Origin of the sequence: Actibacterium sp. 188UL27-1, from assembly GCF_016901225.1 — a bacterium.
Lineage (GTDB): Bacteria > Pseudomonadota > Alphaproteobacteria > Rhodobacterales > Rhodobacteraceae > 188UL27-1.
On the sequence record NZ_JAFEUL010000005.1, the window covers coordinates 1 to 55,649 of the forward strand.

At 60.7% G+C, this 55,649-nt stretch carries 56 protein-coding genes, 2 tRNA genes and 1 pseudogene; 24 read left to right on the forward strand and 35 right to left on the reverse strand.

What is annotated here, in order from left to right:
* Positions 1–391: 391 nt before the first annotated feature.
* The 6 genes from IU397_RS08285 to IU397_RS08310 form a co-directional block, all read right to left on the reverse strand.
* Positions 392–466 (reverse strand) — tRNA-Gln (locus IU397_RS08285).
* Positions 467–592: 126 nt separating this feature from the next.
* On the reverse strand, positions 593–1,270 hold the full coding sequence (locus IU397_RS08290; RefSeq protein ID WP_204412254.1) for a sulfotransferase family 2 domain-containing protein: 678 nt from the start codon (positions 1,268–1,270) through the stop codon (positions 593–595).
* A gap of 114 nt (positions 1,271–1,384) precedes the next feature.
* Positions 1,385–1,879: a 30S ribosomal protein S9 gene (gene rpsI / locus IU397_RS08295; RefSeq protein ID WP_204412255.1), complete on the reverse strand. Its 495-nt coding sequence runs from the start codon at positions 1,877–1,879 to the stop codon at positions 1,385–1,387.
* A gap of 3 nt (positions 1,880–1,882) precedes the next feature.
* Positions 1,883–2,344: a 50S ribosomal protein L13 gene (rplM, locus tag IU397_RS08300; protein ID WP_204412256.1), complete on the reverse strand. Its 462-nt coding sequence runs from the start codon at positions 2,342–2,344 to the stop codon at positions 1,883–1,885.
* Between the two features lie 223 nt (positions 2,345–2,567).
* Positions 2,568–3,578, reverse strand: a complete 1,011-nt coding sequence (locus IU397_RS08305) for a choice-of-anchor A family protein (RefSeq protein WP_204412257.1) — start codon at positions 3,576–3,578, stop codon at positions 2,568–2,570.
* Positions 3,579–3,726: 148 nt separating this feature from the next.
* Positions 3,727–4,164 (reverse strand): PaaI family thioesterase, encoded by a 438-nt coding sequence (locus tag IU397_RS08310; RefSeq protein WP_204412258.1) that lies wholly within the window; start codon positions 4,162–4,164, stop codon positions 3,727–3,729.
* Positions 4,165–4,221: 57 nt separating this feature from the next.
* On the opposite strand from IU397_RS08310, the gene IU397_RS08315 reads away from it, so the two are divergent.
* The gene (locus IU397_RS08315) at positions 4,222–5,019 is read left to right on the forward strand and encodes an enoyl-CoA hydratase (RefSeq protein WP_204412259.1); all 798 of its coding nucleotides are present in this window, start codon (positions 4,222–4,224) and stop codon (positions 5,017–5,019) included.
* The gene (locus IU397_RS08320; protein ID WP_204412260.1) at positions 5,020–5,616 is read left to right on the forward strand and encodes an NTP transferase domain-containing protein; all 597 of its coding nucleotides are present in this window, start codon (positions 5,020–5,022) and stop codon (positions 5,614–5,616) included.
* A gap of 237 nt (positions 5,617–5,853) precedes the next feature.
* On the opposite strand, the gene IU397_RS08325 is transcribed toward IU397_RS08320, so the two are convergent.
* The 4 genes from IU397_RS08325 to IU397_RS08340 form a co-directional block, all read right to left on the reverse strand.
* Entirely contained in the window at positions 5,854–7,074 is a 1,221-nt protein-coding gene (locus tag IU397_RS08325) for a DUF6596 domain-containing protein (protein ID WP_204412261.1), read from the reverse strand.
* Positions 7,071–7,424 carry a YciI family protein gene (locus IU397_RS08330; protein ID WP_204412262.1) on the reverse strand — a complete coding sequence of 118 codons (354 nt, stop codon included), beginning with the start codon at positions 7,422–7,424 and terminating at the stop codon, positions 7,071–7,073. Before IU397_RS08330 ends, IU397_RS08325 begins: the two co-directional genes overlap by 4 nt.
* 24 nt (positions 7,425–7,448) lie before the next feature.
* Entirely contained in the window at positions 7,449–7,955 is a 507-nt protein-coding gene (locus tag IU397_RS08335) for an SRPBCC family protein (RefSeq protein ID WP_204412263.1), read from the reverse strand.
* Positions 7,956–8,072: 117 nt separating this feature from the next.
* Complete coding sequence (locus tag IU397_RS08340) at positions 8,073–9,182, reverse strand: PQQ-dependent sugar dehydrogenase (protein ID WP_204412264.1); 1,110 nt, start codon at positions 9,180–9,182, stop codon at positions 8,073–8,075.
* A gap of 167 nt (positions 9,183–9,349) precedes the next feature.
* Here IU397_RS08340 and IU397_RS08345 point away from each other — a divergent pair, with 167 nt between their 5' ends.
* The 7 genes from IU397_RS08345 to IU397_RS08375 all read left to right on the forward strand — a co-directional run bounded on the left by IU397_RS08345 (position 9,350) and on the right by IU397_RS08375 (position 15,619).
* A complete protein-coding gene (locus IU397_RS08345) occupies positions 9,350–10,546 on the forward strand; it encodes an ABC transporter substrate-binding protein (RefSeq protein WP_204412265.1) in 1,197 nt (398 codons plus the stop codon).
* Between the two features lie 55 nt (positions 10,547–10,601).
* Complete coding sequence (locus tag IU397_RS08350) at positions 10,602–11,387, forward strand: ABC transporter ATP-binding protein (RefSeq protein ID WP_204412266.1); 786 nt, start codon at positions 10,602–10,604, stop codon at positions 11,385–11,387.
* Between the two features lie 195 nt (positions 11,388–11,582).
* Positions 11,583–12,266: an ABC transporter ATP-binding protein gene (locus IU397_RS08355; RefSeq protein WP_204412759.1), complete on the forward strand. Its 684-nt coding sequence runs from the start codon at positions 11,583–11,585 to the stop codon at positions 12,264–12,266.
* Positions 12,267–12,499: 233 nt separating this feature from the next.
* Positions 12,500–12,856 carry a hypothetical protein gene (locus IU397_RS08360; RefSeq protein WP_204412267.1) on the forward strand — a complete coding sequence of 119 codons (357 nt, stop codon included), beginning with the start codon at positions 12,500–12,502 and terminating at the stop codon, positions 12,854–12,856.
* Between the two features lie 5 nt (positions 12,857–12,861).
* Positions 12,862–13,320, forward strand: a complete 459-nt coding sequence (locus tag IU397_RS08365; protein WP_204412268.1) for a hypothetical protein — start codon at positions 12,862–12,864, stop codon at positions 13,318–13,320.
* Positions 13,317–14,330, forward strand: coding sequence for a branched-chain amino acid ABC transporter permease (locus IU397_RS08370; protein WP_204412269.1), 1,014 nt, complete (start codon positions 13,317–13,319; stop codon positions 14,328–14,330). Before IU397_RS08365 ends, IU397_RS08370 begins: the two co-directional genes overlap by 4 nt.
* Positions 14,327–15,619 carry a branched-chain amino acid ABC transporter permease gene (locus tag IU397_RS08375; protein ID WP_204412270.1) on the forward strand — a complete coding sequence of 431 codons (1,293 nt, stop codon included), beginning with the start codon at positions 14,327–14,329 and terminating at the stop codon, positions 15,617–15,619. Before IU397_RS08370 ends, IU397_RS08375 begins: the two co-directional genes overlap by 4 nt.
* Positions 15,620–15,677: 58 nt before the next feature.
* Here IU397_RS08375 and IU397_RS08380 read toward each other — a convergent pair whose 3' ends face one another.
* From IU397_RS08380 to IU397_RS08390, 3 genes are read right to left on the reverse strand one after another with little or no spacing between them, the layout of a single operon-like run.
* On the reverse strand, positions 15,678–17,150 hold the full coding sequence (locus IU397_RS08380) for a carboxypeptidase M32 (RefSeq protein WP_204412271.1): 1,473 nt from the start codon (positions 17,148–17,150) through the stop codon (positions 15,678–15,680).
* On the reverse strand, positions 17,147–18,295 hold the full coding sequence (ctaA, locus tag IU397_RS08385) for a heme A synthase (RefSeq protein WP_204412272.1): 1,149 nt from the start codon (positions 18,293–18,295) through the stop codon (positions 17,147–17,149). The genes IU397_RS08380 and ctaA overlap by 4 nt, the downstream gene beginning before the upstream one ends.
* Positions 18,296–18,343: 48 nt before the next feature.
* Positions 18,344–19,075 (reverse strand): RNA methyltransferase, encoded by a 732-nt coding sequence (locus IU397_RS08390; RefSeq protein ID WP_204412273.1) that lies wholly within the window; start codon positions 19,073–19,075, stop codon positions 18,344–18,346.
* A 133-nt stretch (positions 19,076–19,208) separates the two neighbouring features.
* Here IU397_RS08390 and IU397_RS08395 point away from each other — a divergent pair, with 133 nt between their 5' ends.
* Positions 19,209–19,829, forward strand: coding sequence for a thiamine phosphate synthase (locus tag IU397_RS08395; RefSeq protein ID WP_204412274.1), 621 nt, complete (start codon positions 19,209–19,211; stop codon positions 19,827–19,829).
* Here IU397_RS08395 and IU397_RS08400 read toward each other — a convergent pair.
* The 3 genes from IU397_RS08400 to IU397_RS08410 all read right to left on the reverse strand — a co-directional run bounded on the left by IU397_RS08400 (position 19,826) and on the right by IU397_RS08410 (position 21,791).
* Complete coding sequence (locus IU397_RS08400; RefSeq protein ID WP_204412275.1) at positions 19,826–20,680, reverse strand: 1-acyl-sn-glycerol-3-phosphate acyltransferase; 855 nt, start codon at positions 20,678–20,680, stop codon at positions 19,826–19,828. The genes IU397_RS08395 and IU397_RS08400 overlap by 4 nt on opposite strands.
* Positions 20,677–21,471, reverse strand: coding sequence for a GNAT family N-acetyltransferase (locus IU397_RS08405; protein WP_204412276.1), 795 nt, complete (start codon positions 21,469–21,471; stop codon positions 20,677–20,679). Before IU397_RS08405 ends, IU397_RS08400 begins: the two co-directional genes overlap by 4 nt.
* A 140-nt stretch (positions 21,472–21,611) precedes the next feature.
* On the reverse strand, positions 21,612–21,791 hold the full coding sequence (locus IU397_RS08410; protein ID WP_204412277.1) for a DUF3553 domain-containing protein: 180 nt from the start codon (positions 21,789–21,791) through the stop codon (positions 21,612–21,614).
* 41 nt (positions 21,792–21,832) lie between these two features.
* Here IU397_RS08410 and IU397_RS08415 point away from each other — a divergent pair, with 41 nt between their 5' ends.
* Positions 21,833–22,432 carry a histidine phosphotransferase family protein gene (locus IU397_RS08415; protein ID WP_204412278.1) on the forward strand — a complete coding sequence of 200 codons (600 nt, stop codon included), beginning with the start codon at positions 21,833–21,835 and terminating at the stop codon, positions 22,430–22,432.
* 15 nt (positions 22,433–22,447) lie between these two features.
* Here the strand turns inward: IU397_RS08415 and IU397_RS08420 are convergent, their stop codons facing one another.
* From IU397_RS08420 to IU397_RS08475, 12 genes are all read right to left on the reverse strand, one after another.
* Positions 22,448–23,713 carry a glutamate-5-semialdehyde dehydrogenase gene (locus tag IU397_RS08420; RefSeq protein ID WP_204412279.1) on the reverse strand — a complete coding sequence of 422 codons (1,266 nt, stop codon included), beginning with the start codon at positions 23,711–23,713 and terminating at the stop codon, positions 22,448–22,450.
* A 69-nt stretch (positions 23,714–23,782) separates the two neighbouring features.
* Entirely contained in the window at positions 23,783–24,190 is a 408-nt protein-coding gene (locus IU397_RS08425) for a Rid family hydrolase (protein WP_204412280.1), read from the reverse strand.
* Positions 24,191–24,247: 57 nt separating this feature from the next.
* The gene (proB, locus tag IU397_RS08430; RefSeq protein ID WP_204412281.1) at positions 24,248–25,354 is read right to left on the reverse strand and encodes a glutamate 5-kinase; all 1,107 of its coding nucleotides are present in this window, start codon (positions 25,352–25,354) and stop codon (positions 24,248–24,250) included.
* Positions 25,342–26,379 (reverse strand): GTPase ObgE, encoded by a 1,038-nt coding sequence (gene obgE / locus IU397_RS08435; RefSeq protein ID WP_204412282.1) that lies wholly within the window; start codon positions 26,377–26,379, stop codon positions 25,342–25,344. Before obgE ends, proB begins: the two co-directional genes overlap by 13 nt.
* A 25-nt stretch (positions 26,380–26,404) precedes the next feature.
* Complete coding sequence (locus tag IU397_RS08440) at positions 26,405–27,430, reverse strand: GNAT family N-acetyltransferase (RefSeq protein WP_204412283.1); 1,026 nt, start codon at positions 27,428–27,430, stop codon at positions 26,405–26,407.
* Entirely contained in the window at positions 27,431–27,979 is a 549-nt protein-coding gene (locus IU397_RS08445) for a GNAT family N-acetyltransferase (RefSeq protein WP_204412284.1), read from the reverse strand.
* Complete coding sequence (locus IU397_RS08450) at positions 27,969–28,583, reverse strand: LysE family translocator (protein ID WP_204412285.1); 615 nt, start codon at positions 28,581–28,583, stop codon at positions 27,969–27,971. Before IU397_RS08450 ends, IU397_RS08445 begins: the two co-directional genes overlap by 11 nt.
* The gene (locus IU397_RS08455; protein WP_204412286.1) at positions 28,580–29,089 is read right to left on the reverse strand and encodes a GNAT family N-acetyltransferase; all 510 of its coding nucleotides are present in this window, start codon (positions 29,087–29,089) and stop codon (positions 28,580–28,582) included. The genes IU397_RS08450 and IU397_RS08455 overlap by 4 nt, the downstream gene beginning before the upstream one ends.
* Positions 29,086–30,486 carry an RtcB family protein gene (locus tag IU397_RS08460; protein WP_204412287.1) on the reverse strand — a complete coding sequence of 467 codons (1,401 nt, stop codon included), beginning with the start codon at positions 30,484–30,486 and terminating at the stop codon, positions 29,086–29,088. The genes IU397_RS08455 and IU397_RS08460 overlap by 4 nt, the downstream gene beginning before the upstream one ends.
* A gap of 130 nt (positions 30,487–30,616) precedes the next feature.
* Positions 30,617–30,886: a 50S ribosomal protein L27 gene (gene rpmA, locus IU397_RS08465; RefSeq protein ID WP_204412288.1), complete on the reverse strand. Its 270-nt coding sequence runs from the start codon at positions 30,884–30,886 to the stop codon at positions 30,617–30,619.
* A gap of 6 nt (positions 30,887–30,892) precedes the next feature.
* Positions 30,893–31,576, reverse strand: coding sequence for a 50S ribosomal protein L21 (locus tag IU397_RS08470; protein ID WP_204412289.1), 684 nt, complete (start codon positions 31,574–31,576; stop codon positions 30,893–30,895).
* 177 nt (positions 31,577–31,753) lie between these two features.
* Positions 31,754–32,593: a DUF2059 domain-containing protein gene (locus tag IU397_RS08475; protein WP_204412290.1), complete on the reverse strand. Its 840-nt coding sequence runs from the start codon at positions 32,591–32,593 to the stop codon at positions 31,754–31,756.
* A gap of 150 nt (positions 32,594–32,743) precedes the next feature.
* Between IU397_RS08475 and IU397_RS08480 the strand changes: the two genes are divergently transcribed.
* The 3 genes from IU397_RS08480 to IU397_RS08490 all read left to right on the forward strand — a co-directional run bounded on the left by IU397_RS08480 (position 32,744) and on the right by IU397_RS08490 (position 36,652).
* Positions 32,744–32,833: transfer RNA gene (locus tag IU397_RS08480), tRNA-Ser, on the forward strand.
* A 308-nt stretch (positions 32,834–33,141) separates the two neighbouring features.
* Positions 33,142–34,452: an HlyD family secretion protein gene (locus IU397_RS08485; RefSeq protein ID WP_204412291.1), complete on the forward strand. Its 1,311-nt coding sequence runs from the start codon at positions 33,142–33,144 to the stop codon at positions 34,450–34,452.
* A 4-nt stretch (positions 34,453–34,456) separates the two neighbouring features.
* A complete protein-coding gene (locus IU397_RS08490) occupies positions 34,457–36,652 on the forward strand; it encodes a glycosyltransferase (protein ID WP_204412292.1) in 2,196 nt (731 codons plus the stop codon).
* 511 nt (positions 36,653–37,163) lie between these two features.
* On the opposite strand, the pseudogene IU397_RS23840 reads toward IU397_RS08490, so the two are convergent.
* From IU397_RS23840 to IU397_RS08510, 4 genes and pseudogenes are all read right to left on the reverse strand, one after another.
* Positions 37,164–37,817 (reverse strand): annotated as a pseudogene (locus IU397_RS23840) (transposase); the annotation flags it as partial.
* Between the two features lie 141 nt (positions 37,818–37,958).
* Positions 37,959–38,534, reverse strand: a complete 576-nt coding sequence (locus IU397_RS08500) for a Hint domain-containing protein (RefSeq protein ID WP_204412294.1) — start codon at positions 38,532–38,534, stop codon at positions 37,959–37,961.
* Positions 38,535–38,676: 142 nt separating this feature from the next.
* Entirely contained in the window at positions 38,677–39,393 is a 717-nt protein-coding gene (locus tag IU397_RS08505) for an RlmE family RNA methyltransferase (RefSeq protein ID WP_204412295.1), read from the reverse strand.
* A 69-nt stretch (positions 39,394–39,462) separates the two neighbouring features.
* The gene (locus tag IU397_RS08510; protein WP_204412296.1) at positions 39,463–40,575 is read right to left on the reverse strand and encodes a Ppx/GppA phosphatase family protein; all 1,113 of its coding nucleotides are present in this window, start codon (positions 40,573–40,575) and stop codon (positions 39,463–39,465) included.
* 219 nt (positions 40,576–40,794) lie between these two features.
* On the opposite strand from IU397_RS08510, the gene IU397_RS08515 reads away from it, so the two are divergent.
* The 5 genes from IU397_RS08515 (at position 40,795) to IU397_RS08535 (ending at position 44,198) form a co-directional block, all read left to right on the forward strand.
* Positions 40,795–41,091 carry a virulence factor gene (locus IU397_RS08515; RefSeq protein ID WP_204412297.1) on the forward strand — a complete coding sequence of 99 codons (297 nt, stop codon included), beginning with the start codon at positions 40,795–40,797 and terminating at the stop codon, positions 41,089–41,091.
* Positions 41,092–41,119: 28 nt separating this feature from the next.
* A complete protein-coding gene (locus IU397_RS08520) occupies positions 41,120–42,043 on the forward strand; it encodes a methylenetetrahydrofolate reductase (protein ID WP_204412298.1) in 924 nt (307 codons plus the stop codon).
* Between the two features lie 85 nt (positions 42,044–42,128).
* Positions 42,129–43,109 carry a methyltetrahydrofolate cobalamin methyltransferase gene (locus IU397_RS08525; RefSeq protein ID WP_204412299.1) on the forward strand — a complete coding sequence of 327 codons (981 nt, stop codon included), beginning with the start codon at positions 42,129–42,131 and terminating at the stop codon, positions 43,107–43,109.
* Positions 43,110–43,114: 5 nt separating this feature from the next.
* The gene (locus tag IU397_RS08530) at positions 43,115–43,609 is read left to right on the forward strand and encodes a GNAT family N-acetyltransferase (protein ID WP_204412301.1); all 495 of its coding nucleotides are present in this window, start codon (positions 43,115–43,117) and stop codon (positions 43,607–43,609) included.
* Complete coding sequence (locus tag IU397_RS08535) at positions 43,602–44,198, forward strand: hypothetical protein (RefSeq protein WP_204412303.1); 597 nt, start codon at positions 43,602–43,604, stop codon at positions 44,196–44,198. Before IU397_RS08530 ends, IU397_RS08535 begins: the two co-directional genes overlap by 8 nt.
* Before the next feature lie 21 nt (positions 44,199–44,219).
* Here IU397_RS08535 and IU397_RS08540 read toward each other — a convergent pair whose 3' ends face one another.
* A complete protein-coding gene (locus IU397_RS08540; protein ID WP_204412305.1) occupies positions 44,220–44,885 on the reverse strand; it encodes a hypothetical protein in 666 nt (221 codons plus the stop codon).
* 109 nt (positions 44,886–44,994) lie between these two features.
* The gene (locus IU397_RS08545) at positions 44,995–45,441 is read right to left on the reverse strand and encodes a hypothetical protein (RefSeq protein ID WP_204412307.1); all 447 of its coding nucleotides are present in this window, start codon (positions 45,439–45,441) and stop codon (positions 44,995–44,997) included.
* 109 nt (positions 45,442–45,550) lie between these two features.
* Between IU397_RS08545 and IU397_RS08550 the strand changes: the two genes are divergently transcribed.
* From IU397_RS08550 to IU397_RS08570, 5 genes are all read left to right on the forward strand, one after another.
* Positions 45,551–46,312: a helix-turn-helix domain-containing protein gene (locus tag IU397_RS08550; protein WP_204412309.1), complete on the forward strand. Its 762-nt coding sequence runs from the start codon at positions 45,551–45,553 to the stop codon at positions 46,310–46,312.
* Between the two features lie 90 nt (positions 46,313–46,402).
* The gene (locus IU397_RS08555; protein ID WP_204412318.1) at positions 46,403–48,436 is read left to right on the forward strand and encodes an ASKHA domain-containing protein; all 2,034 of its coding nucleotides are present in this window, start codon (positions 46,403–46,405) and stop codon (positions 48,434–48,436) included.
* A 162-nt stretch (positions 48,437–48,598) separates the two neighbouring features.
* On the forward strand, positions 48,599–49,264 hold the full coding sequence (locus IU397_RS08560; protein WP_204412340.1) for a DVUA0089 family protein: 666 nt from the start codon (positions 48,599–48,601) through the stop codon (positions 49,262–49,264).
* Between the two features lie 106 nt (positions 49,265–49,370).
* Complete coding sequence (locus IU397_RS08565) at positions 49,371–49,949, forward strand: HD family hydrolase (protein WP_204412342.1); 579 nt, start codon at positions 49,371–49,373, stop codon at positions 49,947–49,949.
* Between the two features lie 205 nt (positions 49,950–50,154).
* Positions 50,155–51,369: an NADP-dependent isocitrate dehydrogenase gene (locus tag IU397_RS08570; RefSeq protein ID WP_204412344.1), complete on the forward strand. Its 1,215-nt coding sequence runs from the start codon at positions 50,155–50,157 to the stop codon at positions 51,367–51,369.
* 404 nt (positions 51,370–51,773) lie between these two features.
* Here the strand turns inward: IU397_RS08570 and IU397_RS08575 are convergent, their stop codons facing one another.
* Positions 51,774–55,436 (reverse strand): vitamin B12-dependent ribonucleotide reductase, encoded by a 3,663-nt coding sequence (locus tag IU397_RS08575; protein WP_204412346.1) that lies wholly within the window; start codon positions 55,434–55,436, stop codon positions 51,774–51,776.
* Between the last annotated feature and the right edge of the window lie 213 nt (positions 55,437–55,649).

Here is a 55,649-nt window from a genome sequence, read left to right on the forward strand (position 1 = left end):
CAACCACCGTCCGCACACAAGCCTCGCTGGTATGACGCCAGCCGAATATGCTAACCGGTCAAAGGAAGACCAAAACCTGAACAGAGCTAACCTAAATTAGCGGACTCTAAGGGGAGCAGGTCAAAATTAGTTGCTGGGATTTAGTGGAGGCGAATATCGTAATCGAACCAGTGCCCACGGAAATGGCCTGTCCCGTCCCCGGTGCCGAATCCAAGACCGACTGGCTGCACTGTTCTGGGGCAGCTTCTCAAAACGAACAAAGGGGCCACTTCTGTAAACAGAAGGCTCCCAAACTCACCCAAGATGATGAAAGTTCCATTCTTGCCCGGCAAAAGTGCCAAGTCTCGCTGGATAATTGCCAACTCTCGCCGGATGTCACAAACAGTAGCGTTGGCTGGGGTGGTAGGATTCGAACCTACGATACACGGTACCAAAAACCGATGCCTTACCACTTGGCTACACCCCAACGGTGATGGGTCTTCTACTTATACGCATCGGGACGTGCAAGCGTTTGTGCCGCGGTTTTTCCCAAAATATTGAACGACGCGCCGAGCCGTCTTGTGGTCGTCTTAGATGGCTGCTGCAAGACCGGTCAGGCCGTGCGATCGACGCGGTTGACGGTTTCGGCGACGGACATCAATGCGGCGTAATATTCCAGATCGTCCGATAGATAGTGTCGCAGGTTTTTTACACCCTGTTCGGACAGCGGCGGCGCCGCACCATATTGGTTGCGGTGAGCCGAGATGTCATCTTGGGGGAAGTCAGGCACCGGTCCCAAGTCGAATTTTTTGGCAAATGCGCGAAAATCGGCCTCGACGCTGGCCTGGCGCAGGATGAAAGCGGGTTTGCGGTAGATCAACGCGCCATGCATGTCATCGAGCACATCCACAAGACGGCGGCGGATATGGCCGATGCTGCGCATGGCGATGATAGCAGGGAGTGGATCATCGGCGGACAGGGCCTCTGCCAGGTCGTTCGCCTCCGGGAAGCGGTCGAAACACCACGCTTCCTTAGAGCTCCAATCCTGGTAATGCCGCGGTTGGCCCTTGCGTTTGCGGCTGTAGAACCCACTGTAAAACCGATCAAGCGGTTCCCGAATGGCAAAGAGATATTGCGCGTCTTTCGGCAGGTCGGACAAGGAAACCTTGTGCTTGTGCAGTACGAATTTGGCCTTCCCGTCCAACCGGCTATTCATGGCCTTCATGACAGACTTGGTTGCCGTGCCCGCCGTCTTTCCGATGTGCAAATAGTGGAACCGCGTGCGAAACATGGGTCCTCTATCGCGCCCTGCCCCACGACAAACAACCAAAAAGCTGGCAAGCACCGAAATAAAAACGGGCCACTCCCGAAGAAATGGCCCGTTCCGATGACGTTGATGGTGGGTTTAGCGCTTGGAGAACTGGAAGCTCTTCCGCGCCTTGGCCTTACCGTATTTCTTCCGCTCGACGACCCGGCTGTCGCGGGTCAGAAAACCTGCGGCCTTGAGCGCGCCGCGCAAGGACGGATCGTAAAGCTGGAGTGCTTTGGAGATGCCGTGCTTGACCGCGCCAGCTTGACCCGACAGACCACCGCCTTTGACGGTCGCAGTGACGTCAAATTCGTCCTCTCGACCGGCAACTTCGAACGGCTGGCGCAGGATCATCTGCAGCACAGGCCGGGCGAAATAGGTCTTGATCTCTTTGCCATTCACCGTGACCTTGCCTGAGCCCGGGCGGATCCAGACGCGGGCCACCGCATCCTTGCGCTTGCCGGTGGCGTAGGAGCGGCCCAGCTCGTCCCGGACGGGATCCCGCGGGGTCATGGTCTCGACCACAACGGCGGCTTCCGTACCTTCGACGGCCGCGTTGAGCTCTTCGAGCGATTTGATCTCTTCAGCCATGTCTTATGCGCTCCGGGTGTTTTTCTTGTTCATGGACCGAACGTCCAATGTTTGGGGGTCCTGCGCCTCATGCGGATGCTCACCACCTGCATAAACACGCAGGTTGGTCATCTGGTGGCGGGACAGCTTGTTGCCGGGCAGCATCCGCTTGACGGCCTGGGTTACGACACGCTCGGGGTGCTTGCCCTCAAGGATCTGCCCCGTGGTACGGCTCTTAATGCCGCCCGGATAGCCCGTGTGCCAATAGTTCGGCTTCATGCGTTTGTTGCCGGTCAACTGCACCTTGTCGGCGTTGATGACGATGACGTTGTCGCCCATATCCATATGCGGCGTAAACGTGGCCTTATGCTTGCCACGCAGACGGTTGGCGACGATCGAGGCCAGACGACCCAGAACGATGCCTTCGGCGTCGATCAGGATCCACTTCTTCTCAATATCCGCCGGTGTTGCGGTGAACGTTTTCATGTTTCTTGCCCTGGAATTCATGCGGTTGGCCAAACGACCGGTATCAGATGGCGTGTTTTAAGGATACCACCGCCCAAGTCAACACATGATGCGCTCGATTAAATAAGCCAAAACAATGCTTTACAAATACGGTATAAATATACCCCATGTTTATTTGATATTTACCCCACGGCACAAATGTGACCCAAGGGCTGCCTTTGCGTTTTGAAATATAAGAATTTGGTCAGCTGTACCGACGGCGCAGCACAGCCAGGCCGCCAAATGCCGCCAGCAGCAAGGGCAAGCTAGCCGGCAGCGGCACGGCTGTGACCTGCCCCGGTTGATCCGGCAGATCACCGCGGAACGGCTGAAGATGCAGTTCACCATTTGTCAGGCTGATCTCACGCGCCAGAACCGATCCTTCGGTGCTGCCACCAAAGCCCGAGATAAACGCGTTGGGTGCCAAAACAGACCCGATGATGGCCGAATTCACCTGTAGCGTCTCCGCTTCGTAGAAGTTCCACAGGATCTGGGTCGCGGCACTTTTGCCACCGCTAGCATTCATCCCATAGGTCCCCGCTGTCCCGGACACATTGACGATGACCGTCTCGTCCTGATCCACGTCCGCCAGAAACGTGCCGCTCGACAGCTGATCCAATGAGACATTCAGGATCGTGACGCGGGAGGCATCCCAATTGTCACCCTCGGACTGGATGGCGTTGTTCAGCGCGTCAAAGCGTTTCTGGTTCGGGTCGGCAAACACAAGATCCTCGCCCGTCAGACCGGACAGATAGGCAGAATAGCTGACGATACCGGCGAAATCGATTTGGGGAAACTTGGCCTCAAATGCCAGATCACCGGATTGGCCGCTGGTCACGGTGTTAAAGTTGTTCAGGCCGGAATAGCTTCCGCCGACAAACGTTTCCAGGTTACCGCCGCTTTGCTCGATCTGGGTGTTGGCATCGCCACCGATGACAATCTCACCACGACCCGAAATCTTGCCGATGGTCGCGTTGCCCAAGACCACGACATTCTGATTGGGGCCATTCGGAAGGTCGGCCACAAACCCGGTCTGGATCTGGCTGCCGGTGAGGTCACCGCCCACGTAAAGGCGACCCTCGACCTCCTGCTGGCTGTTGAAATCGCCGGACGACACCGCGTTATAGATGGTCAGTATCTGTTCGACATCAACCGACGCGGCCTGGCCCAGGCCAGCGCAAATGATCAGCGGCAATGCAGTCAAACAACGGAGCATGGCGTGATACCTCGAAAGCGTTGAGACGCGTGTCCTTGCCACGCGCGGTTATCCGGTAATTAACCGTGCCATCGGGGCATTTCAAAGGCGGGAACGCGTCAGAACGCAGGGGCGCATGGTGAGGTAACTGCCCTAATTCCCCTTGTTTTCAGGATTGTTTGGGGGCCGGGGGGATGGCATAGGTTAATCCAGCCCGCGCCACCACCTGTGGCTGACCGTCCGAAAATAACATCGCATCGCCAACGGCCAATTGACGGCCCAGTTTCAGCAGCCGGGCCTCACAGACAAGATCCGCGTCCCGTGCCGGTTTGCGCATGAAATCGATGCTGCAATTCGTCGTCACCGCCAAGGCGACAGGGCCCAGCCGGGACAGGATCGCCAGGTAAATGGCGACATCGGCCAAGGCAAACATCGACGGGCCAGAGACCGTTCCGCCAGGGCGCAGATGCCGATCCCCGACCCGCAATCGTACGCGCAGGCTGTCTGGATCCAGGTGATCGATGGCAAAGTCATCACCGACCTGCGGGAAATCCCGCTCCAGGAACGTCTCAAGCTCGGCAATCGTCATCTTCAGTGCCTCGGCCATCGCTTCCCCTTCCGCGCCATCTGGCTTACGCTGCCGCCAAAGAAGGGAAATAACAAGATGAGCGAGCCGGTACTGTTGCGTGAAGATACGGGGCCGATCCGACGGTTGACCCTGAATCGACCCGCGGCCCTGAATGCCCTGTCCGATGAGCTGCTGGCAGCCCTGCAAACCGAAATCGATGCGCTCCATGACGCGCCGACCATCCGCGCCGTCATCATCCGCGGTGCGGGCAAGGTGTTTTGCGCGGGCCATGACCTGCGCGAAATGCAGGCGGGGCGGCAATCAAAGGACGGCGGGCAGGCGTATTTCGCCGATCTGTTCAGCCGCTGCACCGCGGTCATGACCGGCTTGCAACAGATCCCGCAGCCCGTAATCGCCCAGATCCATGGCATCGCCACCGCTGCGGGATGCCAGTTGGTGGCCAGTTGCGATATGGCCGTCGCCACGCGGGAAACCCGGTTTGGGGTGAATGGCGTGAATATCGGCCTGTTTTGTTCCACACCCATGGTCGCGCTCAGCCGCAATATCCCGCGCAAGCAGGCGTTCGAGATGCTGACGACCGGCCAGTTCATCTCTGCCGACCGGGCCGAGGCGTTGGGCCTGATCAACCGGGCCACCGATCCCGGTGCCGAAGAGGCCGCAGCCCTCGATCTGGCACAGGTGGTGGCCGACAAACTGACTGCCGCGGTCAAGGTCGGCAAGCGGGCGTTTTATGAACAGCTTCAGATGCCGTTGGACGAAGCCTATGCCCATACCGGCGCCGTGATGGTCGACAACATGTTGTGGCGCGACACGGATGAAGGCATCACCGCCTTCCTTGAAAAGCGCCCGCCCGATTGGGCCGGTCACAACTGAATGATCCCAATCCTGATCCTGGCCGCAGGGCAATCCAGCCGAATGCGCGGCACGGACAAGCTGCTGGAAACCGTGGATGGGGTACCCTTGCTCCGCCATCAGGCGATCACCGCGCTGAACGTATCGGACCCGGTATTGATCACCCTGCCCCAACCGCCCCACCCCCGCCACGACCTGCTGGCGGATCTGGCGGTGACACCCGTCCCGTTGCCAGACGGTCCGATGGACATGTCAGCCAGCCTCAGGGCCGGGATCGACGCATTGCCGCGCGAAGCCACAGGCGTGCTGGTGCATCTCGCCGACATGCCGGACGTCACCGAAACCGATCTGCGCACCATCATAGGAGCCACCCGGGATCACCCCGGACCACTCATCTGGCGCGCAACGACAGCACATGGCGTGCCGGGCCACCCGATCCTGTTCGACGCGGCACTCTTTCCCCGGTTTGCGGATCTGCACGGGGATCGCGGGGCAAGATCTGTTATCGAGGCGGAACGGGCCCAGGTGCACCACGTCCTGCTTCCGCACAACCACGCCATCACCGACCTTGATACGCCCGAAGACTGGCAAAATTGGCGGGATCGCGCCGGTCGCTAGGACCCCAAAGCGGGTTGGCCACAACTTCGACAAAGTCAGATCGAAGTTTCACCTTTTTACCTCTCTACCGTCCACCTCAAGCGGCCAGACCGATCCGGGGCACGACCCTTGATGCGGGAATACCGGCCTGGAGCTTGACCCCGCCCCGGCGGATCCATGGTCAAGCAGCGCAAGGGTTGTGACCATGGCCTCCCCCTTGGTCACAACACCCCCGATTTGCACGATCTGCGAAGGTGCTCATATCACGCGCGCTGCCAGGATGGCCATGCGGCGCTCCTCCAACCAACGGCGCGACGGCACATCCGTGGCCAGCACAATCGCGCGATCATAGGCGGTGGCAGCCTGACTCACGTCACCGGACCTGGCCAACAGATGCGCCCGCACGGCCCAGGCCGGTTGGAAACCTGCAACTGCCTCGGGCGCGATCTGGTCCAGCAGTGCCAAGCCCTGAACTGGGCCCGCATCTTCCCCCACGGCGGCCGCATGGCTGACAGCTGCACCGACGGTTGGATAAAGCTGGCGCAACCCGGCATAAAGCTGGGACAGCGCGCGCCAATCCGTCTGACCGGAGACCGCGCGTGCCGCGTGAACCGACTGGATCGCCGCCTCCAGCTGGAACCGGCCCATCCGCTTGGCCTGCGCGGCCCGGGTCAGCAAATGGGCGGCCTGATCAATCAATGAGGTATCCCACAGCGCCGTATCCTGTTCCGGCACCGGCACCAGCATCCCGTCGCGCAACCGGGCCGGCTCCCGCGCGATGACAAAACAGATCAACGCCTGCAGCCCAAGCGCTTCGGGATCAGGCGCGCTCAGATGGGCGGCCAGGGTGGCAAGATAGGCGGCCTCCTGGCGCAGATCATCCGGACCGCCCACAGACAGCCAATCCAACGAGAACGCGCCATAGATCGCCTCCAGAACAGCGGTCAGTCGGTTGGGTTCGGTCGCCTCATCGGGAAGGCGGAACGGAATGCGCGCCGCCTTGATCTTGCGTTTGACCCGGACCAGACGCTGCGCCATGGCATTGGGAGAGATCAGGAAGGCCGCGCCGATCCGGTCCGCCTCCAACCCCAACACGGTTTGCAGCATCAGCGGGGTATGGAGCGCGGGGTCAATGGCCGGATGCGCACAGACGAACATCAGCTTCAGGCGCTCATCGGGGATGGCTTCATGGGGATCAGCGGCCGTGGCAGGCTCCTCGGGCAGGGCATCACAAGGGTCGACACGGGCGGCTTTGCGCCTCATATCGATCAATCGGCGGCGCGCCGTGGTCAGCAGCCAGGCCTCTGGCTGGTCGGGAATGCCGGTGCGCGGCCAGTGATCCAGCGCGCGGGCCAATGCGTCGGCCAAGGCATCCTCCGCCCCGGCAATATCGCTCGCGCGCGCCGACAGGATCGCCAAAAGCCGTCCATAGGAGGCGCACATAACCTCGGTAATGCGCGCCTCGACACCTGTATTCACGCGCTGCCCATGGCAGAGGCGCGGACCTCAACCTTGCCGGTCCGGGCTGCCGGGCATTTCGCCGCCCAATCCAGCGCCGCATCCAGATCCGCCACATCAATCGTGAAAAATCCGCCCAAGGTCTCCTTCGTCTCGGCAAAGGGGCCGTCTTGAATACGCGTCCCGCCATGCTTCAGCGTGACCGTCGTCGCAGTGTCGGCGGGGTGCAGCCAATCGGTATCGATAAACACACCAGCCTCCTGCAAGGCAGCGATATAAGCGCCGTAAATCTCTTTCTCGCGCTCCCAATCCTCGGGGGTCATATCGGCGATATCGGCGGGGTCGGTATAAAGTAAAAGTGTGTAACGCATGGTCATGTCCCTCTTCATGCTCGTTTAGGCATTAGCCAGATTTTTCAGGCCTTGATCGAAAGTCTTGCCCATCATGCCATCCATGAACAGGCCCAAGACGCGGGCAACCGGGTTCATTCCCATATGGATATCCATATCCCAGGTGACTTTGCTGCCACCGTCGACCGGGGTGACCTGGATGGATTGGGTGGGTTTCCCCCTCGCGCCCAGATCAATCGAGTAGGTGACAGAGGTTTCAGTAAGCGCCGTAACCGTCTGGGCCCCCTTGCCTTCCTTGCCCGCAAAGCGGAAGCCCGAGCCGATACCGGCATCGGGACCAAACAGGTCGATCTTCAGGTTGGGATCGCTGTTCTTGTAAGGGTTGAATGTCTGATACCCTGCGTTTGACGCGACCAGCGCCATCACGGCCTCAGGCGGTTTGGGCACGAATGCCGTCCGCTCCACATGGACGTGCGCAGGGATCAGGTAGGTCGCCAGGACAGCGGCGGTCAATATGCCGCCGCCGACCATCAGGGTTTGTGTCAGTGTCATCTGTCTCTCCTGTCATGGGGAAAGCAACAGCGCTTTCACTGACATGACGGGCGAGCGACCGGTCAATCGACACTTCACCAAAAAAAATCGAAACTTTTTTCTTTGCCCTTGACGTTGCTAAGATTTTTCTGCGGGAATCATCCGGTAAATGGTGCCATTGCCCACCGACATGAACCAGATTGAACCGTCGGGCGCTTCCCGGATATCCCGGATCCGATCCGTTTCGGGCGTCTCGATGCGTTCGACCTCCGTCTTGGCGGCATCGCCTTCCAGCCGGGAGATCAGGCCAAATTTCAATGAGCCGACAAACAGGTCACCCTCCCATTCGGGCCAAAGCGTGCCGGAATAGAACATCATGCCAGAGGGTGCGATGGACGGATCCCAGTAATGGCTGGGTTGCTGCATCCCCGCCTTTTCGGTCCCTTCCCCGATTTTCTGGCCGGAATAGTGGCGACCATAGGAAATCACGGGCCAGCCGTAATTCGTGCCCTTTTGCACCAGATTGACCTCATCGCCACCCTGTGCGCCATGTTCGTTGACCCAAAGCTGCCCACTGGCATCCAAGGCAGCCCCTTGCGGATTGCGATGGCCATAGGACCAGATCTCCGGCTGGGCGCCATCGGTGCCGGCGAACGGATTGTCCGATGGAACCGCCCCATCACGGCTGACCCGGATGACAGAGCCGTTCTCGCGCCCTAGATCCTGTGCCGCGGGCCGATCCCCCCGATCCCCAATCGTCAGATAGACAAATCCATCCGTCCCCTCGACGATCCGTGATCCGAAATGCCGCCCACCGTCGGACCCCGGATCCATCTCATACACCGTCTGGACGCCGTCCAGCTGACCGCCATCCGCGCTGAGCGTGCCTACATCCAGGGCCGTGCCCGCGCCGCGCCCCTGCTGTTTGGCGTAGCTCAGGTAGATCTGACGGGTTTCGGCAAAATCGCGCGGCACCATCACATCCAGCAACCCGCCCTGCCCCTGGGCGACGACATCCGGCACGCCAGCGACCTCCTGGCGGGTTCCATCACCTGCAATATGCCAAAGTCGCCCGTTGCGTTCCGTGACAAGAACACAGCCATCGGGCAAAAATCCCATGGCCCAGGGTTCGTTCAAATCCGTAATCACGGGAGTGATCGAAACCGGGCCCGACTGGATCTGCCGGGTCTCGGCGGTCAACGGCAAGGCGGCTAGCAGGCCAGCGGCAAGGGCAAAGGTCAGTCGCATGAAGGATCCCTGTGTTACTTGTTGATTTATAAATAGTGGCGCTGGCGCTGGCTTCGACCCCGCTCAAGCCGTCGTGAGCCCCAATTCCCGCCAACCAACGCTTTTCATTTCGCAAGGAGCCTTCTAACCTTCGCGCCGGGACGAAAAGATCCGATAGGGAGACGGAAATGAAAAAGTTTTTGCTTGCCGCTTCAGCGACGGCACTGATGTCGGGTGCGGCTTACGCGGATGGTCACGCCAACGAGGTCAAGCTGGGCATCATCCTGGGCTATACCGGACCAATTGAATCGCTCGTGCCCTCGATGGCCGGTGCTGCCAAACTGGCCATGACAGAAGTGACTGAAAGCGGCGCGCTGCTGGATGGCGCAACGGTGACCCCGGTCGAAGGTGACAGCACCTGTGTGGACAATGCCGCGGCCTTGGCCGTGGCCGAGCGCCAGGTGACAGCCGAAGGGGTGAACGGGATCGTCGGTGGGGACTGCTCCGGTGTGACCGGGGCGATCCTGGCCAATGTGGCTTTGCCAAACGGCATGGTCATGATCTCCCCCTCCGCCACGTCGCCTGCCCTGTCCACGGTCGAGGATAACGACCTGTTCTTTCGCACGGCCCCATCCGATGCCCGCGAAGGCGAGGTCATGACAGAGATCCTGATGGATCGCGGGTTCAAATCCGTGGCACTGACCTACACCAACAACGATTACGGCAAGGGTCTGGCGGATGCGTTCCAGTCGTCCTTTGAGGCTGCGGGGGGCGAGGTCACGCTCTCTGCTGCCCACGAAGACGGCAAGGCTGACTACTCCGCCGAAGTGGGCGCGCTGGCCTCTGCGGGAGGGGATATCCTGGTCGTGGCCGGATATCTGGATCAAGGCGGCCTGGGTGTGATCCGCGCGGCGCTGGATAGCGGGGCGTTCGAACAGTTCGTACTGCCAGGCGGCATGGTGGGCGACAGCATCACCGCCGCGTTGGGCACCGATCTGGATGGCTCCTTTGGGCAAATTGCCGGATCCGACAGCGAAGGCGCGCAGATCCTGGCCAAGATGGCCGAAGAGGCCGGCTTTGACGGCACCTCCGCCTATGCGCCCGAAAGCTATGACGCGGCCGCACTTTTCATGCTGGCCATGCAGGCGGCCGGATCAAAGGAACCGGGCGATTACGGCCCCAAGATCCTTGAAGTGGCCAATGCGCCTGGCGAAAAGATCAATCCCGGCGAATTGGCGAAAGCCCTGGAAATCCTCAAGGAAGGTGGCGAGATCGATTATGTCGGTGCCACCGATGTGGAACTGATCGGCCCGGGCGAGAATGCCGGCTCCTACCGTGAGGTGGATGTCAAGGGCGGCGCGTTCGAGACGACGGGCTACCGCTAAACAAGGTTGGTCCGCGGGCCGCTCAGGCCTGCGGACCCCGACAGGATATCAGCTCATGATCGCGGTCCATGACCTGCACAAGCACTTCGGCGGCTTCCATGCCGTTGACGGGGCATCGCTTGAGATTGCCGAAGGGTCGATCACCGGCCTGATCGGCCCCAACGGTGCAGGAAAAACCACCCTTTTCAATGTGATCGCGGGCGTTCTTGAACCGACATCCGGCCGGGTCACGATGGCCGGTGAGGATATCACCGGCTTGCCGCCCCATAAACTATTCCACCGGGGGCTGTTGCGAACCTTCCAGATTGCCCACGAGTTTAGCTCGATGACGGTGCGGGAAAACCTGATGATGGTGCCTGCGGGCCAGGCCGGTGAAGGCCTGCTGAATGCCTGGTTCCGGCGCGGACAGATCGCCCAGGAAGAGGCCACCTTGTTGAAGAAGGCCGATGAAGTCCTTGATTTTCTGACGATAAGTCACCTTAAGGATGAAAAGGCTGGCAATCTGTCTGGCGGACAGAAAAAGCTGCTTGAGTTGGGCCGCACCATGATGGTCGATGCCCGCATCGTCTTTCTGGATGAGGTTGGTGCGGGCGTGAACCGCACGCTTTTGAACACGATCGGCGACGCGATCCTGCGGCTGAACAAAGAACGTGGCTACACCTTTTGCATGATCGAGCATGACATGGATTTCATCGGGCGGCTCTGTGATCCGGTCATCGTCATGGCGGAAGGACATGTCCTGGCAACGGGCACAATTGCCGAGATCAAGGCCAATGAGCAGGTGATCGAGGCGTATCTGGGCACCGGCCTGAAGAACAAGGTGACGGCCGCCTATGGCTGATTTCGAGCAACGCATATCCCATGCACAAACCATGCATAAGGCAGATGTACCGGATGTGCTTTGTGGTCGGTTGTGCACCCTGACGCCCCCGACGCGCCTGTGGCTGTTTCGGGAGCCTCCGGCGGGAGTATTTCTGACAAAAAGAAAATGGGAGGGTGAGCTGTGAGTGGCGACCCGGTGCTGATTGGGGATGCCATGACCGGCGGCTATGGGAGTGGCGCCGATATCCTGCATGGGTGCACCGTGGCGGTCGAGCGGGGGCAGATTGCCGTCATCGTGGGGCCCAATGGAGCGGGTAAGTCCACGGCGATGAAAGCCGTGTTTGGCATGCTCGTTGTCCGCGACGGGGCGGTGCGGCTGGACGGGGAGGATATCACCACATTGACGCCCCAGGCCCGCGTGGCAAAAGGCATGGCCTTTGTGCCCCAGACATCGAACATCTTTACCTCGATGACCGTGGAAGAGAACCTTGAAATGGGGGCATTCCTGCGCCGCGACGATATCGGCCAAACCATGGGGCAGGTCTATGATCTGTTCCCGATCCTGCGCGACAAGCGGCGGCAGGCGGCGGGTGAGTTGTCCGGCGGGCAGCGCCAGCAGGTGGCCGTGGGGCGGGCGCTGATGACCCAACCCTCTGTGCTGATGCTGGATGAGCCGACGGCCGGGGTCAGCCCCATCGTGATGGATGAATTGTTCGACCGGATCATCGAAGTGGCCCGGACCGGGATCAGCATCCTGATGGTCGAGCAGAATGCCCGCCAGGCCCTGGAGATTGCCGACCGGGGATATGTCCTGGTGCAAGGGCGCAATGCCTTTACCGGAACCGGCGCGGAATTGCTGGCCGATGACGAGGTCAGGCGGAGTTTTTTAGGCGGATGATGCGGGCGACAGATCTGGCATCGGCAGCTTTGACCTGCCCGTCAATCGCACCACGGGCGGCCACCCGGATACCTGCGCAAGTTTGGCGACGGGCGGGCGCTGTAACCGGGTTGGACCTCAACTCGGCCCGCCTGCAGTCACACTCTGACGGTTGTGCCGTTTGTGACCCCCTTCCACATACCTCGACAGGATTTACACAACATGACCGATATCGGCCGTTGCGAGTTGACGCCATGAGAGTGCTGAGCCTGATCGTGCTTCTGGCCCCGTTTCCTGCTGCTGCCGAAAGCTTGTTCTGCGTGTTCAAGACCGAATGCCTGAACCAGGAGGCCTGCGCCACCACCGAATACGGGTTCGAGATCATTCGCGAAGACGGCGTGGCCCGGATCGAGACACCGGCCGAGACCCTGATCGCCGCCGAGGTCGAAGGGGAAAGCGCCGATGTGCACGCCTATGCAACGCCGCTGGGACCGTCGGGGGTGCATCTGGTCACCGTCTTTGCCGGCGGTGCTGCGGTCTATACCAACCACACCTGGTTCGATGAGCCGTTTGCCATCACCTATCATGGCAGTTGCGAGGGCGACCTGTGAGGGGGATGCTCCTCCTTTTGCTGGTCACGGTGGCGCTGCCTGCCGCCGCGGCCACCCGCCATTGCCAGATCAGCGCGGTGTGCCAGGGAACCTGTGTGGAACTGACCGCGCTGCTGGTGGCGGAGACGGATCCGGCGACAGCGCCCGCGATTATCGCGCCCATTATGGACAGCGTTCTGTTGATCGCCGATGCGCGCTTGCTGCCGGGGGATGCTGTGCCGCCCCGGATCCGCACGATCCTGGAGCGGGAATATGGCCCCCTGCCCGACAACGCGGTCATTCTGACGGATGGCGCGATCCGCGTCCCGCCGAACGGTCGGGGACTGTCCGGTGCGGTGCGGCTGGGTCCGCCGCTGTTTGGCATGGTTCGGTATTATGAAGCGCCCGATGGCACGCTGGACCTGATCAGCGGGGCCGGTTTGCTGCAACGAACGGCCACAGGCACCTGTGGAGACCGATCGTGACCGATATCCTGAACGCCTTTGTCGCGCTGTCGAATTTCGTGCTGATCCCTGCCATCGCCTATGGCTCCCAACTGGCCCTGGGCGCGCTGGGGGTAACGCTGATCTATGGAATCCTGCGCTTTTCGAACTTCGCCCATGGCGACACCATGGCCTTTGGCACCATGGTCACGATCCTGGTGACATGGGGGTTGCAGGCCGCTGGTGTGTCGTTCGGGGTGCTGCCCACGGCCGTGCTGGCCCTGCCCATCGGGATCGCGGTGACCGCGGGGATGCTGCTGGGCACCGACCGTGTCGTCTATCGTTTTTACCGGGCGCAGCGGGCCAAGCCGGTCATTCTGGTCATCGTCTCCATGGGGGTGATGTTCATCATGAACGGGCTGGTCCGCTTTGTGATCGGGCCCAATGACCAACGCTTTGCCGATGGGGAACGCTTCATCATCTCGGCCCGTGATTTCAGGGCCTGGTCGGGGTTGAACGAGGGGCTGGCATTTCGCACCTCCCAAGGGATCACGATTGTTACGGCCATCGTGGTCGTGGCCCTGTTATTCTGGTTTCTCAACAAGACACGCACGGGCAAATCGATGCGCGCCTTTTCGGATAACGAGGATCTGGCGCTGCTGTCGGGCATCAACCCCGAACGGGTCGTGATGTATACTTGGGTGATCGTGGCCGCATTGGCGACCGTGGCGGGCGTGCTTTACGGGTTGGACAAGTCGTTCAAGCCCTTCACCTATTTCCAGTTGCTGCTGCCGATCTTTGCCTCGGCCGTGGTGGGTGGGTTGGGCAACCCCCTGGGTGCGATCGGAGGCGGCTTTGTCATCGCCTTTTCCGAAGTTGCAGTGACCTATGCATTCAAGAAAGTGCTGGGATATCTGATGCCCGAAGGATTTGAGCCAAATACGCTGGTTCAGTTGTTGAGCACGGATTACAAACTGGCCGTCTCCTTTGCCCTGCTGGTCATCGTGCTGCTGTTCAAACCGACGGGTCTGTTCAAGGGGAAGGCGATATGAAGAACGCGCTTTTGTTCGTCGCGGTCTTTGCCCTCTTTGTGGGCACGGGTTTTGTCCAAAGCTGGAACACGGCGCTGGCCATTTTCAACATGGGGCTGATATCGGCCATCTTGGCTTTGGGGGTGAACCTGCAATGGGGCTATGCAGGTTTGTTCAATATTGGGATCATGGGATTTGTGGCCCTGGGCGGGCTGGCCTCGGTCATCGTGACGATGCCCCCCACGACCGAGGCCTGGGAGGCTGGCGGCGGTCGGATGATCGCAGCCCTGGCCGTCGGTGCTGCGACCGTCCTGGGCGCCATCCTGTCCCGCCAGCGTCTGCCACGGGGATGGGCGCGGACCTTGGCCATGTTGGGGATCATCGTTGCGGGTTTTCTGATCTACCGGTCCCTCTTTGATCCCGCCCGCGACGCGATCGAGGCGGTCAATCCCGCAGGCACAGGCTATCTGGGCGGGTTGGGATTGCCAGCGTTGGTCGCCTGGCCCGTAGGTGCGGCCCTTGCCGCCGGGGCGGCATGGATCGTCGGAAAGACAGCCCTGGGTCTGCGGTCCGATTATCTGGCTATTGCGACATTGGGCATTGCAGAGATCATCGTCGCCGTCCTGAAAAACGAAGACTGGCTGAGCCGCGGTGTCAAGAACGTGGTTGGCCTGCCGCGCCCCGTTCCCTACGAGATCGAATTGCAAAATACGCCAGCCTTCGTGGCCCAGGCACAAAGCTGGGGTGCCGATCCCGTTGCCCTGTCCGCGATTGCCGTGAAGCTGGCCTATATGGGGATCTTCGCTGGCATCCTGATCACCCTGATCGGGCTGGCGCAGATGGCGCTGAACTCCCCATGGGGCCGAATGATGCGGGCGATCCGCGACAATGAGGTCGCCGCTGGCGCCATGGGCAAGAATGTTAAGGGACGCCACCTTCAGATCTTTATCCTCGGCTCCGCCATCTGCGGGTTGGCGGGTGCCATGATGACCACACTGGACAGTCAGTTCACCCCGGCCTCATACCAACCGCTGCGGTTCACATTCCTTGTGTGGGTGATGGTGATCGTCGGCGGGTCCGGCAACAATCTGGGGTCGGTCCTGGGGGGCTTTCTCATCTGGTGGCTATGGGTCCAGGTGGAGCCGCTGGGGGCCGGGCTGATGCAGGTCCTGACTTTTCCGCTGCCCGATGGATCAGCGTTGAAAGATCACCTGCTGGGCAGTGTCCAACATATGCGGCTACTGACGATGGGCCTTGTCCTGCTTCTGGTGCTCAGGTTCAGCCCACGGGGATTGATCCCGGAAAAGTGACCAGGCCGTTCCGACCCATAATGAGGATCAGGATGGCGCGCTTTGAAACGTCGAGGCATCAAAGGTCATAGAGCTGACTGAACTTGGTTTCCAGATACCGCAGCAACGGTTGCACACTTGGCGCCCCGCCCGTGGCGCGGGTGATCAGATCCACAGGCCGGTACAGGCCGCCATGGCGCTGGACATGGTCGCGCAACCAGCCGGTGGCAGAGCTTGTGTTGCCCGCAGCCAGTTCCGCATCCAGATCTGGGACAGCTTTGCCGAGGCTTTCATAAAGGCATCCGGCATAGACGTTGCCCAGGGTATAGGTCGGGAAATAGCCAATCAGACCGACGCTCCAATGGACATCCTGCAAGACCCCGTTTGAAGGTGTGTCGACCGCGACACCAAAATCTGCGGCAAAGCGATCGTTCCAGGCACCGGGCAGATCGTCCACGCTCAGATCACCGGTCAAAAGAGCCTGCTCCAGGTCAAACCGCATCATGACATGCAGGTTGTAATGCACCTCATCGGCTTCTGTCCGGATGAAACCCGGACGAACGCCGTTGACGGCGGCGTAAAAGGCATCTGCATCGGCGACGCCAAACGCCCCGTAAACCTCGACCATGCGAGCATAAAGCCAACCGGTAAAGGCGCGGCTTCGGCCCAACTGGTTTTCGTAGATCCGGCTTTGGCTTTCATGGACGCCCATGGAAACGCCGCAGCCCAGGGGGGTGAGGGCATATTGATCTTCGATCCCCTGTTCATAGCTGGCATGGCCGACTTCGTGGATCGTCGAATAAAAACAGTTGAACGGATCGGCGGGATCGGTCCGCGTGGTGATGCGGACATCCGAGCCGGAGCCGGACGAAAAAGGGTGAACAGCCCGGTCGATACGCCCCCGGTTCAGGTCATAGCCAAAGGCGCGTGCCAGGGTTTGCGATAGCTTGAACTGTTCATCCGTATCGAAGGAGCCCTGCAAGCGCGGCATGTCACGGGTCGATCCCAGGATCTTTTCGCGCAACGCCACAAGACCGGGGCGCAAGTCATCGAACATCACACCGATGGAGGCCGCCGTGGCCCCCGGTTCATAATCGTCCAGCAGCGCATCATAAAGGGAGCCGCCATCGGCCAAGGCAGCCGCCTCTTCCTGCTTCAGGGCGATGACCCGGCTCAGACTGGGGGCGAACTGGCTGAAATCTTCGGCCGCGCGCGCCTGGGCCCAGATCCCCTGGGCCAGGCTGGTTTCGCGTGCCAGCTCCGCACTCAACCGCGCAGGCAACTTGGTGGCGCGGTCATAGCTGCGGCGAATCTCCCGCAATTGCGCCTGGGCCACGGGATCATCTGTTGTTGCCTGATCCAACCAATCGCCCACGCGCGGATCCGCACGGCGCCCATGCAGGATGCTCTCCAGCGCGGCCATCTCCTCGCTGCGCTGACCGGCCGCCCCGCGCGGCATCACGGTTTCCTGGTCCCAGCCCAATCGGCCGGCCACCTGCCCCAACGCCGTCGTGTCGCGCTGAAAGGCCATCAGGTCATCATAGGCGGTCATGCCAACCCCTCCCGGACAGAGCCGACCCTGGGATAGGCCGACAGGAACCGCGCCCGCAGGATCAGGACCCATAGGATCACGGCAAGTAATTGATGCAGGATCGCAAAATACCAGACCGCCCCGTTCATGACCGTGACAATCCCCAGCACGATCTGGCCAAAAAGGATCACGGCGGCCCAGTCAAAGGCACGCCGCGTGCGCGCATGGGTGCTGCCACGCCCCTTCCACCAGACCAGCAGCCCCAATACCAGCAACAGGTAGCCGGCGATCCGGTGCATGAATTGCACAAGGCCCGCATCTTCGAAAAAGTTGCGCCAGATGGGCCGCAATTCCAGCGGATCAGGCGGCAGGAACCCACCGGCCATCAGCGGCCAGTCGATATAGGTGCGCCCGGCATCGATGCCCGCCACGAGGGCCCCCATCAGGATCTGCACAAAGGCCACGGCCAGGAAAACGCCACTGAGCGTCATCAAGCCCCGTTCGCGGATACGGCGCGCCTGCATCAAATCACGCTCTGCCCGGCCCATATGCAGGGTATACCAGGCGATGAAGCCCAGGATCACAAAGGCCAGCCCCAGATGCGTGGCCAGCCGGTAGGAGGCGACATCAAGCGCCTCTCCCGTCAATCCCGACGCGACCATCCACCAGCCAATCGCCCCTTGCGCCCCGCCCAGGGCACCCAGCAGAAACAACCGACCGGTCCACCCGGTGGGAATTTGCCGCGCCACCAGAAAGATCAGAAATCCCAGGGCCCAGACCAGGCCGATCACACGGCCCAATTGCCGATGCCCCCATTCCCACCAATAGATGACCTTGAACTCTCCCAGGCTCATCCCTTTGTTTTGCAACTGATATTCGGGAATGGCCTTGTATTTCTCAAACTCGCTGTCCCACGCGTCCGGCGTCAGCGGGGGCAACGCGCCTGTCACGGGCGCCCATTCTGTGATGGACAAGCCGCTATCGGTGAGCCGGGTCAGGCCGCCCACCTGGATCATCACGACGACCAAGGCAAACAGCAGGATCAACCAGGCGCGGATGGCGCCCCGTGCGCCCCGGCGCGCCTTGTCGATCAGCCCGGTTTGGGGGACGGCCAGCGGCGGCGCGGCCTCACCGACCTCTTCGAATATGCTGCGTTTGGTGGCCATGATGCTCTCCCTCTCAGGCGCGCAAGCTAGGCTGGGCACAGGGCGCCATCAAGGGCGCGGCCCCTGCGGCGGATTGCGCAACAGCTGCCGCAACATCCCATGCAACATCTGCACGTCGGACCGCGTCAGGGGCAAGCGGCCCCACATGTTGCGCAGAACGGTCTTCATCCCGTCGGCCTTGCTGTCGGGAAAGAAAAACCCGGCCTCCCCCAGGCGCTCTTCATAATGATCGCCCAGTTTTTCAACCTCGATCCCCGTGGCAAGGTCCACATCGGCAGCCGGTTGGGTCACCGCATCGCTGCGCCGCCCCCATTCATAGGCCATCAGCAGCACACATTGGGCGAGATTCAAGGAAAAGAACTGCGGATTGACGGGCACAGTGATGATCGCATTGGCGCGGGCCACATCCTCATTCTCCAGCCCGGCACGCTCCGGACCGAACAGAATGCCCACATTCTGGCCCGCACCCGCCATGTCCCGCGCCTGGGCCATGGCCTGTTCGGGTGTGAAAACGGGCTTTGTCAGGTCACGCGACCGGGCCGTGGTCGCAAAAACGTAGGTGCAGTCGTGAATGGCGTCTGGCAGTTGACCATGGACTGAGGCGCCATCTAACAGGCGCCCCGCCCCGCTGGCCAAGGCAACGGCGCGCTGATTGGGCCAGCCATCGCGCGGATCGACCAACCGCATCCGGCTGAGCCCGAAATTCCACATGGCCCGCGCGGCCCCACCGATATTTTCCCCCATCTGGGGGCGGACAAGGATGAAAACGGGCTCTGGCATGGCGCATCCTGTTGGAAGGGGCGAGGGCGATGTGATATCGGCGCGCCGCCCCGGGCGCAAGGGAGGCAGACCAGATGGCCAAGCACGGACAAGGCCGCTATAGCGGGGCAAAAGTCAAAAAGGATACCGGTCCGTGGCCGATGATGCGCATCCCCAGATCTATCTGATCTCTCCCCCCTCCATCGAGCTTTCGCAGTTCCCCGACGCGCTGGCCCGGGTGCTGGACAGCCGTCCGATTGCCTGCGTCCGGCTGGCGCTCAGCACCACGGATGAGGATATGCAATCGCGCGCCGGAGACCTGTGCCGCGACGTGTGCCACGCGCGGGATGTGGCCATCGTGGTGCAGGACCATGCCCGCCTGGCAGAGACGCTGGGCCTGGACGGTGTGCACTTGTCGGATGGGGCCCGCCAGGTGCGCAGCCTGCGCAGGGATCTGGGAGAGGATGCCATCGTTGGCGCCCATTGCCGCGCCTCGCGCCATGACGGGATGTCAGCGGGAGAGGCCGGTGCCGATTACGTGGCCTTTGGCCCGGTCAGCGTGGGATTGCTGGGCGACGGGACCACGGCGGATGACGACCTATTCGCCTGGTGGTCAGAGATGATCGAGGTGCCGGTGGTCGCAGAAGGCGGGCTGACCCCGGCCCGGGTCGCGGCCTTGGCAGGCCATACCGATTTTTTCGGGATCGGGGCAGAGATCTGGGATCAGGCAGACCCCACCGCGGCCCTGGCCACATTGTTGGCCGAGATCGACTAACGCGCTTGCTCTTCCACCACCTTAGGTTCTGCCGCGGACAGGCCCAGCCGCACGCTGTCTTCACTCCGGCGGGCCAATGCCTTGCGGTCAGGACAGTCAGCCACCGGGATGGGCGGGTGAAACTGCACCGTGACGCTGCCATGGCGGGGGGCGGTCAGCATCCGGATCAGGTGATCCCCAAACTCCATATCGCCCCACCAGCCGTAAAATCGCGGATCGACCCCGTCAGCGGCCCGGTAGATCAACGTGACCGGCTGGATATGCAGATCCGCGGGCAGTTGATCCGACAGGAACGCCTGGAACAGGGTCGATTTGAACGGCAGGACACGGCGCCCATCCGTGCTGGTGCCTTCGGGAAAGATCACAAGATGATGCCCGGCCGTCAGACGGTCCCGCAGGGAATTGGTGTGATCGCGCGCCTCGGCCCGGTTGCGCCGGATAAAGACGCTGCCTACGGCGCTGGCAAGCCAGCCGATGCCGGGCCAGCCCGCCACCTCGGCCTTGGACACGAAGTAGACATTCTGAAACGCATGGAGGGCAAAGATATCCAGCCAACTGGAATGGTTGGCCGCAATCGCGCCGGGATACACCATGGGCCGCCCCTGGCGCGCGATACGCAATCCGATGATCCAGAACAGGCAGCGGCCAAAGATCCGGGTGAGATAGGGCGTGACGGGCCTGCATAGCCCGAACACAGGCCGTTCGATCAGTCGCAGCGCCAGCAACGCCAGAAAGCAGACCATCAGCACCAGCAGCGCCGGGACACCGCGCCGGACCATGCGCAGGCGGTCGGCCAGTGTCAGCGCCGCCGGCCGTTCGGGGGGCTCGTCCGAATACCAGGTAACGCTCATGTCAGTCGCGATGGGCCGTTGGTATAGATCGCGCGCTGGCGTGGGCTGATCTGCGCCGTATCGGTCACCAGAAACACGTCTGTCGTGTTAAAGGCGTGGTCAATGAACGCCCCCTCCCCCACAAAACCACCCAGCCGCAGATAGGCCTTGATCAAGGCCGGGGTGGCCAGCATCGCCGCACGCCGGTCGATCTGATCGGGCGGCAACAGGTCCATGGGCGCAAACGCCTCTGGCTGGGTCCGGACCCGCAGATGCGGTGGTGCCAGATGGCGGTGATGCAAATAGGACAGCGGCTGTGCCAGGGCGGCGGTGTCGGTCCCGTGGAAACTGGCCACACCGAACAGCAGGTCGATCTGGTTGCGGATCACGTAATCCGCCAATCCCTGCCAAAGCTGATGCATGGCCGTACCGCCGCGATACTCGGCATGAACGCAGGACCGGCCCAGTTCCAGCAGGCTTTGCCCGGTCTGGTGCAGCGGCGTCAGGTCATATTCGTCCTCCGTGTAGAACCGCCCCGCCTCTGCCGCCTTCGCCCCCGTCAACAGCCGGTAGACCCCCACCACATGGTCCAGCGCCGCCGCATCCCGGCGCGTATCGATCAGCACCAGATGATCGTAATAGGGATCAAAACTGTCCCGCTCGAACCGGTGATCATGGTCCACCAGATCCCCATCGCCGCCCAATTCCTCCACGAATACGGCATAGCGCAGCCGCTGCGCCGCCAGCAGATCCGCCTCCTGCACGGCCAGGCGCAGCTCAAAAGACGTATGGTCGGGGGTCAGGCGCGTCATTCAGGTCTGCCGATTGCAAAGTCGGTCTGAGGTGTAGGCATTCGGGCGGCCCGGTTCAACCGGTGCACGCTTGCGCTTGACGCGCCCGCCAAGACGGATCACATCAGAAATGGGGTAGTGGTGCCGAACATGCTGAGAAATCAGTCAACAACTAATTGCAGGGCGATAGTACGACCATCGACAACGATCTTGCCAGTCTGCTCAAAGTTCACGGTGATCCGGCCATTGATGCTGGATTGCACCTGGCCGATACCCCAATCGGGGCGGTCCGGGTGGCGTACGAGCATACCTGGCTCAAGAAATGGGTTAAGATCCGTCATGGGGCACGTTCTTTCGTTTATGCGCAAGAGGATCAAGAACTATGGGCGCCGATTCCACCAACCTTTACGAATTGATCGGATCGCGGATCTGCCATGACCTGGTCAGCCCCATCGGAGCCATCGCGAACGGCGTTGAGCTTTTGGGGATGAGCGGAGGGGGCGACAGCGGTCCGGAACTCGACCTGATCAACCAGAGCGTCGAAAACGCCAGCGCGCGGATCAAGCTGTTTCGAATCGCCTTTGGCGTGGCCAGCGCCGAACAGATGGTCGGCCATACCGAAATACAGGGGGTGATCTCCGACTATTTCGAACCCACGCGCCTCAGCATCAGCGCAGCTCAGATCGCCGATTGCCCCCGGCCCGAGGTCAAGGTGCTGTTCCTGCTGCTGCTTTGCGCCGAAAGCGCCATGCCCTATGGCGGCACGATCCGTGTGACCCGGACGGATCGGGTCTGGCATGTCTCGGGCGAAGCGGAAAAGATGAAGACCGACCCGTCGATGTGGTCCTGGTTTGCCCCGGGCCCCATGCCGGAGCCGACAGCCGCACTGGTTCATTTCGCCTTGTTGTCGCAACTCAGCAGCGAAAAGGGCCGCACCGTTCACGCGGAATACGGGGCCGACAAGATCTCCCTGTCGTTCTGACCGGGCGGTGCGGGGTCAGCCCCGCACCGTGCCCTCCCCGCGCACCAGATACTTAAAGCTTGTCAACTGCCTGGCGCCGACGGGGCCGCGCGCATGCATCTTGCCCGTGGCTATCCCGATCTCGGCCCCCATGCCAAACTCGCCCCCATCGGCGAACTGGGTCGAGGCATTGTGCATCAGGATCGCGCTGTCCAACTGGTTAAAGAACCGTTCCGCCGCCTCCGCCTCCCCGGCCAGGATACCATCGGTGTGGTTGGAGCCGTGGGTGCGGATGTGATCAATCGCCTGATCGACACCGTCGACCAGCTTGGTCGCCAGGATCATGTCCAGAAATTCGCGGCCAAAATCCTCGGGAACTGCCTGCTTGGTCCCGGCCAGCTTGGCCAATTCCCCGTCGGCGCGCACCTCGACCCCGGCAGCAACCAAGGCGTCGATCAGCGCGCCGCCATGTTTGGTATAGTATTTCCAGTCGATCAGCAGACATTCCAGCGCGCCGCAGATCCCCGTCCGCCGGGTCTTTGCATTCAGCACCACCTCATGGACCATCTTGGGATCCGCGCTGGGATGCACGTAGATATGGCAGATGCCTTCCAGATGGGCAAAGACCGGCACGCGCGCCTCCTGCTGGACCAACCCGACCAGACCCTTGCCGCCACGGGGCACGATCACGTCGATGGTATCGGTCATCGTCAGCATTTCCGACACGGCCGCCCGGTCCCGCGTCGGCACTTTCTGAATGGCCGCCTCCGGCAGGTTTGCGCCGCGCAGCCCTTCGACCAGGCAGTCATGGATCGCGCCAGAGCTGTGATAGCTTTCAGACCCGCCGCGCAGGATCACCGCATTTCCCGACTTCAGGCACAACGCCCCGGCATCGGCAGTCACATTCGGGCGGCTCTCATAGATCACACCGATCACGCCCAGGGGTGTCCGCACCCGCTGGATGTTCAGACCTGTGGGTTGGGTCCACTCATCGATCACCTCCCCCACGGGATCGGTCTGTTCCGCCACCGCGCGCAGGCCGTCGACAATGCCGCGAATGCGGCCTTCATCCAGACGCAGCCGGTCCAGCATGGCCGCGGATTGGCCCCTTTGTTCGGCAAAGACCATGTCCTCGCAATTGGCGGTGATGATCGCATGACGGTTGGTCCAAACGGCCTCCGCCGCGCCGATCAAGGCCGCATGTTTCCGCTCTGGGGAGGCAAAGGCCAATTCCGCAGCCGCCGTCTTGGCCGCCGCACCCATTTGGGCCATGATCTGCGAAATATCGGTCAGGTCCTTCATCACGCTCTCCTTCGCTGTCAGATGGATTTACGCCAACCAGGCCCATTTGAAAAGGCGGGCCGGGTGTGCTTAGCCCCCGGGGTCAGCGGCCTGTCGATGCGCGACGACACGCATCTCAACCATGACACCCTCCGAGGCAAAGCCCACGACCTCAATCGCCGTCCAGGCGGGATAGGGCTCACACATTCGGTCCGCCCAAATGCGTTTGAACGTGCCCAGATGCCCTTTCAAACCAACATGATAACTGGTCACCTCCACAATGTGGCGCGCATCCAGGTCGGCATCGCCCAAGACCTCGAAAATCTGGTCAAAGGCCGTTTCGATCTGGATCGCGGCAGAGGTCGACGCGACGCCATCCGGTCCCATCCCGCTGAAACCGGTCAGAAACAAAAAGCCATCCATTTCCGATGCCGGCGCCATTTTCCAGTCCCGGTACAGCCCGATCATGGTCGTCGGGATGATCGCCTTTTTGGTCAATGCCTTGATCCTTGGGTTCGTATGATGTCGACAGCGCAGACCGTCACCCCCGGCAAGTTACAGCACCATGTCATCGCGGTGGATCAACGCTGTCCTGCCGGAATATCCCAGCAACTGGGCAATGCGGTCGCTGTGGTGCCCCGCAATCGTCTGTGCCTCCGCCGCGCGGTAATTCGACAGGCCCTGCCCCAACGCAGCGCCATCCGGGCCGTTGATCGCAACCGGATCACCGCGCTCAAACTGGCCTGCGATCTGCGTAACACCGGCAGGCAACAGGGATCGCCCCTGCCCCAAGGCGCGCGCCGCCCCGGCATCCACGGTGATCACGCCACGCGCTTTCATCGACCCGATCCAGCGTTTGCGGGCGGCTTGCGGGTCATCCTGTGCCAGAAACCAGGTGCAGGGCGCGCCATCAGCGAGGGCCTGCAACGGCCGGTCCACCGCGCCTTGGGTGATTGCCATGGCACAGCCCGCAGCCGTTGCCGTCTTGGCGGCCATCAGTTTGGTCTGCATCCCGCCTTTCGACAGGTCCGATACCGCACCGGTGGCCATGGCCTCGATCTGGGGTGTGATCCGCGCCACGGTGTCAAACCGGGTGGCCCCGGCATCCAGCGCGGGATTGGCGGAATAGAACCCATCCACATCCGACAACAAAACCAACTGATCCGCGCCGACCGTCGCCGCGACCTGGGCCGCCAATCGATCATTGTCGCCAAACCGGATCTCATCGGTGGCAATCGTGTCATTCTCATTCACGATCGGGACCGCGCCGATTTTCAAAAGCTGCGCCAGCGTTGCCCGGATGTTCAGGTAGCGGCGGCGATCCTCGCTATCGTCCAGGGTCAACAGGATCTGGGCCGTGGTGATCCGGTGCGGGGCCAGGGCCGCCTCATAGGCGCGGGCCAGTTTGATCTGCCCGATGGCCGCCGCCGCCTGCGACTGTTCCAGCGCGATGGCTCCGTTCCGCAGGTTCAGCACACCGCGCCCCAGGGCGATGGACCCGGATGATACGATGACCACATCGGTGCCCCGGGCCTTGGCCGCCGCTACGTCCAGCGCCAGACCGGCCAGCCAATCCTCGCGCAACGCGCCCGTCGCGCGGTCCACCAACAGGGCCGAGCCGATCTTGACCACAAGTCGCCGTGCCTGCGTCAGGGACGCCACGGTTGATCCTCGTGATCGGCGCCCAATTCCTCGGCCCGCTGGGCCAGGATCGTCTCGCGCAGCTTGCGCAGAACCTCGGTCACGCCCAGTTTGCTGACCCCCGACATGGCCAGCACCGGCCCACCACAGACCTGGGCCACGGCGGCGGATTTCTCCGCAATCTCCCCCTCGGTCAAAGCGTCGATCTTGTTCAACGCGGTGACACGTGGCTTGTGGGCCAAGTCGCCGCCATAGGCGTCCAGCTCCGTCAGGATCGTTTGGCAATCGGTGGCCACATCCTCGGACGTTCCATCAATGAGGTGTAATAATACCGCTGATCGTTCGACATGGCCCAGGAACCTGTCCCCGATCCCCCGCCCCTCGGACGCACCTTCGATCAGGCCGGGGATGTCGGCGATGACAAACTCCGCCCCGTCCACACCCACGACCCCAAGATTGGGGTGCAGCGTGGTAAAAGGGTAATCCGCGATCTTGGGCCGGGCATTCGAGGTCGCGGCCAGGAAGGTCGATTTGCCCGCATTGGGCAGGCCCAAAAGCCCGGCATCCGCGATCAATTTCAGGCGCAACCAGATCGTGCGCTCCACCCCTTCCAGCCCCGGATTGGCGCGGCGCGGCGCTTGGTTGGTGGAGGATTTGAAGTGCAGATTGCCGAAACCCCCATTGCCGCCTTTGGCCAGGATCACGCGATCCCCAACCGCGGTCAGATCGGCAATGACGGTCTCTTCATCCTCGTCCAAGACCTCTGTCCCCGCGGGGACACGCAAAACGATATCGGCGCCATCGGCCCCGGTGCGCTGTTTGCCCATGCCGGGTGTGCCGTTCTTGGCAAAGAAATGCTGCTGGTAACGAAAATCGATCAGGGTGTTGAGCCCCTCCACCGCTTCGACAATCACATCGCCGCCGCGCCCGCCATCGCCGCCATCGGGTCCGCCATATTCGATGTACTTTTCCCGCCGGAACGACACCGCCCCGCCGCCGCCACTGCCCGAGCGGATATAGACCTTGGCCAGATCCAGAAATTTCATCGCAGACCACGCCCCCGGGCGCCTGTTACCTGTTCAGGCGCAGGCGATAGAGGATCAAGGGCGCTTCCTCAACCCGTGCCGCGGATCGACCGGTCTCCTCACCGCAGCGTTCAAACCCCAATTTGCGCAAGACATGACCGGAGCCGGGATTGTCGGTGAAATGATCGGCGCGCACCTCGGACAACCCGAACCGCGCCATGGCGGCGGGCAGGAAGGCCGCCATCGCCTCCGTCGCGAAGCCCTGTCCCCAATGATCCGCGCCAAGGGCATACATCGTGGTGGCCGTACCGGGCTCCCGATGGGGGACAAGGCCCAGAAATCCGATCAACGTGCCATCGGACCGCGTGATGCCCAGGCGAAACCCGTTGCGGCCTTTCCAGCGGCTGGCCTCGATCCAGTGGCGGGCCTGCTCCTTGGACCACGGCGTCGGCACGCTCAGCAAATTGCGCGCGACCTCGGGCACCCCGGCAAGCGTGGTCAGCCGCTCCGCATCCCGCGCCGTCAGCGGCCGCAGGCACAGACGGTCCGTCTGAATGCGCCAGGGATGCATGGCGTGGTACTGTTCCGGCGTGAGCACCATACGGTGTAATAATACCTCATCATCATGGGCCTTGCTGCTAACCATCTCTTGCCCGCAATAACCAAAGCCCAACTTTTTCAAGACGTTGGCCGACCTTGCATTGGCATCGAAATGACCCGACAGCAGTGCCGGAGCAGTAGGCACGAAGAACCAGTCAGCGACAACTGCGCGGGCCGCTTCGGTCAGATAGCCCTGCCCCCAGCAATTGCGCGACAGCCAATAGCCCAACTCCCCCTCGGTCCCGATGAAACCGCGCAGCCCGTTGGCATCTTCGATCACCCATTGGGACCCGGCGCGATCTTTTACGACGTCCAGAAATTCATGGGCATCTTCCAGGCTGTAGGGATGCGGCACGCGGGTCAGCCAGCGAGCAATCTCGAAATCGCCGACTTCCCTGGCAATGGCTGGCGCGTCATCAAACCGGGGTGGCCGCAATGTCAGCCGGTCCGTTTTGATAACAGGATCAGGCATCTATCTGAGTTTCTTCAAGTAGGTCCAGGTCTGCACCTTCCCGCCACGGGCCACGCAATAGGCTTCGGCATCGCCCAGATATTCGAACCCGGCATTGGTCAGGACCCGGGCGGAACCCGGATTGTCCTGAAAAACCTCGCCAAAGATCGTGTCACACTCCTGGGGATTGGCCTGAACGAGCGCGCCAAGCGCCTCGGACGCAAGGCCGGAATTCCACATGGCCGGCGCGACCCAATAGGCAATCTCAGACTGGCGGCGCTTGCCGGCTTCCATCCGCTCCAACGCGATCAGGCCCACCAATTCGCCCAGCCCTGCATCGGAGCCGTCCATGGCCCAGATATCCTCGACCCGGTCATCGGCAGTGGCCTTGCGGATCAGCGCCTCCGCAGCGCCGGGCGGCAAGGGATGCGGGATTGACCGCGTAAAGCTGGCCACGCGCTTGTCACCGGCATACATCTCCAGCAGGCCCTTGTCGGATGCACGCAGCGGGCGCAGTGTCACACGGGCGGCGACAATCACAGGCTGCTTGGTCAAGGTATCAAGTTCCATGGCTGGATCCTCCTGAAAACAATACGTAAATGACGCTGGCCACCGTCAGTGCGGCCAACATCCACATCAGATAACGCTCGGCTGGTGTCCCGCTGACGGACCGTGCGATCCGCTCTCCTCCCCACGCCCAGACGGGGTGTAGCACCGCTTGTGTAACCAAAAAGCAAATGGCGATTGCGACGGTGGCCTGCAAGGCGGGCGTGCCCGGTTGTGTGAATTGTGTGAAACCCGCCGTTATCATCGCCCAGGCTTTTGGGTTGAGCGGATGCACGATCAACCCGGCTGCGAAACCGGGCGCCTGTGCGGCGCCTGACCCGACCTGCAGGCGCATATTGGCGATGCGCCAGGCTAGCCACAGGATATACCCGGCAGAGGCCCATTTCAGCGCCACAAACACAAGCGGCACCGTTTGCGCCAGGGTCATCAGCCCGAAACCGATGGGCCAGATCACCAACTGCTTGCCCAAAGCGACGCCTGCCACGAAGGGCACGGCCGCCCGCAAGCCATAGCGCGCGCCCGTGGCCAGCAACGCCATGTTGGCGGGGCCCGGCGTACCCACCTGGCTGACCGCAAAGATCAGAAAGCTGCCAACAGCGACGCTCATGCATGTCGCGCCTCCCACGCCGCGCGGGTCAGCGCCATGTCGCAATGGGCCAGCACACAATTCTGGGCGCGGCAGACCTGCTGGCTCTTGCCCGTGGGTCGAAATCCCAGACCGGTCAGGATCCGCGCGGAGGCTTCATTACCCAGAAAATATCCCGATATCAGACTGTTACGGCTGGGGTCGTCAAAGAGCATGGTAACAACGGCTGTGGCCGCTTCGCGTCCATAGCCCCGCCCCCAATGGCTGCGGGCGATCCAATAACCCAGATGCGTGCGGGTGGAGACACCGCCGATGACGGCATCCTCCCGTGTCACGGCAATCAGACCCGGCCAACGCGTGCTGCCATCGGGATGCACGATCCGCAGATCGGACCGGGTGAACGGGTGCGGGATTGCCGATGTCCAGCGGCTCACCTCAAAATCATTGAGCAAGTCAATGACGGCTTCTCCATCCGCCGCCACGAAGGGCCGCAGGGACAGACGCTCTGTCTGGATAGGGCGGGTCATGGCGATTTGGCCTGTTTGGCGGCCCATTTCGCAGCCGCCTTTTTGCGCCAGGGCGCGTCCTTTTCCCAATCGCCCGCCATGATGCAGCCATGGGGCACGATCTCGTCCACAACATCGGCGAGGCCGTATTTCGCCATCTGCGCGCGGACGGTGGCCGCGGGTTTATAGGCCGATGGCAGTTCGGAGACATCGATATTGCCGCTAAAGAAGCGCGCATCGATCCCGGCGGTTTCCTCGGTAAAGATCTCGGCCTGGGTTCGCCCGGCCATGGCCCGTTTATGTGCCGTCCGCGAAAAGTTCCGGCCCGCGCCATGGGGCGCAAAGCCCAGATTGTTGCCATTGACCTTGCCCCGGATCAGCAGAACCGGTTCGGCCATGTTCAGCGGCACGATTTGCGTGCCGTTGGTATCAGGCAGCAGGTCGGTATCGACCGGGGTTGCGCCCTTGGCGTGGTAGAACAGATCGCCCTTGCGAAAGACAAAGTTATGTTCGTTCCAGAACCGCTCCTGCACCTCGGCCTCGGCCAAGGCGGCGGTGGCCCGGTGGATCACGTCGTGGTTGTCCTTGGTCCAGGCGCGGATCAGTTGCAAGGCGTCCCAATAGGCGCGCCCCTCGTCGCTATCCGCCGGGATCCAGGCATTTTGCTTTAGCACCCCGTCGGACAGTTTGGTCCGCCACCGCTCTGCCGCGACCATGCCCTGCTTATAAAGGCCCGCCCCCGGCCCGCGCGAGCCGTGATGCGTCACCAGGCAGGTCGTGCCCTTGGCGCGGGAGGTGCCGACATAGGCGAAGTGGTTCCCATCGCCCTGGGTGCCCAGCTGAACATGGGTCGAGCGCAGGATCTTGTCAGTGTTCAGAAAGCTGTTGCCGCGGAAGGCATCGTAAAGCTCCGGGTTCAGCGTGTAGCGCTGCCCGTTGGTGCGGCCGCCCGGGCCGAAATGGGTGGCCTTGTGGACGGCATTCAACACGTTGGCCGGATCGCTGTCGGCAAATTCGGTGACCATGACCGAACAACAAATGTCGGCGGAGTGCATGCCGGGATGGATCGCGTTTTGTGCCACGACCACCCCGCCGACCGGGATCGTGCCGTCAGGGCCTGACGGGCAGGCATCTGGCATCACAGCGCCGCCCCGGATGGTGGGGGTCCGCATCAGAATATCCATGGTCTGGCGGACCTTGGTCACATTCTCGACCTCGGCCTCGGTCTCAGCCTCAATATTGAAGGCGTAATCGGGCGCGGTCTGCAATTTGATCTTGGCCGCAGGTTTGTTGTCAGCCACCCAGTGGGCCAGCGCGTCGCCGTCCAGGCCCAACTGGTTGACCGTCTTTAGGGCGTGACCCAGGTCCGCGCCTTGTTGAAATCCCAGAGCAATCAAATCTTTACCGGTCACAGGCATCGGGCTCTCCGTCGCTACGGTTACGATGTGCCGCGAAATCGCGGCGGGAATGTGCCAGTCCTGTGAAATGCAAAAGGGACCGGCGATCTGCCGGCCCCTCTGGAAAATCTCTAAGCCCTGAGGTTTCGGCTTATTCTGCGGCCTCTGCTACCGGGAGGACAGAAATGAATGTTCGACCTTTCAGGCCTTTGTGGAACGTGACTGCGCCTTCGGTCACCGCAAAGATCGTATGATCCTTGCCCAGGCCCACGCCTTCACCCGGCCACCATTTGGTGCCGCGTTGACGCACGATGATATTGCCGGGTATCACGGCTTCGCCACCGAATTTCTTTACGCCCAGGCGACGGCCCGCAGAGTCGCGGCCGTTGCGGGAGGAACCACCTGCTTTTTTATGTGCCATCTATCGTTACTCCTGCTCGGCCGAGAACTGGGTCGCTTGTTCAATCCAGTTATCACGTTCGATACGTCCTTTAAAGGACAGCTTGTCATCCATATAGGCAATCTCTGCCGGACCCCAAGCCATGATCTGATCAAAGTGGAACACACCGTTTTCGTGCAACAACCCTTCCAGTTTGGGCCCGACGCCGGAGATTTTTTTCAGATCGTCCGGTTTGCCGTCGCGCGCCTCAGTCAGCAGGTTGCCTGGTTTTTCACCGGCGGGTGCGGCATCGGCAGCCGGTGCGTCGGCCTTGGCGGGCTTTTCCGCAGCTGGGGCGCTGGCTGCGACAGCAGCGCCGGACATAGATCCGGCACCTAAGGCCGCCATGACGCCAGATGCATCTGCACCGCTTTCCAGAATATCCGTCACACGCAGCAGCGTCAGTTGCTGGCGATGCCCCTTCGTACGCTTTGAGCCGTGTTTCCGGCGACGCTTGACAAAGTGGATGACCTTCTCGCCCTTGATCTGTTCGATCACCTCGGCCTGTACCCCGGCGCCGGCAACAGTGGGCGTGCCGATCGTCGTACCAACCATCAAGATGTCGTTGAATTGGACGGTATCACCCGCCTGGGCCGCCAGCTTTTCAACCCGCAGAATGTCACCTGATGTGACGCGGTATTGCTTGCCACCGGTCTTGAGGACCGCAAACATATCGTCTTCCTTTTCGGTTCCGCGTCGCATCGGCCCCCGGTTGCCCGGTGTTTTGGTGTCTATTGCAACACCGCCTTAGGACAGCGCGCCCGTTCGGGCGTTTCATGTGGTAAACGTCAAAGCGTCAAGGGTGGCCGTATCGCGAAAGAGACAGAACCTGTCAAGGTAATTTGCTTGTCAGATGTCTTCACCGGACAAGAACTGCGACGCGGCCAGGCCCAGATCGCGCGAAATCGTGACAAAAAGCGCATCAAACGCCGAAAAAAGCGCGCGGTTCAGGGCGGCCCCCTCATCTGTTTCGGACAATGCCGTATAGGCGGCCAATTCGTCATCGGAGAGCGGCTGGTAGGCCAGGCTGAGATAGGAGAACACCCAGGTTTCCGTCTCGTCCCGGATCTCCCCTTCCTGGCTCCAGACATCGCGCAGCATATCCTCTTCACTTAAATCGACATCCAGCGCGCCCCCATCAGCCAGTCCAAGGTAAAAGGCGTAATTGGCATTGAGCGCGCCAACCACGTTGGAATCGACCAATTCATTAACCTCGACAAATTTCTTGAGCGCCGACCGACGCGCATCATCCGCATCGTTTTCGGACAACCAACGCTCGCGGGTCGCATCCTCAACGGCCTCATCCAGCAGGGCACGTCGCGCCGAAATCTCTAGAGAAACAATACGTTTGCCGGGCGCCGATCCGAAAAAATCAAGCAGTGGCGCGATATCCGTCCCCTGAAGGTCCTGATCCAACTGATCGCCCACGATGCGCGCCATCCGGTCGGGCGCATAGATATCCTCCACCAGCCCCGTCCAGCGATCACTGCCGCGGCCCGGAAACATCTCCTCGCGCAAGTCCGCGCTGTAACTCAGCCCCTCTTCCCGCATGATCGAAATCAACTCGGACATGCCCAGAGCATCGAGCAGCGGTTCGACCCGTCTATCTGCCGATTGTGCAAAGCCCGGCATCACGATCGAAACCATAACGAAAACCGCGAGCAAACGCGATGTGAGGCGGCGTATCATCCCAAGTCTCCAGCACATTAAACTCAACTGTCCTAGGCTGGATCCGTTAACAATCCAAGAGCACTGCCCGGAAATTGCCGCGACACGTCAAAAACCGCGCATGAAGGTTATTGCAGTATGACCGCGAAAGCCCTAAGCAATCAAAGATGTGGAGAGGTGCCGGAGTGGTCGAACGGGGCGGTCTCGAAAACCGTTGTGGGTGCAAGCCTACCCAGGGTTCGAATCCCTGTCTCTCCGCCAAATCCTTCTCTTTTTGTGCTTAATTTTTGCTGGTCATCTTATCAGCACATCAGAGTGTTTTACCCGCACGGTGCCGATGAATTTCGAATTTTATTTGAATGAGCTGAACTGTTCATAAATCTGCAATTCCAGCTTATGATAATAGAAATGCGGTTCATTTTTGTCTCACATTTGCATTCGGACACATGTTGTAAAACTAAATTGCAGTTTAACGACCCATGAAATCTTAGGAGTTTCTTTTAACCCTTGGCGTAGTCGTATCGCCATTCACCAAATCGGTGAAATGTCGATCTGTAGGGGGTTATCATATGTCAAAGACTGGGTTCGTCGCGCGGCTCGCGTGGCCGATACGTGTTTTAGCATTATTCGGTTTCGGCATTGTTTTGGTGGTCAGTATTTCACCCCGGATGCTATCCCATCTCGCGACATCTGCAGTGGTCAACGCCCCCATAACCACGATCCGATCTCCGTTGGAGGGCGTGATCGAAACCTACGCGCTCAAGCCAGGATCGCCAGTGACGTCCGGTGAACAGGTTGTCCGGTTTCGAGAGGCGCATACAGACGAGACTTTCATCGCTGAGCTTGAGTCCCGCTTGGGAAAGGCCGTCTCCACCGAGGAAGCGGTGAGTGCTCGTATCGCCGTTGTCGAGACTGTTCGTGAAGAACTGATCGACCGCCACGCCACGTATATGGCGTTGCAACTCAATGTCTTAACCCTTCAGGTCGAAGAACTTGATGCCGAAATTGTCCGGGCCCAGGTTCGGTTACAGACGTTGAAAAATGACGAACAGCGCAAGACGGCCCTGCTGGATCGGGGGGCCTTGCCCAAGCTTGAGGTTGTCTCTGCCACATCCATGGTGGCTGAACAGGAAGCGCTGATTGACGAGTTGATCGCGACCCGGGCCGTGCGCCAACTCAAGCTCAAAGCGATTGGTGACGGTGTCATCATCGGCCCCGAGGGGATGGATACGCCCTATACCCAACAGCGGCTTGATGAAATCGCCCTGCGATTAGCTGCCCTTTACGACGATCTTGCCGACCAAGCCGCAGAACGGCGCGCCGTTGAAAGGCTTTTGATCGAAGAACGTGCCATCTTTCAAAAAGAGAATGCAATCACACTGACCTCGCCGGTCTCTGGTATTGTGTGGCGATCTTCCGGTCAGATTGGCCGCCCTGTCCTGCCGGGCGACGATGTTGTTGAAATTCTGAATTGCGATGCACGGTTTTTGGAAGCCTATTTGCCGGAAACGACATTTGGATCGCTTGAGGTGGGGGATGTCGCTGAAATTCGACTGACGGGCGATGAAAGGCATTTCAAGGCGCCTGTCACATCGATCCTGGGCCATGGTGCGCGCTTCGATCACCCTAATTTGGCGGCCCAAGACAATTCGCCCAAAAAGGGGATGATGCGAGTCATCGTCGCCTTGGGATCAGAACATCTGGCCTTTGAAGGTACGAATTTCTGCCATGTCGGGCGCACGGCCCTGGTGTCCTTTCCGCGCGATCTTTCGGCCATCGACCAGGTTTTGATGTCTTTGCGCAAGGCGAGCTCAGCATTGTCATCTTTCTGGACAACAGCTTCGGACGCACCGGGCAACACCCCGTCCCAGAGGAGCTGACCAGGTGTTTCCGGCCGTTCCTGACTACCTGTTGCCCCTAGCGGTAGTGGCGTTCTTGGCCATTTGCTTCGTGCCGGGCCAAACCCGCGGCCGGTTTCAGAACACTATCTTATATTGCGGCGTGATCTATCTGTTGGCGACCTACATGTGGTGGAGGGTCACCGTCACGATCGTACCAACCGATGGAGTGACGGGGTATGCGCTGCTGGTCTGGCTGGTCTTTGCGATCGAGTTGGCGGCCTGGTTCGATGCTTCCATTCTTTTTGCACAACTTGCCTTTCGAACCGATCGATTGGAGGAGGCCAACGCCCACGAAGCCCGGCTGCGCGACATGGATCCGGCCAACCTGCCCCATGTCGATATCCTGATTGCAACCTTCAACGAACCGCTGGACGTGCTGGAGCGCACCATCATCGGGGCATGCACACTCGATTGGCCCGCCGACAAATTGCATGTCTATGTCCTTGATGACGGTCAACGGGATTGGTTGGAAGCTTATGCCGCACGCAAGGGCATCGGCTACCTGACCCGTACCAACAATATTCATGCCAAGGCAGGAAACATAAATGCCGCCCTACAGCGGACGTCATCCGAATTCTTTATGATCCTGGATGCCGACTTCATTCCACAACATAAGATGTTGTATCGCATGGTCGGTTTCTTTGAGGACCCCAAGGTGGGCATTGTCCAGGTGCCCCACGATTTCTTCAATTTTGACCCGCTGCAAACAAATCTTGCGATGCGCGCCTCGATGCCGTCGGACCAAAAGATGTTCTTTCGGGAGATCATGCGCGGGCGAGACGGCTGGAATTGCGCGTTCTGTTGCGGATCAAATTCCATTACGCGCAGAACCGCCATGGAGGAGATCGGAGGGGCGATGCCCACCGGGTCCATCACCGAAGATATGCTGCTGACCCTCGCATTTCTGCGCAAGGGATATGTCACGCGATATCTGGCGGAACGTCTTGCCATCGGGTTGGCTCCGGAATCGCTCGATGCGTTTTTTGTCCAGCGATCCCGTTGGGCGCAGGGTGCTTTGCAGATCCTCTATCTAAAGGAAGGCCCGCTGGGACCCGGCCTGCGCCTGCATGAACGCCTGATGTTCATGCCAACCCATTGGCTGACGCAATCACTGATGCAGGTCATGTCGCTGGTTCTTCCGATCACGTATCTTCTGTTCGGGTTCATTCCGATGGTGAACACGACCGTCGAAGACCTGTTCTATTACCAGTTCCCCCTGATCCTGGCGACAATCCTGGCGCTGCGCCGACTGGCGCCTGACGCCTACTTTCCCTTGCCCGCGACGGTTCTGGCCACGCTACAGAGTTTTCGGTTTTTACCGATGTTGCTCAAGACACTGGTGAAGCCCCACGGCCACAAATTCAGGGTGACGCCGAAGGGGTCAGACGCCGATGGACGGGCCTATGATGGCTATACCGTGCGGCTCTGCCTTGTCTTGATCGTGCTGACCAGCGCCGGTTTCCTGCTCAACATTTGGTCGGGGAAGACCCAGGCCGATGCCCAGCAGCTCTTTCCGATTGTCACCATCTGGTCAACGATAAATGCGTTGGTCATCGGTGTGGTCCTGACGGTGGCATTTGCCCGCCCCGTCCCGCGAAAGGAGGAACGGTTTTTGATCAGCGAGCCAGCAACAATCTGGCGCCAAACCAACGAGAAACTGCCTGTACAATTGGTCGACCTGTCCTTGTCGGGGGCGCAGTTCACGTTGGAAGGTCACGATTTGGGCAAAGACGAATGGGTCCGGCTGGATATCGCGGGGATCGGCCCGATCATTGGCACGGTTCTTTGGACACGCCGCGGCGCGACTGGCCTGAAATTCTACCACGCCTCTGACGTCTCCCGTGACGCGCTGATTGCCCGGATCTTTGCCAATTGCGCGGGAGCGATCCCGACAGAGGATAAGGTGGGCAACATCACCGCCGATATGCTGGGCGCCATTTTCAAACCCAATCGCAGCATGGGTCCGATGGCATCGGCGGAGCCGACTCTTCCGCCGAAGGAGGTTTTGGCATGGCATGCCTCCTCCAGCGGTGTTGCCGATAGCGACCTGGATCTGTTTCTTTGGGAGCATGAATTGGGCACCGATGGCACCCGAACGGCCCGTGATCAAAAGATGGCAGCCGAGGACATGTCGAAACAGGAGACTGATTTGGGCCTGCCCGATCGGCGAAGAGCCTGATCATGTTGAAAGGCAACAGTCATCATAAGGAAGGCCGTCGGATCATCGCCGTTTTCAATCGACACCGAGCGGGGTCCCGGCCAACCTGCCTTATAAACGGGTCTCTCGGACAACTGGCGGCAATTGCGCCGAAATAAGCGCAACTATAAAGCCTCCTCCTGCATAGAGGCTGAGCCCACGACTCGACCATATTGACAAACGGCGGAGCCATAGGCCGATCGACGCGATGTCGATGAAGTCCGGGAAGCTTTCCGCAGCCCTGTCGTGATGGCTGGCGGCACGGCACGTATTTTTTAGCTTGTTGAAGCACCGTTCGACCAAATTGCACGAGCGGTAAAAGAACCGGTCGACGCCAACGCGCTTCCTTTGTGGCTTGCGCATGGGAATGACGAGGCCCACATCGCGCGGGAGCGTCATGCGAAAAACTTGAAGCACGTAACAGTGCCTGAAATCATAGATTTCAACGCGTTACGTGATGCGAGATGCTTCAGATATTTCGTCAGACGCTCTCGTCCATGGTTTTCCGAATGATGTCAGCATCATATCCTCTCTCGGCCAAAAGCATGACTGGCTGTGGCAGGGTGTCTGCCGTCACCGGATCGAAACCAAGATCATCGGATGTCTGACCCGGCCTGATCTCCGCCCCCCAGGCGGCCCTGCCGAATGGATGAGGAGGTGGATCTTTGCCGTGGAAGCACGGCGCAAACGGCCAAAACCCTGTCGCGGGGGCCTTCGGACGTTCAAGGCTACAGATGACCCGCCGGATCGTTGGCGAACGCTTTTCATCCCTTCAGCGTCCAGCGCCTCCCTCTGATTGATAGCTGGGCAATCAACTACCGAGCAATGGATGACGGGCTCGGATCACGGTGCTGTCGATCATTTGAAGGTCGTCTGGCATGGCCCCACTTTGGTTCATGGCGTCCATGATCTCCTCCCAGAGCCCCGCCAGCGTCCAGCGCCGGAACTGCCGGTAAACGCTTGACCGTTTGCCGAATTCCTCTGGCACGCCAGAGGGAGCCCGTCCGCGCAATCCGGGAAATTCCATCAAGAACAAGACGATGGTTATGGGCTTGCGCCTATTCTGGGCGCGGATTGTAAGACTGAACCGCTCAAAGAGCGCCCGTCCTTCATCTGATGCCAGGTCTCGTGCCAAGCTGACGCCCATGGCAGATAGCAGCTTGCACCGCGCTCTGTGAGGCCCCTTTGTTAACATGGCCCAGGCCGCAGATTTGGTTGGCGCTTCACGCCAAAATACTATGCTGAATAAGGGTGTCGGGCAGATATTTCCGAAAGCATCAGACATCTGTCAACGAATGTGCTTTGCCAGTTCAACGCCGACCTTATCGGTCGCGCGAACGACCGGAAAGTAATTGGTCGCAATCCCCTCCCCGAGAACACCGGGACAGTGAACCAACGCCCCCGTATTGGCGTAAATCAGCTCCTCCTCGGCGAAGGTCAGGCATACAACCCCCTTGCTGCGCGCGAAATGCACCGGGCCGATCCCGGCAACGCCACAAAGCTGGCGGGCCTGGCACAGCCGACCTTCCCCATGGGCAAAGGCAAACAACCCGTCCCAACCCACCATCACATGCTGGTTGGCTAGAACGAACAGATCCTGACAGACATTCAACTGCCCGCCGGGCAAACGCACCACCATCGAGCCATTGTTGCGCATCATCCGCCGTTGCAACCGCATGATGGGCCGCAACCCACCATCATAGGTGTAAACGGATGTTCCGATTTTCAGGTTTTCGACCCGGCGCCACCCTTGAGCCGTCTCTACCAGGGTTCCGCCCAGCAGACCGGCCCGCCCGCCAACGGGTTCAAGCCATTCCACGCTGGCCGTATCGGCCCCTCTCGGACCAGGATCCACGTATCCCATTGCATCACCGTAATCGCCGCTGGTGCCGGATTGCTGCGACAGGCTTGGTCATGCCCCTCATCCGATCACTTTTGCGACTCCCCTCGAATAGAGAGAGTATCCGACGGGACCGACCTTGCGAAGCGTGATCCGAGATCAGCGGCTAAATGACGTCCGACACTCGACGAAACCCCGTCGCCACCACAAATTTTTCCGAACTATCGGCCCGGCTGGCGCCTGGTTTGACATTCGCGACCTTGGTAAACCGCTTTTTCAGGTCCGCTTGCAAGCCCCCCTCGGCCCCGCCCGCCAGCACCTTGGCCACGAACGTCCCCCCCGGGGCCAGCACATCGAACGCGAAATCCGCGGCCGCCTCGCATAGTGCAATGATCCGCAAGTGATCCGTCTGCTTGTGCCCGGATGAGGCCGCGGCCATGTCTGACATCACGACATCGGCCGACCCGTCGAGCCATCCGCGCACCTTGTCGTCTGCGCCCTCGTCCAGAAAATCCAGCACATGCAGATCGGCCCCGGCAATGGGCTCGACATCCTGCAGGTCAATGCCCAGCACGGTGCCGACGCGCTTGCCCGATTTGGTGCCCAGTGCGTTCACCCGGTCCACCGCGATCTGACACCAACCGCCCGGCGCGCATCCCAGATCGACAACCCGCGCCCCCGGCACCAGAAAGCGAAACTTGTCATCCAGCTCCTGGATCTTGTAGGCCGCTCTGCCCCGCAGCCCTTCTTTTCGGGCGCGCTGCACGTAGGGGTCATTGAGCTGTCGTTCCAACCAAAGGGTGGAACTGAGTTTACGACCCCGCGCCGTCTTGACCCGCACACGCAAATCCCGCGCACCACGTCCGCTTGTCTTTTTCGCCACGGGCTTTGCTCTCCGAAAGGATCGTTGGGATGGGCTGATAGCGGGCAGTGGACCGGGAATGCAAGCACCCTAAAACGGGCCATCCTCCAGCACGCCATCGGCAGACATCTGGGCGTATAGCAATCCTTCGCGAAGGCCGCGATCCGCCACGCTCAACCGATCTGTCGGCCAGACCCGGATCAGCGCCTGCAGGATCGCCGCACCAGACATGATCAGTGTCTGGCGGTCGCGCCCGATCCGCGGATCTGCCTTGCGCCCGGCCTCCCCCATGGTCAGGTAATCGGCAATCACCGCATCGATCTGATCCGAGGTCATGCGCAACCCGTCCACCTTGGCCCGGTCATAGCGGCGCAGGCCTAGGTGACTGGCCGCCACCGTGGTGACCGTGCCCGACGTGCCGATGATCTGAAACCCGTCGCGCGGTTGCGTGCATTCATAGGGTTTGAACCCGGCCAGATGCTCTTCAAAACAGCAGCTCATCAGGGCAAAGCGCGCACTGTCGCTGGCCACATCGGCAAACTGATCCTTCAGCGTGGCCACACCCAGCGGGACAGAGATCCAGTCGACGACACGCGCCGCCGGGAACGGGCTGTCGGTGGTGTTGAACCCCTGCCGCAGCCGCATGATCGCCCGGGGCCGGTCGATATTGGGCACGCGTGTCAGATCGATCCAAACCAGTTCGGTGGAACCGCCACCGATATCGACGACCAACAACTGCTCGGTCTTGGTGGAGACCAGCGGGGCGCAACTGACCACGGCCAACCGCGCCTCCTCCTCGGGCTGGATGATCTCTAGCCGCAGACCGGTTTCGCGCTTTATGTAGCGGATGAAATCGCGGGCATTGCGCGCACGGCGGCAGGCTTCGGTCGCGACCAGACGCATCCGGCGCACTTTGTGCTGCTGAAATTTCTTGTTGCAGATCCGCAGCGCCTGCACCGTGCGGGCCATCGACCCCCGGCTCAAACGACCCGATGTTTCCAGACCGGCGCCCAGCTGAACCGACTTTGAAAAGCTATCCACAACATGAAAACCGCTACCCTTGGGCTGCGCGACAAGCATGCGGCAACTGTTCGTGCCAAGGTCGAGCGCGGCATAGGGCGCGACCGGGTCTGCCACGGTGGGTGCGGGAGGACTGACCGCTTTCGGAAACGCGCCCGCACCAGTGGGACGCTTGGGCGGCATATCGCCCTCCATTTCTAGTTAAGTAAGCGTAGACCCATCTTTTCGGCAGCGCAAGAATTTGCCCGTAGTTCTTTGGACTTACCGTAGAATCTGGGCAATCAACGTATCCACAAAACGGGTTTGCGTCGCTCCGGTCGCGTGGGATGTCGAAAAATGGCGCCAGTCCCCCATATCTAAGGCCTAGACAGGACTCCAAAGCGTGGAAGGGAATCAGACACCATGCCCGACGTCACCATTGTTTATTGGCGCGATATCCCGGCACAGGTCATCGTTGGTAAGGGGCGTCGCGGCGCAAAGCGGCCCCTGCCCGAACGGTTTGAACAGGCCATTGACAGATGCGCGATGAAGGTCGGCGCCAAGGAAAGTGATGCCTACCTGTCTGAATGGCGCAAGGCCGCACCCTACCCTATGGACGGGGATCAAGATGCCGTGGCGGAGGCGGAAGCCACGCGCCTGGATACCGAATATGACGTAAACCGGATCAAAACCCTGATCGCGAATGATGGTTGGGCGTAACGCCCTTGAACAGTGGAAAGGACGCGCCATGGCGCTTTTGAACTTCAGACCGCGCGAGACCTTTTCCCCGGACAAAGCGGCATTGAGTGCTTTGCTTGATGGTTACTCGATCGAGGTGATGCCTCGCACCGCCGCCAAGATCGCCGATTTCAAGGCGCTGCTGCCGCGCGGCACGCGTGTCTATATCGCCCATATCGACGGCACCCCGATTGAGGATATGGTGGACACCGCCAAACGCCTTGCCGCCGATGGGTATCCGGTTATGCCGCATTTCCCCGCCCGCATCATAGCCGATCAGGCGATGCTGGCTGACTGGATCGCGCGGTATCAGGGGGAGGCTGGGGTCGACCAGGCCCTATTGCTGGCGGGCGGGGTCGCGACGCCACGGGGCGATTTCAGCGATTCCATGCAATTGCTGGAAACGGGTCTGTTTGGCGCGGCAGGGTTCAAACGGCTCCATGTGGCCGGCCACCCCGAAGGCAATCGCGACATCGACCCCGATGGCGGGATGGCGCATGTCACCCAAGCGCTCCACTGGAAACAGCGTTTTGCCGACACATCCGATGCCGAGATGGCCATTGCCACCCAATTCGCGTTCGAGGCAAAGCCGGTGATCCGATGGGCCGATGACCTGAAGGCCGCCGGTATCGACCTGCCCATCCATATCGGCGTGGCCGGTCCCGCAAAGTTGCAGACCATGATCAAGTTCGCCATTGCCTGCGGTGTGGGGCCATCGCTGCGCGTACTCCAGCACCGGGCCAAGGATGTCACCAAGCTGCTGCTGCCATTCGAGCCCACGGAAATTCTGACGGAGCTTGCCGTTCACAAGGCCGCCCATCCGGATTTCAACATCGCGCGGGTGCATGTCTTCCCTTTGGGCGGCATTACCGCGTCGGCAAACTGGGTCTCGCAGCATGGCGGCCGCCCCGCCGCTGGTGTTTCGGCCCCATAACCACCATAAGCCCGTGCAAGAGCATCGTATCGCGAGGGTCGCCCTCCGCGACCCCCGCCCGTGACCCATAACCAAAGGCAGGCCCATGACCCGCACCGTGATCGAAAGCAAAACGAAGACCGTCACCATCGGCTTTGACGAGCCCTTTTGCGTCATCGGGGAGCGGATCAACCCAACGGGCCGCAAGAAACTGGCCGCAGAGCTGGAGCAAGGCGACTTCTCCACGGTCGAAAAGGACGCGATTGAACAGGTGGCCTGTGGCGCGATGGTGCTTGATGTCAATTCGGGCGCCGTCTTCACAAATAAGATGGCCGAAGACCCGCGCTATGCCGACAACAACTTTGTCGAACCCCCGTTGATGCGCGATCTGGTGACCCGCATCCAAACCCTGGTCGATGTACCCCTTTGCATCGACAGCTCCGTGCCCGGCGCGCTCGAAAACGGGTTGGAAGCAGCCGAAGGCCGCCCGCTGCTGAACTCCGTCACGGGTGAGGAGGAGCGCCTGGAAACCATCCTGCCCCTCGTCAAGAAATACAATGTTCCCGTCGTCGCTATTTCGAACGACGATACCGGCATTTCCGAGGATCCAGAGGTCCGCTTTGCCGTCGCCAAAAAGATCGTCGAACGTGCCGCGGATCACGGCATTCCCGCCCATGACATCGTGGTCGACCCACTGGTGATGCCGATCGGCGCCATGGCCACGGCGGGCCACCAGGTCTTTACCCTGGTGCGCCGCCTGCGCGACGAACTTGGTGTGAACACGACCTGTGGCGCGTCGAATATCAGCTTCGGCCTGCCCCATCGCCACGGCATCAACGCCGCTTTTCTGCCCATGGCCATCGGGGCCGGCATGACCAGCGCCATCATGAACCCCATTCGCGCAGTGGAGATGGAGGCGATCCGCGCCGCCAATTTCCTGATGAACCACGATGCCAATGGATCCGCTTGGATCGGCTTTTCCCGTATCCTCGACGCCGTCGCAGAGGGCACGCCGTTTCCCGAAGCCAGCAAAGCCGCCGCATCGGCCGGGTCTGGCCGGGGAGGACGCCGCCGTCGTCGCGCCTGATCCCCATGGCGTTTCGCCCAGCGACAGTCGAGGACCTGCCCGCCATCGTAGCACTTCTGGCGGATGATCCCCTGGGCGCCCCGCGGGAGGCCAACCTGGACCCCTTGCCCAAGGCATACCACGATGCCTTTGCCCGGATGCAACAGCAACCCGGCAATGACCTGATCGTGGCGGTGGATCAGGACAGCGTCATCCAGGGCTGCCTGCAATTGACCATCACCGCCGGTCTCGCGCGTCAGGGGCTGATCCGCGCAACCATCGAAGGCGTGAGGATCGCAAAGGCACATCGCGGCACGGGCCTGGGCACCCGACTTTTTGAACATGCCATTGGTCTGGCCAAGGCGGCGGGATGCGGGATGATTCAACTCACCACGGACAGTCAGCGGACCGAGGCGCACGGCTTTTACACCCGGCTTGGCTTTACGCCGTCCCATGTGGGCATGAAACTGACGCTCTCACCACACGACGCGCCTGAACAAACCAGGATCCGACATGGCTGAAACCCGCAAAACCCTACCGCTGGTACTGGCCTACGCCCTGTCGGTGTTGGTCTTTTGCGCCGGAATCATCGGCCTTTTGGTCTACATGCAGATTTTCGACCGTGTCATTCTGGCAGACGGAAACTCCTGGATCGCGCCGCCCCTCCTCGCCGTCGCGCTCGCTATGGTCTTGGTCCCAGCGCTTGGGTTGAACTGGATCCGCTTGCGCCTCTTCGAAAGGGCAGAACCAACACGTCCAGGTCCGAAGCACAAGACAGGCGTTGCACCGCGGGCGCGTCATATTGATTTTTGGCTGCTGCCCCTTCCGATCGGCGTGCTATTCCTGCTTCATTGGTCGGCTGGCGGTGTGGCCATATTGGCGATCGCAGGTTTTGCGTTGTATCTTAGAACAGGCCGACGCCCGCCAAAAAACACCACGGGCAGGGCCCTGATCGCCGCGATCCTGGCAGTTTCGGTCGGATGTCTGCACGGTGTCATTCTGCTACTTGACAGGCGGATGACCCTAGGCGCCATCGTGGTACTGGCCGCACTTTACAGCGGTATTGCCGTCGTTCTGGCCAGACACCCCGGATGGTCAAAGGCCAAATAGACCCGCACCCCAACCTGGCAGTCAGTTTGTCAAAAGCCGTGGCCGCCCACCAGATCGCGGATCAGCGACGATGCCAGCCGCCGCGTCGATGATCAGCACATGGCCCAGATGGGTCAGATGCCAGGCCTCCGCCTCCTCCAGCGGCACCATGAACAGCGCCATCCCGTCTGACTGGTTCTCGAAAACCATCAACCGATAGCCGCGCCGTTCGGCCAGAGGCTGCAGATCGGGAAACATCATCACCTCGGGCCGGTCCCCATAGGCGGCCTGCGCCTTGGCCAGCACCTCCGTGCGTTCATTATCCGTCAGCGGCGCAACGCCATACAGCGAAAACAGGGTTCCCAACTGGTCGTCCCAATCGTCATCGTTGACCATGGTCAGAACGTTGAATTTCCAGTCGAGCCAGATGGCCATTTCGGAATGATCCAGCATCTCACTGATCAGGATCTGTCCCCAGATCCCGTCCTCGAACTGATCCGGACGGGTGCTGTCCAGATCGACCTCCATCATATCCAGTGCCTCATATCCCGTCGCCGCCGGATCAGACAATCGCGCGACTGCGGCTTCCCCCAGAAACGCGCGGGCAAATCGCATCACGGTGCTTTGCGCGGCTTCCTTGGCCGCGCCAGACCCGGCCGCACTGATCAGGCCAAGGGCTACCAATCCGCTTTGCAGGAGTCTCAGCATGGCCACCTCACCACTGACTGATCTCCATTATAGGGTACAATAACACCACATCAAACCCTTGGCCGGTCCGGGGCACAGCTTTTTTGTCCCAGAATATACCAGTATTCGTCTAAACCGTGGTCGCAGCATCGCCAACGGTAGATTGGACCTCCCGCCGCAGGGGCCACAGGAACAGGGCCAGAAAGCCGATATTGGCCGCCACGTTCAGCGGTGCCCCGGCCAGAACCGAACCGATGCCATCAATCACGAACCAGCCCATGACCGAGATCAGAAAGATCCGGCGCATGGCCACCGGGGCCGCGCGATAGGGTGCGCCCGCCAGAAGCCACATCATCAGGCCCCATCCGACAAAGCCACCCCCGCAAATCGCCGCCAGCAGGCGGGCATCTTGTAGCGCCATGGTTTGGACGCCGTCCAAGGGCCAGAACAGTATATCGGCAAACAGCGCAATCGGCAGCGCCGTGGGCGGCCAGGCTGCCAGCATCGTCAGCGGGCCAAAGGCAATCACGGTCGCGGCGGCAATCCGCAACCCGCGGATCTGGTCATCAACTGTCATGGGTCTACTCCTGTGTTTGCTCTGCCCCCAGACTTGCCGGTGCCGGTGCCGCCAAACAATTACCCGAAGGGTAAGTGATTTTGGGCGATACACGGTCTAAATCCACACCATGGACAGTTTCGGAGATCACCTGCGCCACTGGCGGGCCCTGCGCCGGATGAGCCAACTGCAACTGGCCATGGCCGCTGATGTGTCAGGTCGCCATGTCTCGTTCCTGGAATCGGGACGAGCCCGTCCCAGCCGTGGCATGCTGCTGAAACTGGCAGAGGCACTGACTGTGCCCCGGGATGCGCGCAACACCATGCTTGAGGCGGCGGGGTTTGCCCGGCTCTATACCCGGTCTCGGCTGGCGGACGATCACATGTCGGCCATTCGGGCGGCCATGCAAACCCTAATCACGGGGCATGATCCCTGCCCCGCCCTGATCATGGACAAGGTCTGGCGCATCGTGGATCTCAATCGCAGCGGCCAGATCCTGTTCGCCCAGGTCGGTCTCTCACTGGGCGACAGCCTGCTGGGTGTCGCGACCCAACCCGACCGCGCCGCCGCCATGATTGAAAACTGGGGCGAGGTCGGCCACCACATCTTGCACCGGTTGCGCGCCGAAAGTCGTGCGGCAGGTGGCGTTCACATGCTTGATCAGGCCGCGCGCCAGCTTGAAAAGGATCCCGCCATCGCCGCCTTTGTCCCAGGCGCGTCACTGCCCCCGATCCTCTCGACCATCTACCGGGCGGGATCGCTGCGCCTGCCCCTTTTTTCGACGTTTGCACAGTTCAGCGGGGCCGAAGACCTAGCGCTGACCGACCTCAAGATCGAATTGATGTTTCCCGCCGATGCCGCCGCAGCCGCCCTGTTGCAAACCCTCGCATGACGGCGCCGGGACAGAATGTGCCGCTGGGTCGCCTTGCGGTTTCCGCGCACCAGCCTAAGACATGGGAACGACAGCAAAGGCAGGCGAGATATGGCATCAGACGATCCCCTCGTAATCTTCACCCCCTCGGGCAAGCGGGGCCGTTTTCCCGTGGGCACACCCATCCTGACCGCGGCGCGTCAATTGGGTGTCGATCTTGACAGTGTCTGCGGCGGGCGCGGCATCTGTTCGAAATGCCAGGTCACACCGTCCTACGGTGCCTTCCCCAAACACGGCGTCACCGTTATCGACACCGCCTTGTCCGCCTGGAATGCGGTCGAAGCACGCTATGACGAAAAACGCGGCCTGACCAAGGGCCGGCGCCTTGGATGCCAGGCCACCGTCCAGCACGACGTGGTCATCGACGTGCCCCCCGAAAGCCAGGTCCATAAACAAGTGGTCCGCAAGGAAGTTACGGCGCGCGCGATCAAGATGGATCCGGCCACCCGCCTTGTCTGCATAGATGTCGCAGAGCCGGATATGCACGACCTGTCCGGTGATTGGGAACGGCTGGCAGGGTCGCTAGATAAATCATTTGGCATCAAAACGCTGCAGCCCGGCCTTGATGTCCTGACGAAACTTCAAACCTCCCTGCGCAAAGGCGATTGGCAGGTCACCCTGGCCGTCCATCAACCCGATGCAGACAGCCCGGCCCAGGTGCTGGATCTATGGCCCGGTTATTTCGACACGCCGCTTTACGGGCTGGCCATTGATCTGGGCTCCACCACCATCGCAGCGCATCTTTGTGACCTGACCGACGGCACCGTCCTGAGGTCCGGCGGGATTATGAACCCCCAGATCCGCTTTGGCGAAGACCTGATGAGCCGCGTCTCCTATGCCATGATGAACCCCGGCGGCGATGCAGAAATGACGGCCGCCGTGCGCGATGCCCTAGATACGCTGATCGCCGACCTTGCCAGCCAGGCGGATATCGCGACGGACCGCATCGTCGAACTGGTCTGCGTCTGCAATCCGGTCATGCACCACCTTTTGCTCGGCATCGATCCGGTGGAACTGGGCCAGGCCCCCTTCGCGCTCGCCACATCCGGCGCACTCCGCATTCCCGCGCGCGATCTGGATCTGACCAGCCTCAACCGCGCCGCGCAAACCTATATGCTGCCTTGTATCGCGGGCCATGTGGGGGCGGATGCCGCCGCCGTCGCGCTGAGCGAGGCCCCCGACCAGTCCGATGATCTGGTCCTCATCGTCGATGTCGGCACGAATGCAGAGATCCTGCTGGGCAACCGCGAACAGGTCCTGGCCTGCTCCTCCCCCACCGGTCCGGCCTTTGAGGGGGCCCAGATCAGCTCCGGCCAACGCGCGGCACCAGGCGCCATCGAACGGGTGGAAATCAACCCGACCACCAAGGAACCGCGGTTCCGGGTCATCGGATCCGATCTGTGGTCCGACGATCCGAGCTTTGACGAAACCGTCACGGGGATCTGCGGCTCAGGTATCATCGAAGCCGTGGCCGAGATGCGGATGGCAGGCCTGGTCGATCCCTCGGGCCTGGCCGGAAGCGCCGCCCAAACCGGCACGGCGCGCATGCTGCCCGAAGATCGGACCCATGCCTATCTCATCCACGATGCCACAGCCACGGGCGGCCCCAAGATCACCGTCACCCAAGGCGATATTCGTGCCATCCAGCTTGCGAAATCCGCGCTCTATGCCGGTGCGCGCCTGCTGATGGACGAAATGCAGGTCGACCGCGTGGACCGCGTCGTACTGGCCGGGGCGTTCGGCGCCCATATCTCGACCAAGCACGCCATGGTGCTCGGTATGATCCCCGACGCACCGCTGGACAAGGTCACCTCTGCCGGGAACGCCGCGGGCACGGGCGCCCGGATCGCGCTTTTGAACCGGGCCGTGCGCGCCGATATCGAACAGACCGTCCAACGGATCACCAAGGTCGAAACCGCCATCGAACCTCGCTTTCAGGAACATTTCATCAACGCAAATGCGTTGCCCCATGCCGTCGATCCATTTCCTGAATTGTCCCGCGTCGTGAGCCTGCCAAACGTTAGTTTCAATGCCAGCGCTGCCGAAGGCGGACGGCGCCGTCGCAGTCGGGCGTCTACGTCATAAGACATGGATAAACGCCTAAAAAGATTGGAAATCTTACCCCACTACCGCACCGGTTGAGGGTCAGCCGAAGACCGCCGATACCGCCCCCTGCAAGGTTTGCACCACCGTTAAGACTTCGTTAACGATTTTGTTATCGGACCTTCTGGGGAGTGAAAAGAACCGATGAAAACGGTCATTTTGGCAGCAGTTATCGCGGCAACGGCAACAGTCCTTCCAGCCGGGACGGTACTACGGGACAAAATAGAAACGATACCCGACCTCGGTGATGGAATCAGCGCGCCGACCGAGGTGGACCGGTGGTCATTTACTGTGCGCGAACGGGCAGAAGTCACCGTTGATGTTCTGTCCTGGCATTGGGATCCGGATGGCGACGGCTTGGCCAATCACCTGGATGCAGAGATCTTTGTGATGCGCGATGATGGCGATTTGGATGTCGATGACGTCATCGCCTATAACGACGACTCACTTGAAACCTTCGACGACGGATCGGTCAGCGCCCTTGACAGCTACCTCAGCCTCGTCCTCGATCCGGGCAAATACATTCTCGCGATCGGAGAGGTCGAGACCGGCCCAGGCAATGTCGTCCGCGGCATCAACGAATTTGGCTTCTACCCAGAGGTGATCGAGCTGGAAACCGGCTTTCCAGAGGCCAATGGCGATGGATGCGACGTCTTTGACTGCAGCTTTGCGGATTATCAACTGACCTTCACCGGCCCGATCACCCTGGATCAGCCGATCGTGGCCCATGTTCCCCTTCCGACAAGCGCCTTGCTTCTGGTCGGCGGGATCGGCGGGCTGCTTGTTCAGCGCCGCCGCGCCAAATCGTGACACCATCCCTGGCCGAGGCCGACCCGAAACGCGGGCGGTCTTGGCCATACGGTCATCCCGGTCAGGTGGGGTTGCGATCCCACTTGCTTGACCGCTAAACCACCCCATGACTGATCGCCTTGATGCCCAAATCGCCTTTTTGCTGGAAGCCGACCGCCTGAAATCCGTCAACCGCGCCACGACCATCGCAGATGGCTCCCGGTTTGAAAATTCGGGCGAACATAGCTGGCACCTTGCACTCTTCGCCCTCGTCCTGGCTGATCAGGCACCCGATGGCGTGCAGGTTGATCGCGTGATCCGGATGCTTTTGCTCCATGATCTGGTCGAAATCGATGCTGGCGATGCGCCGATCTTTGATGACCACGATGTGGCCGCGCTTGAGGCGGCAGAGGCCAAGGCGGCGGACCGCATCTTTGCCCTGCTGCCACCCGATCAGGCGACCGCCTTTCGCGCACTCTGGGATGAGTTCGAGGCGAATATGACACCTGACGCCATCTTTGCCAAATCGCTCGACCGGTTCCAGCCGCCTGTCATGAATCTTGCGTCCGGTGGTGGCAGCTGGACCGACTACAATGTCAGCGAGGATCAGGTCCGCACCCGTGTTGGCACCAAGATCGACCATGGCGCGCCCGGCCTTTGGTCCTGGCTCAGCCCGCGCATCGCCGCTTTCTTTGCCAAAGTCTGACAGCAGCCACGGCGCCTCAATCGTTACCGGTTTCTTATCCCACCGCACAAATCGTATGTATGGGATATGTATGGTTTGTGCAGTGGTTCTGCATGTCCTGTGACAGCCCCTTGCGGCATTTCGGTATACAAAGGCATACGCTCTTCTCGCGCTCCTGATTTTCCGTTAAAGCCCGCCCAAAGACACTCAAAGAGGGATCCAGCCCATGACCAAGATCAAAGTTGATAACCCAGTCGTCGAACTTGACGGCGATGAGATGACCCGCATCATCTGGGATTTCATCAAGAAAAAGCTGATCCTTCCCTACCTTGATGTCGACCTGCTTTACTACGATCTGGGGATCGAGGAACGCGACCGCACAGATGACCAGATCACCATAGATAGTGCTGAAAAGATTAAAGAAATCGGCGTTGGCGTGAAATGCGCGACGATCACGCCGGACGACGCGCGCGTCGAAGAATTTGGCCTGAAAAAGATGTGGCGCAGCCCCAATGGCACGATCCGCAACATCCTGGGCGGTGTCGTCTTCCGCCAGCCGATCATCTGCAACAACGTCCCCCGCCTCGTGCCCGGCTGGACCCAGCCCATTGTCATCGGCCGCCACGCCTTTGGCGACCAATACCGCGCCACGGATATGAAATTCCCCGGCCCCGGCAAATTATCCATGAAATTCGTGGGCGATGACGGCCAAGTCGTTGAACATGAAGTCTATTCTGCTCCGTCGGCGGGTATCTACATGGGCATGTATAACCTGGATTCGTCGATCATCGACTTCGCCCGGGCCTCCCTGAATTACGGCCTCAACCTCGGCTGGCCCGTCTACCTGTCGACCAAAAATACCATTCTAAAACAATATGATGGTCGCTTCCTTGAGCTGTTCCAAAAGGTCTATGAAGAGGAATTCGAAGACAAATTCAAAGCCAAGGGTATCATCTACGAACACCGCCTGATCGACGATATGGTCGCCTGCGCGATGAAATGGAATGGCGGTTTTGTCTGGGCCTGCAAGAACTATGACGGCGATGTCCAGTCCGACACAGTCGCGCAAGGCTTTGGTTCCCTTGGATTAATGACGTCTCAGCTGATGACGCCCGACGGCAAGATCGTGGAGGCCGAGGCCGCCCACGGCACCGTCACCCGCCATTACCGTCAGCACCAAAAGGGGGAACAGACCTCGACCAACTCCATCGCATCGATCTTTGCGTGGACCGGTGGCCTCAAGCATCGCGCCAAACTCGATGACAATGCCCCACTGCTCAACTTCGCGGAAACGCTGGAGAAAACCGTGGTCGATACGGTGGAAAGCGGCGACATGACCAAGGACCTCGCCCTCCTCGTCGGCCCTGATCAAAAGTGGCTCACCACGATGGGCTTCCTGGAAAAGGTTGACGAAAACCTTAACAAAGCGCTCGCCGGCTAAGATCCCCAAGCCCAAACCGATCTCTGTTTCGGAGCCGCCATCGCTTGATCCAAACCGGACGGGGCGATGGCGGCTTGTCCACCGAAATCGACGAGGGGCCCCCGGCACGGGGAGACGGCTATTTCGGTGGACAAGACTTCAGCGCTCTGTCAGGCGCGGGATCATGCGCTGGTGGATCTGAGACAGATTTCTGTTTTGGTGAGCCAGAAGCGTCCCCCAATAAACAAATACAATGCGGGCTTGCCCGCTCAATTTAACAACCTGCCCCAATCCACTCCATATAAAAGAAAAAAGGGGACCGAAGCCCCCTTAAGTTTCGCCGATCAGGCTCATTCTGATGTACCGCCCGGTTTCTGCCTGCGGCCTGACCGTCGTTCGAGGCGAGCGCACCCGCCCCAGAACTTTTAGCTACACCCGCTTGTCGCGCCGCAAGTGTTGCACTTCATACAGGTGCCGTTGCGGACGAGGGTGTAGTTGCCGCATTCGCCACAGGGATCGCCTTCATAGCCTTGCATCTTGGCCTTGGCGCGTGGGTCCATGGCCTCGCTGGTTTGGGGGGCCAGGGTCTGCAGCGCCGTGACCGGGTCAAGTGTGCCATCCAAGGCGACGGCCCCCATCGTGGTTTGACCCGTGACACCACCTTGCAAGACAACCAGCTCTTGTGGGACGCGCTTGCGCAGATATCCGTTCGAACTGATTTGCTTGAGCACTTCCAAGGACTTGGTCGCCGCAGCTTCACTCGGCGCTTTGACGTTTGACACGCCTTCCTGCTCCCCCCGGCCCAGGTCGTCGAAATGCGTGCCTTCGGGCTGGACATGGGCCAGATCGGTCCGGTCGAGGTAGCTGACTGCCAGTTCGCGGAAGATGTAGTCCAGGATCGAGGTCGCGTTCTTGATCGTCTCATTCCCCTGGACCATGCCAGCCGGTTCGAACTTGGTGAATGTGAAGGCATCCACGAACTCCTCCAGCGGCACGCCGTATTGCAGCCCGACCGAGACGGCGATGGCGAAGTTGTTCATCATCGCCCGGAAACCGGCACCTTCCTTATGCATGTCAATGAAGATCTCGCCCAGGCTGCCGTCTTTGTACTCGCCTGTCCGCAGATAGACCTTGTGTCCCCCCACGATGGCCTTTTGGGTATAACCGCGACGCCGCTCCGGCATCTTTTCGCGGTTGGACCTTACAACCTCCTTGATGATCACCTTTTCGACGATCTTCTCGGCCAGAACCTGGGCCTTTTCCTGCGGGTTGCCGTTTTCCAGCACCTCGGCCGCCTCATCGTCATCCTCGACCAGTGACGCGGCCAGGGGCTGCGACAATTTCGAGCCATCGCGGTACAGCGCATTGGCTTTGGTTCCCAGCGACCAGCTCAGTTCATAGGCGCTCTGGCAATCTGCAATGGTGGCATCATTGGGCATGTTGATCGTCTTGCTGATCGCGCCCGAGATGAAGCTTTGTGCGGCAGCCATCATGTGGATGTGGCTGTCGACACTCAGGAACCGCGTGCCGGTTTTACCGCAGGCATTGGCGCAGTCGAAAACATGGTAATGTTCGACCTTCAGATGCGGTGCCCCTTCCAGGGTCATCGTCCCGCAGACATGGTTGTTTGCGGCGTCGATCTGGTCCTTGGCAAAGCCGAGATGCCGCAGCAGGTCAAAGCCGGGATCCGCCAGCTTATTCGCCGGGATGCCCAGCACATCGGTGCAGAACTCCGCCCCAAGCGTCCATTGGTTAAAGACGAAGCGGATGTCGAAGGCCGAGGGCAGCGCGGCTTCGATCTTGTCGATCTCGGCCTGGCCAAAACCGTGCCCCACCAGCGAGGTGTGGTTAATGCCCGGTGCGTTGCCCAACGTGCCGTGGCCCACTGCGTGGCTGACGATCTCTTCAATCTCGCTGGTCCGGTATCCCAGCTTGGTCAGCGCGGCTGGCACCGACTGGTTGATGATTTTGAAGTAGCCGCCACCAGCCAACTTTTTGAACTTCACCAAGGCGAAGTCAGGCTCGATTCCAGTGGTGTCGCAATCCATGACCAGACCGATGGTGCCCGTTGGCGCGATCACCGTGGCCTGGGCGTTGCGGAAACCGTTCTTTTTACCAAGAGCCAACGCTTCGTCCCAGCTGGATTTTGCCAGCTCTGACAGGCGTTTATCGGGGCAATTGGCGTGATCGAGGGCAACCGGTTTGACATCCAGCGCCTCGTATCCATCTGTCTTGCCATAGGCCGCATTGCGGTGGTTTCGGATGACGCGCAGCATGTGCTTGCTGTTCTTCTTGTAGCCAACAAAGGGGCCAAGCTCACCTGCAATCTCAGCACTGGTGGCGTAGGCGACACCGGTCATGACGGCGGTCAAAGCACCGCAAAGGGCGCGGCCTTCTTCGCTGTCATAGCCCAAGCCCATATTCATCAGCAGACCACCAATATTGGCATAGCCCAGGCCAAGCGTGCGGAAGTCGTAGCTGCGCTGCGCGATCTCTTTCGAGGGGAATTGCGCCATGGTTACGCTGACCTCCAGCGTCAGGGTCCACAGGCGCGTGGCATGCATGTAGTCCTCTGCCTGGAACACACCGTCCTTGTAAAAGGTCAGCAGGTTCATGGAAGCCAGGTTGCAGGCCGTATCGTCCAGAAACATGTATTCCGAACACGGGTTGGAGCCGCGGATCGCACCGTCTTCCGGGCAGGTATGCCAGGCATTGACCGTGTCGTGGAACTGGATGCCGGGATCGGCACAGGCCCATGCCGCGTGGCCGATCTGCTCCCACAGGTCGCGGGCTTTGATCGTCTTGGCGATGGATCCATCGGTGCGGCGGATCAGTTCCCAATCGGCATCATCCTCGACCGCCTTGAGGAAGGCATCGGTGACCCGAACAGAGTTGTTGGAGTTTTGGCCCGACACACTTGCATAGGCTTCACTGTCCCAATCGGTGTCATAGGTCGGGAATTCGATACTGGCGTAACCCTGGCGGGCATATTGCAGGACACGGGCGACATAGGTTTCGGGGATCGCAACCTTGCGCGCGGCTTTGATGGCTTCCTTCAAGACGCTGTTTTTCTTGGGATCGACGGCATCGTCCAATGCCCCGTCCCAGACACTGATCGCGCCAAAGATGTCGTTCAGCTTCTCTTCGTGCATCTTGGAGCCTGCGACGATGCTGGCCACCTTTTGCTCTTCCTTCACCTTCCAGTTGATGAAGTCTTCGATATCGGGGTGGTCGGCATCACAAATCACCATCTTGGCCGCCCGGCGGGTCGTGCCGCCGGATTTGATCGCACCGGCCGCCCGGTCCCCGATTTTGAGGAACCCCATCAATCCCGAGGATTTGCCACCGCCGGACAGGGCCTCACCCTCGCCCCGCAGGCTGGAGAAATTGGTGCCGGTGCCCGAGCCGTATTTAAACAGGCGTGCTTCCCGCACCCACAGATCCATGATGCCACCATCATTCACCAAGTCATCGCTGACGGACTGAATGAAACAGGCATGGGGCTGCGGATGTTCATAGGCGCTGTCGGATTTGGTCAGCTTGCCTGTTTTGTAATCCACATAGTGGTGGCCTTGGCTGGGCCCGTCGATGCCGTAGGCCCAGTGCAGCCCGGTGTTGAACCATTGGGGCGAGTTCGGTGCGGCGCGCTGGGTGGCCAGCATGTGGCGCATCTCATCATAATAGGCGCGGGCATCGTCTTCGCTGGTGAAATAGCCGCCTTTCCAGCCCCAATAGGCCCAGGCTCCCGCGAGACGGTCAAACACCTGCTTGGCGGATGTTTCGCCAGTGAACCGTTCGTCTTCGGGCAGCTTGGCCAAGGCAGCCTCGTCAGGCACAGAGCGCCAGAGGAAGCTGGGCACGCCCTTCTCGCGGACTGGTTTCAGCGCCGCGGCGACACCCGCCTTGCGAAAGTATTTCTGCGCAATCACGTCGCTGGCGACCTGACTCCAGCTTTCGGGAATGTCGATCCCTTCCAGCTTGAAGACGACCGTGCCGTCGGGGTTACGAATCTCAGAAACGGTTTTGGTGAACGGCACCGCCTCATATGCATCGCGACCCGCTTGCGTGAATTTGCGTTCGATCTTCATTCGTCCATGCCCCGTCCGTTGACGCGCCGCCTTGAGCGGCTTTTCGTTCAGGCATCGGGGTCTGGTCCCGACGCCACTGGTTCTGCCGGTGCAACACACCGAACTGCTCCGCTGATGCGGATGCCGATTGCGATCTATCGGCATATCTTCTTTGGCTTTGCTCTGTCCCTGGGCGACAACACTATATGTTGTGTTTTTGCCAACCGCTTGCAC

What these genes read in the sequence shown, in the direction of transcription:
- IU397_RS08380 (WP_204412271.1), bottom strand. Translation starts at nt 17,150, where the DNA reads ATGACCGCCTATGATGACCTGATGGCCTTTCAGCGCGACACGACGGCG.
- IU397_RS08450 (WP_204412285.1), bottom strand. Translation starts at nt 28,583, where the DNA reads ATGAGCGTCGCTGTTGGCAGCTTTCTGATCTTTGCGGTCAGCCAGGTG.
- IU397_RS08310 (WP_204412258.1), bottom strand. Translation starts at nt 4,164, where the DNA reads ATGGCCGAGGCACTGAAGATGACGATTGCCGAGCTTGAGACGTTCCTG.
- IU397_RS08550 (WP_204412309.1), top strand. Translation starts at nt 45,551, where the DNA reads ATGGACAGTTTCGGAGATCACCTGCGCCACTGGCGGGCCCTGCGCCGG.
- IU397_RS08330 (WP_204412262.1), bottom strand. Translation starts at nt 7,424, where the DNA reads ATGCGTTACACACTTTTACTTTATACCGACCCCGCCGATATCGCCGAT.
- IU397_RS08420 (WP_204412279.1), bottom strand. Translation starts at nt 23,713, where the DNA reads ATGAAGGACCTGACCGATATTTCGCAGATCATGGCCCAAATGGGTGCG.
- rplM (WP_204412256.1), bottom strand. Translation starts at nt 2,344, where the DNA reads ATGAAAACGTTCACCGCAACACCGGCGGATATTGAGAAGAAGTGGATC.
- IU397_RS08360 (WP_204412267.1), top strand. Translation starts at nt 12,500, where the DNA reads ATGAGAGTGCTGAGCCTGATCGTGCTTCTGGCCCCGTTTCCTGCTGCT.
- IU397_RS08350 (WP_204412266.1), top strand. Translation starts at nt 10,602, where the DNA reads ATGATCGCGGTCCATGACCTGCACAAGCACTTCGGCGGCTTCCATGCC.
- IU397_RS08365 (WP_204412268.1), top strand. Translation starts at nt 12,862, where the DNA reads ATGCTCCTCCTTTTGCTGGTCACGGTGGCGCTGCCTGCCGCCGCGGCC.
- IU397_RS08405 (WP_204412276.1), bottom strand. Translation starts at nt 21,471, where the DNA reads ATGACGCGCCTGACCCCCGACCATACGTCTTTTGAGCTGCGCCTGGCC.
- IU397_RS08305 (WP_204412257.1), bottom strand. Translation starts at nt 3,578, where the DNA reads ATGCTCCGTTGTTTGACTGCATTGCCGCTGATCATTTGCGCTGGCCTG.
- IU397_RS08460 (WP_204412287.1), bottom strand. Translation starts at nt 30,486, where the DNA reads ATGCCTGTGACCGGTAAAGATTTGATTGCTCTGGGATTTCAACAAGGC.
- ctaA (WP_204412272.1), bottom strand. Translation starts at nt 18,295, where the DNA reads ATGGCCACCAAACGCAGCATATTCGAAGAGGTCGGTGAGGCCGCGCCG.
- IU397_RS08340 (WP_204412264.1), bottom strand. Translation starts at nt 9,182, where the DNA reads ATGCGACTGACCTTTGCCCTTGCCGCTGGCCTGCTAGCCGCCTTGCCG.
- IU397_RS08355 (WP_204412759.1), top strand. Translation starts at nt 11,583, where the DNA reads ATGACCGGCGGCTATGGGAGTGGCGCCGATATCCTGCATGGGTGCACC.
- IU397_RS08555 (WP_204412318.1), top strand. Translation starts at nt 46,403, where the DNA reads ATGGCATCAGACGATCCCCTCGTAATCTTCACCCCCTCGGGCAAGCGG.
- IU397_RS08500 (WP_204412294.1), bottom strand. Translation starts at nt 38,534, where the DNA reads ATGGGATACGTGGATCCTGGTCCGAGAGGGGCCGATACGGCCAGCGTG.
- IU397_RS08475 (WP_204412290.1), bottom strand. Translation starts at nt 32,593, where the DNA reads ATGATACGCCGCCTCACATCGCGTTTGCTCGCGGTTTTCGTTATGGTT.
- IU397_RS08415 (WP_204412278.1), top strand. Translation starts at nt 21,833, where the DNA reads ATGGGCGCCGATTCCACCAACCTTTACGAATTGATCGGATCGCGGATC.
- IU397_RS08525 (WP_204412299.1), top strand. Translation starts at nt 42,129, where the DNA reads ATGACCCGCACCGTGATCGAAAGCAAAACGAAGACCGTCACCATCGGC.
- IU397_RS08570 (WP_204412344.1), top strand. Translation starts at nt 50,155, where the DNA reads ATGACCAAGATCAAAGTTGATAACCCAGTCGTCGAACTTGACGGCGAT.
- rpsI (WP_204412255.1), bottom strand. Translation starts at nt 1,879, where the DNA reads ATGGCTGAAGAGATCAAATCGCTCGAAGAGCTCAACGCGGCCGTCGAA.
- rpmA (WP_204412288.1), bottom strand. Translation starts at nt 30,886, where the DNA reads ATGGCACATAAAAAAGCAGGTGGTTCCTCCCGCAACGGCCGCGACTCT.
- IU397_RS08470 (WP_204412289.1), bottom strand. Translation starts at nt 31,576, where the DNA reads ATGTTTGCGGTCCTCAAGACCGGTGGCAAGCAATACCGCGTCACATCA.
- IU397_RS08545 (WP_204412307.1), bottom strand. Translation starts at nt 45,441, where the DNA reads ATGACAGTTGATGACCAGATCCGCGGGTTGCGGATTGCCGCCGCGACC.
- IU397_RS08375 (WP_204412270.1), top strand. Translation starts at nt 14,327, where the DNA reads ATGAAGAACGCGCTTTTGTTCGTCGCGGTCTTTGCCCTCTTTGTGGGC.
- IU397_RS08520 (WP_204412298.1), top strand. Translation starts at nt 41,120, where the DNA reads ATGGCGCTTTTGAACTTCAGACCGCGCGAGACCTTTTCCCCGGACAAA.
- obgE (WP_204412282.1), bottom strand. Translation starts at nt 26,379, where the DNA reads ATGAAATTTCTGGATCTGGCCAAGGTCTATATCCGCTCGGGCAGTGGC.
- IU397_RS08535 (WP_204412303.1), top strand. Translation starts at nt 43,602, where the DNA reads ATGGCTGAAACCCGCAAAACCCTACCGCTGGTACTGGCCTACGCCCTG.
- IU397_RS08440 (WP_204412283.1), bottom strand. Translation starts at nt 27,430, where the DNA reads ATGCCTGATCCTGTTATCAAAACGGACCGGCTGACATTGCGGCCACCC.
- IU397_RS08575 (WP_204412346.1), bottom strand. Translation starts at nt 55,436, where the DNA reads ATGAAGATCGAACGCAAATTCACGCAAGCGGGTCGCGATGCATATGAG.
- IU397_RS08515 (WP_204412297.1), top strand. Translation starts at nt 40,795, where the DNA reads ATGCCCGACGTCACCATTGTTTATTGGCGCGATATCCCGGCACAGGTC.
- IU397_RS08540 (WP_204412305.1), bottom strand. Translation starts at nt 44,885, where the DNA reads ATGCTGAGACTCCTGCAAAGCGGATTGGTAGCCCTTGGCCTGATCAGT.
- IU397_RS08335 (WP_204412263.1), bottom strand. Translation starts at nt 7,955, where the DNA reads ATGACACTGACACAAACCCTGATGGTCGGCGGCGGCATATTGACCGCC.
- IU397_RS08455 (WP_204412286.1), bottom strand. Translation starts at nt 29,089, where the DNA reads ATGACCCGCCCTATCCAGACAGAGCGTCTGTCCCTGCGGCCCTTCGTG.
- IU397_RS08485 (WP_204412291.1), top strand. Translation starts at nt 33,142, where the DNA reads ATGTCAAAGACTGGGTTCGTCGCGCGGCTCGCGTGGCCGATACGTGTT.
- IU397_RS08565 (WP_204412342.1), top strand. Translation starts at nt 49,371, where the DNA reads ATGACTGATCGCCTTGATGCCCAAATCGCCTTTTTGCTGGAAGCCGAC.
- IU397_RS08320 (WP_204412260.1), top strand. Translation starts at nt 5,020, where the DNA reads ATGATCCCAATCCTGATCCTGGCCGCAGGGCAATCCAGCCGAATGCGC.
- IU397_RS08445 (WP_204412284.1), bottom strand. Translation starts at nt 27,979, where the DNA reads ATGGAACTTGATACCTTGACCAAGCAGCCTGTGATTGTCGCCGCCCGT.
- IU397_RS08510 (WP_204412296.1), bottom strand. Translation starts at nt 40,575, where the DNA reads ATGCCGCCCAAGCGTCCCACTGGTGCGGGCGCGTTTCCGAAAGCGGTC.
- IU397_RS08410 (WP_204412277.1), bottom strand. Translation starts at nt 21,791, where the DNA reads ATGACGGATCTTAACCCATTTCTTGAGCCAGGTATGCTCGTACGCCAC.
- IU397_RS08315 (WP_204412259.1), top strand. Translation starts at nt 4,222, where the DNA reads ATGAGCGAGCCGGTACTGTTGCGTGAAGATACGGGGCCGATCCGACGG.
- IU397_RS08345 (WP_204412265.1), top strand. Translation starts at nt 9,350, where the DNA reads ATGAAAAAGTTTTTGCTTGCCGCTTCAGCGACGGCACTGATGTCGGGT.
- IU397_RS08530 (WP_204412301.1), top strand. Translation starts at nt 43,115, where the DNA reads ATGGCGTTTCGCCCAGCGACAGTCGAGGACCTGCCCGCCATCGTAGCA.
- IU397_RS08400 (WP_204412275.1), bottom strand. Translation starts at nt 20,680, where the DNA reads ATGAGCGTTACCTGGTATTCGGACGAGCCCCCCGAACGGCCGGCGGCG.
- IU397_RS08390 (WP_204412273.1), bottom strand. Translation starts at nt 19,075, where the DNA reads ATGCCAGAGCCCGTTTTCATCCTTGTCCGCCCCCAGATGGGGGAAAAT.
- IU397_RS08290 (WP_204412254.1), bottom strand. Translation starts at nt 1,270, where the DNA reads ATGTTTCGCACGCGGTTCCACTATTTGCACATCGGAAAGACGGCGGGC.
- IU397_RS08560 (WP_204412340.1), top strand. Translation starts at nt 48,599, where the DNA reads ATGAAAACGGTCATTTTGGCAGCAGTTATCGCGGCAACGGCAACAGTC.